Annotated in this window: 54 protein-coding genes, 14 tRNA genes, 2 rRNA genes, 1 riboswitch and 1 other annotated feature (1 of these 72 running past the window's edge); of the genes, 20 read left to right on the top strand and 50 right to left on the bottom strand. The window is 44.1% G+C overall.

Annotated elements, in window-relative coordinates; translation table 11 throughout:
- From G400_RS0100355 to G400_RS14140, 8 genes are all read right to left on the bottom strand, one after another.
- Positions 1-27: transfer RNA gene (locus G400_RS0100355), tRNA-Gly, on the bottom strand (it extends 44 nt beyond the left edge of the window).
- A gap of 365 nt (positions 28-392) precedes the next feature.
- Positions 393-866: an S-ribosylhomocysteine lyase gene (locus tag G400_RS0100345; protein WP_017261651.1), complete on the bottom strand. Its 474-nt coding sequence runs from the start codon at positions 864-866 to the stop codon at positions 393-395.
- Positions 867-882: 16 nt separating this feature from the next.
- Positions 883-1,740: a MetQ/NlpA family ABC transporter substrate-binding protein gene (locus G400_RS0100340; RefSeq protein WP_179108741.1), complete on the bottom strand. Its 858-nt coding sequence runs from the start codon at positions 1,738-1,740 to the stop codon at positions 883-885.
- Between the two features lie 47 nt (positions 1,741-1,787).
- On the bottom strand, positions 1,788-2,948 hold the full coding sequence (locus tag G400_RS0100335; protein ID WP_017261649.1) for a 5-methyltetrahydropteroyltriglutamate--homocysteine S-methyltransferase: 1,161 nt from the start codon (positions 2,946-2,948) through the stop codon (positions 1,788-1,790).
- 447 nt (positions 2,949-3,395) lie between these two features.
- Positions 3,396-4,568 (bottom strand): MalY/PatB family protein, encoded by a 1,173-nt coding sequence (locus G400_RS0100330; protein ID WP_017261648.1) that lies wholly within the window; start codon positions 4,566-4,568, stop codon positions 3,396-3,398.
- Entirely contained in the window at positions 4,565-5,416 is an 852-nt protein-coding gene (locus tag G400_RS0100325; protein ID WP_017261647.1) for a DUF3737 family protein, read from the bottom strand. The genes G400_RS0100330 and G400_RS0100325 overlap by 4 nt, the downstream gene beginning before the upstream one ends.
- A gap of 241 nt (positions 5,417-5,657) precedes the next feature.
- Positions 5,658-5,927 (bottom strand): hypothetical protein, encoded by a 270-nt coding sequence (locus G400_RS0100315; RefSeq protein ID WP_017261645.1) that lies wholly within the window; start codon positions 5,925-5,927, stop codon positions 5,658-5,660.
- 128 nt (positions 5,928-6,055) lie between these two features.
- Complete coding sequence (locus G400_RS14140; RefSeq protein WP_017261644.1) at positions 6,056-7,531, bottom strand: MATE family efflux transporter; 1,476 nt, start codon at positions 7,529-7,531, stop codon at positions 6,056-6,058.
- 166 nt (positions 7,532-7,697) lie between these two features.
- Here G400_RS14140 and G400_RS14135 point away from each other — a divergent pair, with 166 nt between their 5' ends.
- Positions 7,698-8,051, top strand: coding sequence for a DUF1516 family protein (locus G400_RS14135; protein WP_017261643.1), 354 nt, complete (start codon positions 7,698-7,700; stop codon positions 8,049-8,051).
- A gap of 177 nt (positions 8,052-8,228) precedes the next feature.
- Here G400_RS14135 and G400_RS0100300 read toward each other — a convergent pair whose 3' ends face one another.
- The 7 genes from G400_RS0100300 to folB form a co-directional block, all read right to left on the bottom strand.
- Positions 8,229-9,776 carry a UDP-N-acetylmuramoyl-L-alanyl-D-glutamate--2,6-diaminopimelate ligase gene (locus G400_RS0100300; protein ID WP_017261642.1) on the bottom strand — a complete coding sequence of 516 codons (1,548 nt, stop codon included), beginning with the start codon at positions 9,774-9,776 and terminating at the stop codon, positions 8,229-8,231.
- A gap of 145 nt (positions 9,777-9,921) precedes the next feature.
- The gene (gene folP / locus G400_RS0100295) at positions 9,922-11,082 is read right to left on the bottom strand and encodes a dihydropteroate synthase (RefSeq protein WP_017261641.1); all 1,161 of its coding nucleotides are present in this window, start codon (positions 11,080-11,082) and stop codon (positions 9,922-9,924) included.
- A gap of 14 nt (positions 11,083-11,096) precedes the next feature.
- Positions 11,097-11,690: a non-canonical purine NTP pyrophosphatase gene (locus tag G400_RS0100290; protein ID WP_017261640.1), complete on the bottom strand. Its 594-nt coding sequence runs from the start codon at positions 11,688-11,690 to the stop codon at positions 11,097-11,099.
- On the bottom strand, positions 11,683-13,020 hold the full coding sequence (locus tag G400_RS0100285) for a bifunctional folylpolyglutamate synthase/dihydrofolate synthase (RefSeq protein ID WP_017261639.1): 1,338 nt from the start codon (positions 13,018-13,020) through the stop codon (positions 11,683-11,685). The genes G400_RS0100290 and G400_RS0100285 overlap by 8 nt, the downstream gene beginning before the upstream one ends.
- Positions 13,001-13,582 (bottom strand): GTP cyclohydrolase I FolE, encoded by a 582-nt coding sequence (folE, locus tag G400_RS0100280; protein WP_017261638.1) that lies wholly within the window; start codon positions 13,580-13,582, stop codon positions 13,001-13,003. The genes G400_RS0100285 and folE overlap by 20 nt, the downstream gene beginning before the upstream one ends.
- A 91-nt stretch (positions 13,583-13,673) precedes the next feature.
- Entirely contained in the window at positions 13,674-14,147 is a 474-nt protein-coding gene (gene folK / locus G400_RS0100275; protein ID WP_035143417.1) for a 2-amino-4-hydroxy-6-hydroxymethyldihydropteridine diphosphokinase, read from the bottom strand.
- Positions 14,148-14,149: 2 nt separating this feature from the next.
- A complete protein-coding gene (gene folB / locus G400_RS0100270) occupies positions 14,150-14,515 on the bottom strand; it encodes a dihydroneopterin aldolase (protein WP_017261636.1) in 366 nt (121 codons plus the stop codon).
- A gap of 380 nt (positions 14,516-14,895) precedes the next feature.
- Between folB and G400_RS0100265 the strand changes: the two genes are divergently transcribed.
- The 3 genes from G400_RS0100265 (at position 14,896) to G400_RS0100255 (ending at position 16,899) form a co-directional block, all read left to right on the top strand.
- Entirely contained in the window at positions 14,896-15,099 is a 204-nt protein-coding gene (locus tag G400_RS0100265) for a hypothetical protein (RefSeq protein ID WP_017261635.1), read from the top strand.
- A 902-nt stretch (positions 15,100-16,001) separates the two neighbouring features.
- The gene (locus G400_RS0100260; RefSeq protein ID WP_017261634.1) at positions 16,002-16,217 is read left to right on the top strand and encodes a hypothetical protein; all 216 of its coding nucleotides are present in this window, start codon (positions 16,002-16,004) and stop codon (positions 16,215-16,217) included.
- Positions 16,204-16,899, top strand: coding sequence for a CPBP family intramembrane glutamic endopeptidase (locus G400_RS0100255; RefSeq protein WP_017261633.1), 696 nt, complete (start codon positions 16,204-16,206; stop codon positions 16,897-16,899). Before G400_RS0100260 ends, G400_RS0100255 begins: the two co-directional genes overlap by 14 nt.
- A 79-nt stretch (positions 16,900-16,978) precedes the next feature.
- On the opposite strand, the gene G400_RS15970 is transcribed toward G400_RS0100255, so the two are convergent.
- From G400_RS15970 to G400_RS0100215, 8 genes are all read right to left on the bottom strand, one after another.
- The gene (locus tag G400_RS15970; RefSeq protein ID WP_017261632.1) at positions 16,979-17,275 is read right to left on the bottom strand and encodes a PspC domain-containing protein; all 297 of its coding nucleotides are present in this window, start codon (positions 17,273-17,275) and stop codon (positions 16,979-16,981) included.
- 42 nt (positions 17,276-17,317) lie between these two features.
- A complete protein-coding gene (locus tag G400_RS0100245; RefSeq protein WP_017261631.1) occupies positions 17,318-18,238 on the bottom strand; it encodes a DUF4097 family beta strand repeat-containing protein in 921 nt (306 codons plus the stop codon).
- 2 nt (positions 18,239-18,240) lie between these two features.
- On the bottom strand, positions 18,241-18,876 hold the full coding sequence (locus tag G400_RS0100240) for a DUF1700 domain-containing protein (protein WP_017261630.1): 636 nt from the start codon (positions 18,874-18,876) through the stop codon (positions 18,241-18,243).
- Positions 18,866-19,216, bottom strand: coding sequence for a PadR family transcriptional regulator (locus tag G400_RS0100235; protein ID WP_017261629.1), 351 nt, complete (start codon positions 19,214-19,216; stop codon positions 18,866-18,868). Before G400_RS0100235 ends, G400_RS0100240 begins: the two co-directional genes overlap by 11 nt.
- Before the next feature lie 232 nt (positions 19,217-19,448).
- Positions 19,449-20,201 carry a potassium channel family protein gene (locus tag G400_RS0100230; protein ID WP_017261628.1) on the bottom strand — a complete coding sequence of 251 codons (753 nt, stop codon included), beginning with the start codon at positions 20,199-20,201 and terminating at the stop codon, positions 19,449-19,451.
- A 90-nt stretch (positions 20,202-20,291) separates the two neighbouring features.
- A tRNA-Leu gene (locus G400_RS0100225) sits at positions 20,292-20,375 on the bottom strand.
- A gap of 105 nt (positions 20,376-20,480) precedes the next feature.
- Positions 20,481-21,089, bottom strand: coding sequence for a hypothetical protein (locus G400_RS0100220; RefSeq protein ID WP_017261627.1), 609 nt, complete (start codon positions 21,087-21,089; stop codon positions 20,481-20,483).
- Positions 21,090-21,094: 5 nt separating this feature from the next.
- A complete protein-coding gene (locus tag G400_RS0100215) occupies positions 21,095-21,919 on the bottom strand; it encodes a Cof-type HAD-IIB family hydrolase (RefSeq protein ID WP_017261626.1) in 825 nt (274 codons plus the stop codon).
- Positions 21,920-22,157: 238 nt separating this feature from the next.
- Between G400_RS0100215 and G400_RS0100210 the strand changes: the two genes are divergently transcribed.
- From G400_RS0100210 to G400_RS0100200, 3 genes are all read left to right on the top strand, one after another.
- Positions 22,158-23,120 (top strand): NAD(P)-dependent oxidoreductase, encoded by a 963-nt coding sequence (locus G400_RS0100210; protein ID WP_017261625.1) that lies wholly within the window; start codon positions 22,158-22,160, stop codon positions 23,118-23,120.
- 130 nt (positions 23,121-23,250) lie between these two features.
- Positions 23,251-23,640: a large-conductance mechanosensitive channel protein MscL gene (gene mscL / locus G400_RS0100205; RefSeq protein ID WP_017261624.1), complete on the top strand. Its 390-nt coding sequence runs from the start codon at positions 23,251-23,253 to the stop codon at positions 23,638-23,640.
- Positions 23,641-23,782: 142 nt separating this feature from the next.
- On the top strand, positions 23,783-24,418 hold the full coding sequence (locus G400_RS0100200) for a deoxynucleoside kinase (protein WP_017261623.1): 636 nt from the start codon (positions 23,783-23,785) through the stop codon (positions 24,416-24,418).
- 74 nt (positions 24,419-24,492) lie between these two features.
- Here the strand turns inward: G400_RS0100200 and pepV are convergent, their stop codons facing one another.
- A complete protein-coding gene (gene pepV, locus G400_RS0100195; protein WP_017261622.1) occupies positions 24,493-25,908 on the bottom strand; it encodes a dipeptidase PepV in 1,416 nt (471 codons plus the stop codon).
- Positions 25,909-26,053: 145 nt separating this feature from the next.
- Between pepV and G400_RS0100190 the strand changes: the two genes are divergently transcribed.
- Positions 26,054-26,896, top strand: a complete 843-nt coding sequence (locus G400_RS0100190; protein ID WP_026017113.1) for an NAD(P)H-hydrate dehydratase — start codon at positions 26,054-26,056, stop codon at positions 26,894-26,896.
- A gap of 62 nt (positions 26,897-26,958) precedes the next feature.
- Here G400_RS0100190 and G400_RS0100185 read toward each other — a convergent pair whose 3' ends face one another.
- The 3 genes from G400_RS0100185 to leuS form a co-directional block, all read right to left on the bottom strand.
- Positions 26,959-27,696 (bottom strand): pseudouridine synthase, encoded by a 738-nt coding sequence (locus tag G400_RS0100185; protein WP_026017112.1) that lies wholly within the window; start codon positions 27,694-27,696, stop codon positions 26,959-26,961.
- Between the two features lie 35 nt (positions 27,697-27,731).
- On the bottom strand, positions 27,732-29,993 hold the full coding sequence (locus G400_RS0100180; RefSeq protein WP_017261619.1) for a putative polysaccharide biosynthesis protein: 2,262 nt from the start codon (positions 29,991-29,993) through the stop codon (positions 27,732-27,734).
- Between the two features lie 370 nt (positions 29,994-30,363).
- A complete protein-coding gene (gene leuS, locus G400_RS0100175; protein ID WP_017261618.1) occupies positions 30,364-32,784 on the bottom strand; it encodes a leucine--tRNA ligase in 2,421 nt (806 codons plus the stop codon).
- Positions 32,785-32,866: 82 nt separating this feature from the next.
- Positions 32,867-33,092, bottom strand: a binding site (T-box leader).
- Between the two features lie 115 nt (positions 33,093-33,207).
- Here leuS and G400_RS0100170 point away from each other — a divergent pair.
- Complete coding sequence (locus G400_RS0100170; RefSeq protein WP_017261617.1) at positions 33,208-33,858, top strand: phosphatase PAP2 family protein; 651 nt, start codon at positions 33,208-33,210, stop codon at positions 33,856-33,858.
- A 65-nt stretch (positions 33,859-33,923) separates the two neighbouring features.
- Here G400_RS0100170 and G400_RS14130 read toward each other — a convergent pair whose 3' ends face one another.
- The 3 genes from G400_RS14130 to metK all read right to left on the bottom strand — a co-directional run bounded on the left by G400_RS14130 (position 33,924) and on the right by metK (position 37,319).
- The gene (locus G400_RS14130; protein ID WP_035143407.1) at positions 33,924-34,412 is read right to left on the bottom strand and encodes a MarR family winged helix-turn-helix transcriptional regulator; all 489 of its coding nucleotides are present in this window, start codon (positions 34,410-34,412) and stop codon (positions 33,924-33,926) included.
- Between the two features lie 121 nt (positions 34,413-34,533).
- On the bottom strand, positions 34,534-35,997 hold the full coding sequence (locus G400_RS0100160; RefSeq protein WP_017261615.1) for an MDR family MFS transporter: 1,464 nt from the start codon (positions 35,995-35,997) through the stop codon (positions 34,534-34,536).
- 104 nt (positions 35,998-36,101) lie between these two features.
- Positions 36,102-37,319 (bottom strand): methionine adenosyltransferase, encoded by a 1,218-nt coding sequence (gene metK / locus G400_RS0100155; RefSeq protein ID WP_017261614.1) that lies wholly within the window; start codon positions 37,317-37,319, stop codon positions 36,102-36,104.
- Positions 37,317-37,444, bottom strand: a riboswitch (SMK box riboswitch). (Overlaps the previous gene by 3 nt.)
- 109 nt (positions 37,445-37,553) lie before the next feature.
- On the opposite strand from metK, the gene G400_RS15575 reads away from it, so the two are divergent.
- Positions 37,554-38,303 (top strand): hypothetical protein, encoded by a 750-nt coding sequence (locus tag G400_RS15575; RefSeq protein WP_017261613.1) that lies wholly within the window; start codon positions 37,554-37,556, stop codon positions 38,301-38,303.
- Positions 38,304-38,416: 113 nt separating this feature from the next.
- Positions 38,417-38,647, top strand: coding sequence for a hypothetical protein (locus G400_RS16210; RefSeq protein ID WP_152323440.1), 231 nt, complete (start codon positions 38,417-38,419; stop codon positions 38,645-38,647).
- A gap of 53 nt (positions 38,648-38,700) precedes the next feature.
- Here the strand turns inward: G400_RS16210 and G400_RS0100145 are convergent, their stop codons facing one another.
- Both G400_RS0100145 and G400_RS0100140 read right to left on the bottom strand, forming a co-directional pair.
- Positions 38,701-41,223 carry an excinuclease ABC subunit UvrA gene (locus tag G400_RS0100145; RefSeq protein WP_017261612.1) on the bottom strand — a complete coding sequence of 841 codons (2,523 nt, stop codon included), beginning with the start codon at positions 41,221-41,223 and terminating at the stop codon, positions 38,701-38,703.
- Positions 41,224-41,294: 71 nt separating this feature from the next.
- Positions 41,295-41,846: a DNA-3-methyladenine glycosylase I gene (locus G400_RS0100140; protein WP_017261611.1), complete on the bottom strand. Its 552-nt coding sequence runs from the start codon at positions 41,844-41,846 to the stop codon at positions 41,295-41,297.
- A 239-nt stretch (positions 41,847-42,085) separates the two neighbouring features.
- On the opposite strand from G400_RS0100140, the gene G400_RS16205 reads away from it, so the two are divergent.
- Complete coding sequence (locus tag G400_RS16205) at positions 42,086-42,259, top strand: hypothetical protein (protein ID WP_017261610.1); 174 nt, start codon at positions 42,086-42,088, stop codon at positions 42,257-42,259.
- 466 nt (positions 42,260-42,725) lie between these two features.
- The gene (locus G400_RS14120) at positions 42,726-43,628 is read left to right on the top strand and encodes a D-alanyl-D-alanine carboxypeptidase family protein (RefSeq protein WP_017261609.1); all 903 of its coding nucleotides are present in this window, start codon (positions 42,726-42,728) and stop codon (positions 43,626-43,628) included.
- Between the two features lie 138 nt (positions 43,629-43,766).
- On the opposite strand, the gene G400_RS0100125 is transcribed toward G400_RS14120, so the two are convergent.
- Both G400_RS0100125 and G400_RS0100120 read right to left on the bottom strand, forming a co-directional pair.
- Positions 43,767-44,741, bottom strand: coding sequence for a UbiA family prenyltransferase (locus G400_RS0100125; protein ID WP_017261608.1), 975 nt, complete (start codon positions 44,739-44,741; stop codon positions 43,767-43,769).
- A complete protein-coding gene (locus G400_RS0100120) occupies positions 44,742-45,740 on the bottom strand; it encodes a UbiA prenyltransferase family protein (protein ID WP_017261607.1) in 999 nt (332 codons plus the stop codon).
- A 487-nt stretch (positions 45,741-46,227) separates the two neighbouring features.
- Here G400_RS0100120 and G400_RS0100115 point away from each other — a divergent pair, with 487 nt between their 5' ends.
- From G400_RS0100115 to G400_RS0100095, 5 genes are all read left to right on the top strand, one after another.
- Positions 46,228-48,147 carry an NAD(P)/FAD-dependent oxidoreductase gene (locus tag G400_RS0100115; protein WP_017261606.1) on the top strand — a complete coding sequence of 640 codons (1,920 nt, stop codon included), beginning with the start codon at positions 46,228-46,230 and terminating at the stop codon, positions 48,145-48,147.
- Between the two features lie 425 nt (positions 48,148-48,572).
- The gene (locus tag G400_RS0100110) at positions 48,573-49,037 is read left to right on the top strand and encodes a NusG domain II-containing protein (RefSeq protein ID WP_017261605.1); all 465 of its coding nucleotides are present in this window, start codon (positions 48,573-48,575) and stop codon (positions 49,035-49,037) included.
- Positions 49,034-49,594, top strand: a complete 561-nt coding sequence (locus G400_RS0100105; RefSeq protein WP_017261604.1) for a Gx transporter family protein — start codon at positions 49,034-49,036, stop codon at positions 49,592-49,594. Before G400_RS0100110 ends, G400_RS0100105 begins: the two co-directional genes overlap by 4 nt.
- The gene (locus G400_RS0100100) at positions 49,591-50,568 is read left to right on the top strand and encodes a polyprenyl synthetase family protein (RefSeq protein ID WP_017261603.1); all 978 of its coding nucleotides are present in this window, start codon (positions 49,591-49,593) and stop codon (positions 50,566-50,568) included. Before G400_RS0100105 ends, G400_RS0100100 begins: the two co-directional genes overlap by 4 nt.
- Positions 50,569-50,607: 39 nt before the next feature.
- Complete coding sequence (locus G400_RS0100095) at positions 50,608-51,402, top strand: energy-coupling factor transporter transmembrane component T family protein (RefSeq protein ID WP_017261602.1); 795 nt, start codon at positions 50,608-50,610, stop codon at positions 51,400-51,402.
- A gap of 50 nt (positions 51,403-51,452) precedes the next feature.
- On the opposite strand, the gene G400_RS0100090 is transcribed toward G400_RS0100095, so the two are convergent.
- The gene (locus G400_RS0100090) at positions 51,453-52,694 is read right to left on the bottom strand and encodes an aminoacyltransferase (RefSeq protein ID WP_017261601.1); all 1,242 of its coding nucleotides are present in this window, start codon (positions 52,692-52,694) and stop codon (positions 51,453-51,455) included.
- A gap of 245 nt (positions 52,695-52,939) precedes the next feature.
- Here G400_RS0100090 and G400_RS15570 point away from each other — a divergent pair, with 245 nt between their 5' ends.
- Together G400_RS15570 and G400_RS0100080 are read left to right on the top strand one after the other, a co-directional pair.
- The gene (locus tag G400_RS15570) at positions 52,940-53,509 is read left to right on the top strand and encodes a hypothetical protein (RefSeq protein ID WP_017261600.1); all 570 of its coding nucleotides are present in this window, start codon (positions 52,940-52,942) and stop codon (positions 53,507-53,509) included.
- Between the two features lie 279 nt (positions 53,510-53,788).
- Positions 53,789-54,079: a hypothetical protein gene (locus tag G400_RS0100080; RefSeq protein WP_017261599.1), complete on the top strand. Its 291-nt coding sequence runs from the start codon at positions 53,789-53,791 to the stop codon at positions 54,077-54,079.
- A gap of 166 nt (positions 54,080-54,245) precedes the next feature.
- On the opposite strand, the gene G400_RS15565 is transcribed toward G400_RS0100080, so the two are convergent.
- The 15 genes from G400_RS15565 to G400_RS0100005 form a co-directional block, all read right to left on the bottom strand.
- Positions 54,246-55,925, bottom strand: a complete 1,680-nt coding sequence (locus G400_RS15565) for a GDSL-type esterase/lipase family protein (protein WP_017261598.1) — start codon at positions 55,923-55,925, stop codon at positions 54,246-54,248.
- A gap of 330 nt (positions 55,926-56,255) precedes the next feature.
- Positions 56,256-56,341 (bottom strand) — tRNA-Leu (locus tag G400_RS0100070).
- A 37-nt stretch (positions 56,342-56,378) separates the two neighbouring features.
- Positions 56,379-56,449, bottom strand: a tRNA-Cys gene (locus tag G400_RS0100065).
- A gap of 20 nt (positions 56,450-56,469) precedes the next feature.
- Positions 56,470-56,541, bottom strand: a tRNA-Gln gene (locus G400_RS0100060).
- 8 nt (positions 56,542-56,549) lie between these two features.
- Positions 56,550-56,622 (bottom strand) — tRNA-His (locus G400_RS0100055).
- 17 nt (positions 56,623-56,639) lie between these two features.
- Positions 56,640-56,710, bottom strand: a tRNA-Trp gene (locus G400_RS0100050).
- Between the two features lie 4 nt (positions 56,711-56,714).
- A tRNA-Tyr gene (locus tag G400_RS0100045) sits at positions 56,715-56,795 on the bottom strand.
- An 11-nt stretch (positions 56,796-56,806) separates the two neighbouring features.
- A tRNA-Phe gene (locus G400_RS0100040) sits at positions 56,807-56,879 on the bottom strand.
- Positions 56,880-56,916: 37 nt separating this feature from the next.
- Positions 56,917-56,990 (bottom strand) — tRNA-Asp (locus G400_RS0100035).
- 9 nt (positions 56,991-56,999) lie between these two features.
- Positions 57,000-57,072 (bottom strand) — tRNA-Val (locus G400_RS0100030).
- Positions 57,073-57,086: 14 nt separating this feature from the next.
- Positions 57,087-57,159 (bottom strand) — tRNA-Glu (locus tag G400_RS0100025).
- Between the two features lie 8 nt (positions 57,160-57,167).
- Positions 57,168-57,259, bottom strand: a tRNA-Ser gene (locus G400_RS0100020).
- A 15-nt stretch (positions 57,260-57,274) separates the two neighbouring features.
- A tRNA-Asn gene (locus G400_RS0100015) sits at positions 57,275-57,347 on the bottom strand.
- Between the two features lie 7 nt (positions 57,348-57,354).
- A 5S ribosomal RNA gene (gene rrf, locus G400_RS0100010) occupies positions 57,355-57,471 on the bottom strand.
- A 64-nt stretch (positions 57,472-57,535) separates the two neighbouring features.
- A 23S ribosomal RNA gene (locus G400_RS0100005) occupies positions 57,536-57,671 on the bottom strand; the annotation flags it as partial.

The following is a 57,671-nucleotide window of genomic DNA, read 5'->3' as shown; positions in this document are numbered from 1 at the left end:
TGAATTTTACCACTAAACTACACCCGCATTGAACCAACTGTTATAGTGTAGCATAGCGCCCTCAATCTGTCATTACTGATTTGGACGTTTGGACTAAAAATCGAAGAATCAATCCCCACAAAAAATCGCCGAAAACTTTTATCAAGTTTCGACGATTTTTCAAATGTTTTCACTCAATCTGAGCTGGAGGGCGTCAAAGATGAATGTAAGCCGTGAACGTGTTGTTAATCAGGCGTTTTTTGCCGATTTACAACACAGGACGGTTGACAAGACTCGGCACTCCACGAGGCTTGTCAACGAGGTGAAAGACTTCGAATTTCAGAAGGCTTGAACCGGTCCCACGGCGACATTCATCTTTGACAACCGCAAGCGTCAGTCAGGACAGACAACATTTAGATCACGTGACGTTCAAATGGTTCGTCGCTGATGCCTTGATCTAAAATAGTCTTGCACCATTCCTTGGCTGAGAACAAAGAGTGGTCACGGTAGTTCCCACAACTGTACTTGTCAGTGCCTTGAACGTCCTTCCATTCAATCGTGTCGCGAATTTCTTCCAATGAGCTCTTCAATGCCTTGGCAACTTCTGTTGTAGAGTGTTCACCCCACATAATTAAATGGAAACCAGTCCGGCAACCGAATGGTGAACAGTCGATAACGCCGTCCATGCGGTCACGTAACAAACCAGCTAATAAATGTTCAATGGTATGTAAGCCGGCAGTTGGAATCGCATTAGTGTTAGGTTGTACCAAACGTAAGTCATAGTTGGAAATGGCATCCCCTTTAGGTCCATTTTCAACTGTAATCAAACGAACATATGGTGCCTTAACCTTCGTGTGATCTAATGTAAAACTTTCTACTTTTGCCATAATCTACTCGACTCCCTTATTTTTTTAGTGCACTAATCGGTTTAATAACTTCAACCTTCGTGCCATGGAATTCATTCTTAATATAACGCTGAATGCCCTTGTTACGATAGAGCTTAACCAACTTTTTAACGGATTTATTATTCCGGTACTTATCACCGGCTGCCAAAATGTTAACATCTTGGTTCGTTTCACGGCTGACCTTTTCATGTACCAATGAGTCCTTAAGAACGTTCAAACCGCCATCTTGTGCGACTGTATTGGACATTAAGACAGCATCAACATCCGATAAAACCCGTGGTCCAGTCGAACCATCAATTTGTCGAAACTTTAATTGACGTGGATTACTCTTAATGCCGCTCACATTACCAAGCGCATTGAAATTAGGCTTCAACGTAATTAATCCAGCCGTTTTTAACAGCTTCAGGCCACGAGTTAAATTAGCTGGATCCTCCGGAATGCCAATGGTTGCCCCCTTTGGTAACTGTTTTAAATGCTTAATCTTCTTCGAATACAATCCCATTGGTTCTAGATAGGTCGTACCAACTGCCGTTAACTTCTTCGTCGGATTTTCCTTGTTATAAGCCTGCATATAGCTAAATGACTGAAATGCATTAACCGGAATCGTTCCATCGCCAGTAGCCTGATTTAACTGAACACTGTCCGTTACTTCTTTAACGTGAATTGTGAGATGCGCTTGTTTAGCCGCTGATGATTTAGCAATGTGCCGCCAAATTTGAGCATCTGTTCCCTGTGTCCCAACGGTCACACTGCTTGCACTAGCGCTGGTCGATGTTCCTAATCCTAATACCAATCCTGCCGCAATGGCGACAGCCACTAGAATTTTTTTAGAATGTTTGATATAGATTACCCTCATTCATAACTATTTTGATAAATCCGTTTAAAACTCACAAGTTGTCTGGCCTACTTTTCATCGACGCCCCAAACTTCTTTGGCAATCGATTTGGCTAACACAATTTTAGCCCACTGATCATCTGACGTTAAAATGTTGCCCTCTTCTGTTGAAGCAAAACCACATTGGGTACTCAAACATAAACGATCTAACGGGACAAACTTTGCGGCTTCATGAATGCGGTCAATAACCGTTTGACGATTCTCGAGCTTGCCATCTTTCGATGTTAATAATCCCAGCACAACCAATTTGTCATCGCTAACCTTTGCCAATGGATCAAAACTGCCTGAACGGTCTGAATCATATTCCAAATAATAGGCATTAACATGTTCCTGATTAAACAATGGATCTGCAACTTTGTCATAACCACCAGCGGCAGCCCAGGTTGAGTGATAGTTACCACGGCAAATGTGGGTATTGACAGTTAGGTCAGCAGGCAATCCGTCAACCACAGAATTGTTAATGTTTAAATATAATTGTTTTAGTTCGTCGTCAGTTGTTGGTTCACCACCCGCAAGACCATTAATAAAGTCCTTTGGCAGTGTTGCCACCAACATTCCCCAAGTACAGTCATCCAACTGGATGGTGCGTGCACCAGCGTCATACAAATCAGTAATAACTTGTTTATAAGCCTTAGTAATATCAGCGAATAATGCCTCATCAGTTGGGTATATCTTCCGGACCTCGGGCAAATTAGTTGGACTCAATAATTCAACCAACAATTGCGCTGGTGCCGGCAAAGTTTGTTTGACCTGAACGCCCTTGCTAACATGAGCTTGCGTAAATTTAAAATGATCCACAAACGGATGGTTGTGACCATCAATTTTATCGGTTACCGTAACGGTTGCTTTACGCGTTTCTTCACCGTGGAAGAAATAACCATGTTCAGGGACTTTATACGAGATGCCTTGAAAGCCCCAGAAAAAGTCGAGGTGCCACCAGCTCCGACGGAATTCACCATCTGTGACCGCCTTGAGGCCAGCAGCTTCCTCCTGTTTGATTAATTTAATGATTTCAGTGTCTTCAACTGCCGTCAATGCAGCACGATCAATTTTTCCTGCAGCAAATTGTGCCCGCGCTTGCTTCAAGGTTTCTGGTCGTAAGAAACTGCCGACAATATCATACCGAAATGGTGACTTGATCCGTTTAGAAAAAGAAATTGCTTCACTCATATTCAAAAGCCTCCTGAAAGATGTTGTCGCTATATGCGGCATTTTTAACTAAAAAACATTGATAAACAAAAAAATCCGTCCCTAACTGTCACTTCTGACAATCAGGGACGGATTTAACCGTGTTACCACCCTTATTTACATCATTTTCACAAATGATGCCTCGACGGTACCTGTTGATACCCGGCAAGTTAACGGTTGCAACCGTTCGGTCGGCGTGAACTGACTGAATCGCTCAGAGCTCATCTTCATCACTGTGTCGTTGTCCCTTTCTCACCAACCGGGTTCTCTTTATCAACTGTCGAGCGATTACTCTTCTCTTCAACGCTTAATGTTTATCTAATGTTTTCTTAACGTTGAATTCAAGATACAGCGAAATAAATTTAGTGTCAACCACTTTTTTTAAGAAACACTCAGATAATCGCCACTCTCTAATGGCAACACGTTTATTTATTTTTGAGCTGAAAAAGCTTTAATACCGTGCTTCAGACGTTCTAAACCATCTTGTAGTTCAGCGTCAGGGCAAGCCACATTCATCCGGACAAATAAATTACCATTGCCACCATATTCCACACCATCAGACAAAAATAATCCCGTTTCTTGGCGAATAAAGTGACAAAGTGCCACAGAATCATCGGTAACGGCGGACACGTCTAACCACATGAGGTAAGTCGCTGCACCACTGGCAACCGTTACCTCTGACAGCTCATGATTCAAAAAGGTCGTCACTGACCGTTTGTTTGCGGCTAATTGCTTTAATAGTTCGTTTAACCATGGTTCACCCTTGGTAAAGGCCGCCACCGCAGCATCGATTGCAAAAATATTTGGTTCAGCAATCTCATCGTTATTAATGCCTCGATCAATCCGTTCACGAATGGCCGGATTAGGGATAATCATGCTCGATGTTTGAATGCCTGCCAAATTAAATGTCTTTGTCGGTGATACGCAGGTAATACTATTGTTGGCCAGGTCGCTACTGATCGATGCAAACGGTGTGTACTTAACGGTTGGATCCGTGACAATATCACAATGAATTTCATCCGACAATACTAGCACATGATGTTTCAAGCACAATTCACCAATCTGCTGCAAAGTTTCCCGCGACCACACTTTACCAACGGGGTTTGCTGGATTACACAGAATCATCATCGTCGTTAATGGATCCGCCAATTTGGCTTCCAGATCGTCGAAATCAATATGGTACTGACCGTTTTCATAGACCAAATCACTGGAAATCTGACGCCGTCCATTATTGATAATTGAATTATAGAAAATATTATAAACGGGTGCCTGGACTAAAACCTGTTCACCGGGATTTGTCATCCGCCGAACAGTCGATGAAATGGCTGGCACAACTCCGCTACAGAATAAGATCCAATCCGTTTGCACAGCAAAGCCGTGACGCTTACGCCACCAGTCTGCCACTGCCTGATAGTAGTTGTCTGGAATGATGGAATAACCAAAAATCCCCTTGGCAACTTTATCAGCTAATGTTGTCTTGATTTCTGGTGCCGTTTGAAAATCCATGTCAGCTACCCACATTGGTAATTCGTTGTCGGCCACATCCCATTTCACTGAATTCGTGTGACGTCGATTAGGAACCGTTGTAAAGTCGTATGTCATTTCACTGTCACCCCAGTTTCTGTAATTGTTGTCTTGCTAGGATCGATTTGGTCCTCCTGCAAGATAATCTCACCAATAGCTGGTGCTGTAATTTCACCGCTAACAGGATTTTTGACACTGTCAATTTTAGTCGTGATATCAGCGTGAACGGATGAATATTCGAACGCCAAGTTGGTTTTGATCAGTGAACAGTTCTTCATGACCAAGTTATCCATGTAACAAAGACCCTGCTCACTTTCAATCCGACAATTAATAAACGTAATGTTTTTTGAATTCCAACCTAGATATTCACCAATGATGGTGGAATCATAAACGGTCACGTTTTCACAGTTCCAAAAGGCGTCTTTTGATAGCATCGTGGCGTTGTGAATTTCAATATTCCGTCCACCGTCAAACGAATAATTACCGGACAATTGAAAATCATGGGCAACGATGTTTTGACTGTTCATGCCAAAATAATCGCCCTTAGCGGATACATGGTCCAAAGTGATGTCGTCACAGCTCCACAATGTTTCCTGAGCAATTGGCATCTGCACATTGGTCAGGTGAATGCCACTGGCACGACGAAATGTTTTCGGTGCCTCAATCAAACACTGTTTCATATCAATGTTATGCGTGTACCAAATGCCTGAACGTGCAGTTTCCAGCAGTGTCGTGTTAATTGCACTGACATCCGTACAGTACCAAAGTGGATATTTCCATTCAAACGTATCATGTTCTAGCGTCAGGTGGTGTCCCTCTTTAAGCGGCGACTCCCCATCCGCAAAAGTCGTGTTGGTAATATTTAAATTAGCGGCATTGAATAATGGCCGTTCACCAACGTATTCTTGTTGATCAATATTTTTCAAAAAAGATTCGCTTCTTTCATGTTCAAGTTCTTAAAACTTCGGTTAGCTGACTGATGATAGCTAACTGTTACTACTTTACCCCCTTCGAGCAACTGTAAGGCAAACTTTTTCAAAAAAGAATTTTCTGCTTCAAAATAAACTTCCATATTTGATACCGGCCATAAAAAAAGATTCCTGCGGGTTGTACACCACAGGAATCACTTTGAATTATCTGCTAACAGAACTCACGAACTAGCAGTTATTATTTTTTCTCATCTTCCGCATCATCGGCATTTTCCTCATCGGGATCCGGTTCTGGCACTGGTGCAGCTTTAATGACCTTAATATCACCGTTCTTAACGACGGCACGACGGTTCATTTCACTCACAGTCATGCTGTCAGCGTCATTGTAATCATCAATCAATACAAGTGCCGAATTTTCATAAACTTTTTCTAATTCGCCACCGAAATTGTGTTCAAACGGTCCAAACTTTTTCGCAGTGACAACATCACCAACATGTAATTCAGCCATTAATTTCACCTCAATTCCCGTCCTCTTCGGCAAGAAGATAAACGGGTTATTCTGGTCTTATGCCCAACGCATACGAGTTTGTATATTATCAAAAAAACAACTGGATTTCAAGTCTTATGTTTCGAACTTTAACTATCCTGCTTCGTACTGTGTTGTCCAGCTCGGCTTAACCCGTGCGGGGCTTGTGTCGAATTTGGGACACTGATTTCTGTGTGATTACCCGTCCCGGATTCCGCCGTCACTTGTTTAGCCTGCTCATTTTGATCATGCATGTATTGTAAATTATGCAACTGTCGAATAGCACGCAGGTAAGACGGAATCAAAACGATACATGATCCTAGCCAAGCCAATGGCTCCGCTGATACGGCCCCGGCGTAGCCCAAAGGTCCAACAAGGAAAAAGGCTGTGAAAGAACGCATAACGAGTTCCGCAATGCCGGCAAAGGTCGGCATTGCTTGCTGACCAACACCTTGTAACGTGTTACGAATAATGAACAATACGGCCAGTAACACGTATGAACTGGCAATCACGTTGAAGTACGTTTGCGACAGCCTCATAACGGCTGGGTCATGTCCACTAATAAAGAGGCTCACTAACGCCTTACCGAAGATAATTTCCAGCGCACCAATTACAATCGCAAATGAGCTGGATAAAATCAGCGTCTGACGAACACCTTTAATAATTCGGTTATACTTACCCGCCCCAATGTTTTGAGCCGCAAACGTCGCCATGGTTACCCCAAATGATGACATCGGCATTGTAGCAATTTGGTCAATTTTGCTAGCAGCTGTTGAAGACGCAACTGAAGCGGTTCCTAAACTGTTTAAAGCCGCCTGCATAACGATGGCACCGATCGCAATAATTGACATCTGAAAGCCCATCGGTAACCCCGTTGCAAAATGTTCCCACAATTGACCGGCTCCGGCACGCATGTCCTGACGGTTGATCCGCAGCAATGGCACATGGCGCCAGATGTAAATTAAACATAAACCGGCTGATATAACCTGAGAAATAACGGTGGCCAACCCTGCACCAGCAACGCCCATATGAAAAATTAGAATAAACGCTAATTCTAACACAACGTTGACGACCGTCCCGACGATCAAAAAGTATAACGGAGTCCGTGAATCCCCTAGACCACGAATCATGTTTGATAACAGATTAAAGGCAACGGAGGCGAAAATGCCAGCGAAAATGATGGAGATAAAGATTAAGGCATCGTGATAAATTGCTGCCGGCGTTTGCATCAGATGCAAAATTGGATGAACAAATGCCAACGAGAGCACTGTCAGAACAACAGTTACAAACAGACTGATCCAGATGCTTGCCGCAAAACTTTCACGAACGCCCTTCAAGTCCCGTGCACCAAATCGCTGTGCTGTCACAATCGATAACCCAGCCGTCAAACCCTGGGCAAACCCAATGATTAGAAAACTTATGGACCCAGTTGAGCCAACTGCGGCCAATGCGTTGACGCCCAATGTTTGACCAACGACCAGCGTATCTGAAATGTTGTATAATTGCTGAAATAAATTACCAATAAGTAGGGGCATCGTGAACAAAAATATTAATTTGATTGGATTCCCCTCAGTTAAATCGTGCACGTGACCCCTCCTTAAAATTGTCAGGCCTGCTCATTTAGTGATGCATGTTAAGGCCTGTATAAGCATTGATTGTACCGCTTAACGACACGGTTTAACAATGCTAAGATAGCTTCAGTTTCATGTCAAGTTGATTCACTCAAAAAACTTGATTCAGAAAGGAAAAAATATGAATTTTTTAATTGCCAGTCATTTTTGGATTGCCATTTTACTAGTTCTGACAGTTCTCGCTGGCGTGTTCAGTAAAACAGAAAAGCGCGTTAAATGGTGGCTGATGTGGAGCAGACTACTCTACATGGTGATGATTATCACTGGTTTCATTGCTGCCACCAAGACCTGGTCAACGGTTCCCATCCTCACAATTTTAAAAGGTATACTGGCAATTCTGCTTATTGGCGTCGTTGAAATCGTCTTCGCCAGAAAGCAAGAAACCCACGTCACTCCTTGGTTGTATGTCGTCTTAGGTTTGCTGTTTGTCGCCACCATCATCCTTGGCTACACCATTTACAGTTTGACTGCCTAATCATCAGAACACAAACAATCCTTACCGTGACGGATAGAAAGCTTCTTTTCATTCATCATGGCATATAAAGACAGCTCACATTTTTGAAGTGAGCTGTCTTTTTTGTCGCTATCTTATCTTCAATGGGCAACAACGGCCCAAGATTTTAGCAATGTTAATCCTACAACAGAGATAAAATCACGCTTCAATATCTGCAATTACTTGTTTGGCAACAGCCATGTCAGTTGGATATGGTGTGTCCACTCCGCGAATCTTTTGATAAGGATCCTCACCTTTTGCTGCCAACACAACGACATCGTCGGCATGACTATCACTAATGGCTTCACGAATGGCAGTTGGCCGATCAATCTGAACGTGAACATCAACCCGGTTATGATCAATATGTTCATCAATCTGTTGGGCAATGTCAGCGGGATTTTCAAAACCAGGATCATCAGCGGTTAAGTAAGCCACGTCAGCCTCTTCATTCAACGCTTTACCGAAACCTTCTCGGCGCGAAATGCCCTTGTCACCAGGACTGCCAACCACCACAATGATTCGGCTATCAGCATACTGCTTCCGCAAGAACGACAGCAAAGCCTTGACGGATGCGTAGTTGTGGGCGTAATCAACGAACACCATCCCGTGATTCTTGGTGGCGACCGATTCAAACCGACCAGGGACCGTGATATCTGGCAATGCTTGTTGAGCCTCATTAGCTGTCGCGCCAGCTAGACCAGCGGCAATGAGTGATGCCACCGCGTTATTTTCATTGTAATCACCGGGCAACGCCAGTTGATACTCACCATCTAAATTCAGTTTGGCTGGCGCTAGATCCGTATGCGACACCGTAAATTTGGCATCCTTCAGAGTATCTTCATTGCTGTGGTAACGAAAGTCGATTGGCACATCAATGCTTGGCTTGTAACCATCACGAGCATACAGATAGATATCCTCAGGTTCCGTCGTTGCCTTAGCAGCCATATAAATATCTTCTAAGTGATCCGTTTCTGCATTTATAATGCACTGCCGAGAATTGACTAAGAGCTGTAATTTACAGTGCAAATAGTCAGCAAACGTTGGGTGCTCGTTGCGCCCAATATGATCTGGCGTGATGTTTAAAAAGATCCCAACATCATACTTCAAGCCATACACACGGTTCTTCTTGTACGCCTGTGAAGACACTTCCATGACCAACGTCGTCATGCCAGAATCAACGGCTTCACGCATATCATGAAACAAATTGAGTGATTCAGGCGTCGTAAGATCAGACTTGAATTCTTGCTCTGGTTTTGGTCCTAAAATCCGGTCAATCGTTGAAAACAATGCGGTATGTTTATTCGTCGTCTGTTGCAGAATGCCTCGCGTAAAGTATGCAGAGGTTGTTTTCCCCTTCGTCCCTGTGAACGCCACAATAAATAGATCATCTTGTGGGTAGCCAAAAAAGGCAGCGCTCAGCAGCGACATTGCCTTTTGGATATCTGTCACGATAAAGCCAGTGGCCTCGCACTGCTTAGCCGCAACTTCTGATACATAGGCTGTAACACCGGCATCAACCGCCGTAGTTAAATACTCTGGCTTGAAGTTACCCTTACAGAAGAATAAACCATTCGGCTTTGCCGTTCGTGAGTCGTATGTGACATCGGTCACTACTAACTGATCATTGGCATTTATCACGTTGGTCAACAAATGGTGCTCACGTAAAATCGTCAAAATTTCTGATGCTGATAATTGTAATTTCGCCATGCGTTCCCAAACTTCCCTTTATCTTTCTTGAATATCCAGTATACACCAGAACTATCAACCAACGCCGCCATTTTTTTGAACAGCTAAACCTTTGACTAAACCTTAATTATTCAGTCTCAGTTACGACATTGGCAACAATCAAAAGCTACTGATGCATTTCTGTTCTGTCTGGGAACCAATAGCTGCCCTCGATCGTATCCAGCAATGTGACTAACTGCTTCGTTTCTTCAATGTCGTGAACCCGTAAAATACGACCACCGTGCAGATACATATAGGCTTCGGCAATTAACGTCACAGATAGACGATCTTCCTTTGCCAAACCGAATAGTTTATGACCAAAGCCCTTTCGCGAAATGGCGATCATAATTGGCCGTTCAAACGGCAAAAACTGGTTGATGTTGCGCATCATGGTGAAATCCTGGTAACCATCAGCCACTTTGGCGTACCCAATCCCTTCATCCAGAGCAATCCGCTGTTCATTGATACCAGCGTGTTTCAGTGCATCCAAATTTGTTTTAAAGAAATCTGTCATTGCCGTCGTTAAATTATCGTATTCGCGGGCACGACTTTCATGCATCGTTAACAAACCAACATTACTCGAGGCAAGTAGCGGCAGTTTGTCAGAATTATCAGTAAAGGCGTTAACGTCATTAATGATATCAACCCCTTCGTCCAATACCGCCTTCATCACCGGTAACTTATAAGTATCAACCGCGATTCCCAAATCAGGATATTGCGCCTTAATGGCCTTAATATAAGGCATAACCCGTTGAATTTCAGTTTCAGGCGTAATCTCCGTAAAGTGTGGTCGCGTCGTCTGGCCGCCAATTTCAACCACGGGCACACCTGCCTGGGCAAACTCACCTGCCCGCTTCAATACAGAATCCATATCATGGTAGCGGCCCCCATCGTAAAATGAATCAGGACTGACGTTTAAAATTCCGTAGATCAGTGGTTTGGCGGTCACATTAAAATCAAAACGCCCTGCTTGCCAATGAATTTCATGCTGCTGCCGAATCGTGCCGACGCCTTTTGCCAGCACATTGTTATCAAACTGACGACTCAATTGCTGTTCCAAAACTGGCAAAGCGGCTTCACTAATCAATGTTTGCACATTATTACCAGCCACTGTGACTACGGCATCAAGATTGCCCATCAAGTTGACCAGTCTGGTTCGATTATCCGCATTGTCGAATTCAAACATCAATGCCAACTGACGTTGATGTTTGATGGCATCCAGCAAAGCGGCCTCGGCCAGACCATTAGTTTGACTGAGGTCGTTAGCATTTATTTCTGTAACTTTCATGTCGTATCCTCCCACTATCGTAACTCTGCCAATAATTTAGGTACTGCAATGCCTCTTGGTGTAAACGGAATGCGCGCCTGATTCGGCAGTTGAGCCAGTGTCAGTCCTGTTTTAGAATCCCACATAATCCGATCAAAGCCGACACTGTACTGACCGACTGGCACAAACGGAATCTGGAACCGGCGCTGTCCTGTCGCTGTGAGCCACTGACCGTCATGGCTAAGTACTGTCAGTGTTGTCGTCAACATTGCATGGCGATTCGTTTGTGTGCCCAATAAACGTAGAATGTAACGATTCATGGCCGCATCATCATGTGCATGAGCGGACAGTTCGCGCATCGTTGTCACCCCAAAGTGGTCTGGCAATGCGTCGACAAACAGGCCACTGTCATCGGCCACGACGGTCACTTCTGGCAAGCGTTGTTGAATAAACGTTGCCTTGCCTTCAGCATTGTTTTTGAAATCAGCGGTCCCTTCTTTGGGAAATTGTAATCGGCCAAGATAAGTCCAGTATGGGCGAATCGTCTGACCAAAAAAGGCAAACGTCCGTGCCAACTCGGCAAATTTTTGTCGATTGTTGGTTGCTGCGACAAATAGTGGATTAGTCATTTAAACCAGCCTCCCGCAACGCCCGGATAAGGTAAAAGCTCCCCGTCACAATCACTGGTGGTTCAACGTTACGTTTGCGCAAACAAGCTAAAGCATCACGCGCAGTGGCCGTTGAAAACACCGCTACGTCATTTAACTGTAGTTTGGCCAATGTATCACCCACCATCTCAGTTAATGCATCAATCGGTAGTACCCGCTGATGCTGGTCTGGAACCGTTAACACGACTTGCTTGGCTAACGGCAGCAATTCTGCCAGCATTCCCGCCACGTTTTTATCCGCTAAAAAGCCAAGTACAAACGTAAACCGACGGGTTGGCGCCACCTGCTTTAACAACCGAACCAGCGATTGAATCCCATCTGGATTATGAGCACCATCGACCAACAATCGGGGATGTTTATCGGTTGCCGCTAGCGTCGTCAGTCGCCCAGGCAAAGCTGCCTGATTAAAACCCGTTCTCACAGCATCTTCATCAATGCGGCTGTCATGTTCGGCAACTTGTTTTAGCACCGTCAGTGCAGTGGCCGCATTAGCTAATTGATGCTGCCCAGCCAAATTAAGATGAACGTGATGCCAAATGGTCTTGCTGGACCAGTGAACATCCACCGTTGTGCCATCCAGGCCAAATTGAGGATTATCAAACCATGTCTGTTTAATAGCTAGCATTACCGGCACATGAGCACGCTTAGCAGTTTGTTCAATAACCGCTTTTGCATCATCACTTTGACCAGGTGCCATCACTACCGTCGTGTTTGGTTTGATAATGCCCGCCTTATTTTGCGCAATCTTTGCAATCGTGTCGCCTAAGATGCGGGTATGGTCCAACGCAATGTGCGTAAACACACTGAACCGCGGGGATGTAATCGCATTAGTAGCGTCCATCAAACCACCGAGGCCAGCTTCGATAATCATCCAGTCCACGTGCTGTTCAGCAAACCACGCCAACGCAATGACAACCTCCCACTCAAAAATGGTTAGTGATGAGTCGTCCGGCACAATTTTTCTGACGATCGGCAACAGTGTCTGATACAAACGGACAAATGTTTCCTTGCCAATCATCTGACCGTTAATCACAATTTGCTCACGTTGATCAGAGATGGCTGGGCTCGTAAACACGCCGACTTTATGACCAGCAGCAATCAATGTATCTGCTATCAACGTCACCGTTGATCCTTTGCCGTTTGTGCCAACCACGTGAATAATTGGCGCCTGCGTATCGGGTTGTCCAACCGCTGCTAATACCTGACGTAACAGCGGCACACGATCCTCGTCGCCCGCAAGCATTGCTTGATTCATTTCATTAATTAATGTCTCATACGTTAATGTTGCCATGTTCGGCCCTCATTAAAAATTCCTGGCGTAATGCGTTATTTGTTTTAAACTCACCCCAATATGTCGCTGTCTGCGTGACAGAACCCGTCTTGTTAACGCCGCGCATTTCCATACACATGTGTCGCGCAGCAACGCTGACAGCCACTCCAGCCGGCTTCAAAATTTTTTCTAACTCAGCAGCCACCTGGTTCGTAATATTTTCTTGCACCGTTGGTCGGCGGCTGACGTAATCGACGAGCCGAGGAATCTTGCTAAGGCCGATGATAGTCCCGTTTGTGGGCACATAGGCAACACTGACACGGCCAAAAAATGGTAGTAAATGATGTTCACACATCGAATAAAACGGAATTTGGCCGACGACAACCATGTCGGCGTTATCCTCTTCATGAAATAACTTGTAATCCTTAAATGTCGGTTGTTCCAGCGAAGAAAACATCTCTGCGTACGCACGTGCCACCCGTGCCGGCGTTTCGACAAGGCCAGCCCGGTCTGGATCTTCCCCTACTGCAGTTAAAATTTGGCGGACAGCGCCTTCAATTGTGGCTTGTTGTTCATCTGTCATTAATGCGTGTCTCCTTTAAAACAATTTCTAAATAACGAACTTATGTAAGATTGTTAGCCAACTGACTAACAATGCTAGTAATTCAAAAACGTTACGATAACTTGTTGATTTGTTGATGGTCATCCGTTTCCGCTAACCAATCACTGACCTGTCGCTGAATTGCGCGATCATCTCCACTAATTTCTAGAATCGGTTCAAGCACAAACCGCCGATTTGGTGCTTCAGGATGTGGCACTGTGAGAGTTGCCGTATTGATGTGTTCATCACCATAAAAAATGATATCTAGATCCATCGTGCGTGGCCCCCAATGGATGAAACGATGACGGTGCTGTGCCTGTTCGATTTGATGAACCAATGTCAGCAAAGATTCTGCCGACCGTTTGGTATCAATGGCGACCGCAGTATTCAAAAAATTGTCTTGAACCACGCCACCAACAGGTTCAGTGATATAAAAGTGAGCCGTTTTCATCGAGACAGTCGTGTGATCCGCCCGCAATTGCGCTAATGCATACAATAAGTGTTTGCGCCGATTACCAACGTTTGATCCCAAACTTAAATAAGCCATAGTCACTGCGCATCACCACCAGCCACTTCAATTTCAACGTTATCAAAGATTCCGGCAATCGGGACCGAATATTTGCGCACGCGGAGTGTAACACCGGTAGCTTCAGGATATTTTTCCTGAAGCATCGTCAACGTGTTGTTAGCCAACGATTCAATTAAGTCGTAGGAATGATTTGAAACGAACGACTCAATATCATCATAAACATGCCCGTAATGAATGGTCGTTGTTAGGTCATCATCATGCACTTTTGTCTCAATTGGATAGTTCAGTTCAACGTCCATTTCCAGCCGCTGGCCCAGTTTTTTTTCTTCCGGAAAAACGCCATTATACGTATGAAATTGCATATTATTGATACGAATTTTACCCATTAAATAAGTCACGTCCTTAATTAATACGTGGTTCAATATATGATCATGAACCAACGATCGTCTGTGCGAATATCAAGTCTCATCTTATCACATGCACCATCTTAGTGTGGTGCAGTTTGTTTTATCGCCGTTAGGTCGCCATTGTTTTTTTAACAAGTTAGCAATCGAGCCCAACAAAAGTAGCGTCAGCCGGCCTTATTTTATCGCTATTTTGCGTGTGCTTTTCTAAATGGCGATATACTATAACCATCAGAAGGAACAAGGCTTTCACAGAGGAGCAGCGGTCATGTCGTAATCTTTAATTCCGACCGTCAACGGCGATGTTTCACATCACAATCGTTGATACCGCCATCCTGAGCGGAAGTTAGCGCAGATCAACAGTGCCTCGTGTTGAACGAGCTTGGTTGGTCGCAGTCCTGGAACGTGCTCGTTGTCTAAATCAAACGGTTAATCCGATTGTTGTCCCTATCCCTGCTGTGATGGTCAAGGGTTTCAAACGTCACGTGAATCGGCGCACGGTTCACGTCGTTGACAACCATCGTGCTGAAAGGCCACTACTAATGAGCCATGGTGAAGGTCGCTGAGGCTCTCACGATGTTAAAACACGTTCGTTCATCAGTGGGCGGCAAAACTACTTGCTGATCAGGATTTGTCCTTCCGTGCCGCCACAGCGAAAGTTGTGGTGGCTTTTTTGGTGAGAGTGTGAACGCCCCCGATTGCAAGCCGAGCAATAACATAAATTGCCTGTTGTGAGGGCGCTCTTTGCCTTTACAGCAGGCAATTTGGGTTATGCACAGGCTTGTGGGGCGTGAACACGTTTATGACAAGCCCCTGGGAGAGACCGAGCAATACTCATTTTGTGTTATGCACAGGTCTCTGGGGCTGGAGCGCGTTATCGCTGTGTGGAAGGCAACGAGTTTGTAAACATGAACCGTTTTGCAACAATATAAAAGTGTAAAACATCATGTAGACAAACACGCAATTCAGTACCTCTCCCTCATAATCTACCTGATTCCACAGGCACATTAATCGCCCTTCTTCTCCAAATTAGATTACACTAACCTCAAGAAGGAACACCAAGTGATGAAAACCGGTTGAGTCGTTTGACAAAAGATCGACCACCACATGGCGGACCCGTTCTAAACCGGGCTGGCGCAACGGTTCATGTCCTGCTTAGGTAGGATGCAGGCCAATGCAATGGGTTGGCAAAATAGCGGGCAGTATCCTTCACGTTGTACTCGGCGGGCAGTCTAGCACTCATTAGGCTGCCCGCTTTTTTCTGGCTTTACAGCACGGGCGGTTATAATGACTCGTGGTTTGCGAGTCCTTATAACGAGGTAAAAGACTCCGGTTTCTCCGGAGTCTCAAACTGGTCCCACGGCAGCGTTTAAATGTTGACAACCACAAGTGACATCATATCTATGTCCTATGATGTTCAAATCACCACTGTGATACAATTGGACCATCTTAATTCGAGGAGTTTGCTATGCAAAGAATTCTGTCCAGCAGCATTATCGTACTTGCCATTGTCATTTTCGGCGGCGTTGTGTGGCTCACTGAAGCCCAACACCTAACCGGCGTCACCCTTTTCGCCTTGTGGATTGGTGCGTTCATCTTAACAACCGTGTTGGTGACCCTCATCAAGGTTTGGCAGCTACGTTTGCAACAAACAAAAGACGGAGGTTCCGATGACAAACGATAATCGACCATTTTTATTTTCGTGGTTGCCGCGCGTTTTGGAAGTGGCATCACTTTGGATTATGGTTCAACTGCCTCCTACCATCTTGGCCTTTGCCAGTAAGACGACGTTTGCCAACGCTAGCGGGTACATTCTCCTCGCTGCTTTCTGGGGGTCCTTCCTGATCTGCATTTGGATCGCCTACCGTCGCTTTCGCCATTGGTCTGGTGAACGGTTGTTCCATGATTTTAAGCTAAGAGACATTGGGGTCGCTATCTTGGCCTATCTGGCCATCATCTTTAGTGAAGCTATATTAATGCGCCTCCAACAGGTGCTGTACCACACGCAATCGACTGAAAATAATCAGGCCATCAGTTCCATTATGAAAACAAGTCCGGTGGCCATGGTTGGCTTCGGCGTATCGGCCGTATTGCTAACACCTTTTTTAGAGGAACTCGTCTTTCGCGGTGTCATCACCAACATTTTTTTCAAACGAAATAACCTGTGGGCTAAAGTGTTACTGTCTGGCGTGTTATTCTCCAGTGGCCACATTTCCGGCAATCCAATCAGTTTCCTGCTCTACTTTATGATGGGCGCCATTTTAGCGTTTACGTACCAAAAAACACACAAACAATTTAATTCCATCATGGTTCATTTCATGATTAACGCAGTTGCGATTACGCAACTCCTTAGCATGATGCATTAGATTCAGATTACTAAAAAAGACCGCTAACACCTGACAATTCGTCAAGCGCTAGCGGCCTTTTTTATACGATGACAATTAATTATTGATCGTCGTGTTTCTGTTTGCTGCCTGGATCCGTGAATTCGCCATCGAATGAATTGCGATGCTCGTCTTCTGTTCGTTCATAAGATGCATCCGCTGAGAAATGGTGCCCCTCAGCGTCGGGCATAACCAGCGCAGCAATCGCATAAGCAACAATACCAGGGCCAAACGAAACGGCAATCAGAATCCCGCCGATCACCCGTGTCAAGGCGATGTCCCAACCAAAGTACTCCGCAATACCACCAAAGACCCCCGCCAGAACCTTATCATTAGACTTCGTTAATTTCTTTTTCATCGTTAATCATCCTCCCCGTTATTCGTTTGATTATCGTTAATTTCATTGTACGGAATTTTTACCGTCATTGGTAGTTAAGTGCATAATGTCTGGCACCGTTTCATTTTGTTGCAATGTGCCGCCATCTTCATTGTGTTGCTCAAACAACTTATTCTCATCGTCGCCATGAAGAATATAACCCTTATTCCGATCAGCGTTAACAATCTCATTATCGCCGTCATCGTTGGTTACATTAACGGCACCGGTAAACCCACCATTTGTCATATTGAACGTACCGTCAGTCAGTTGAATGGAACCTTGGTTCAATTGAACATCTCGTAGACTAACCGCACCGTCATCAGTTTTAATGGATGGTGTGTTTAGTGTCATCCCCGTCACATAAAGATTCCCGTCATGACTATTAACTTTCAGTGGCTGTGTGACCGTCATGTGTTCAAGCATCACGTCATCATGAGCGCTGATGCTGACTGTGTCAGATGAAACATCAGTAATCCGGATGGCGCCTTGACGTTCTTTAATACTAATGTTGTTGAGTTTAGTGCCCCGCGGAACCGTCACAACAACGGTCCGATCGGGATGTTTAGCATCATTGAATGTTCCAAGACCAAATGTACCTTCAGGATTGTGGCCAAAACTCCAGCCGGTCATCGAATTGTCTGCACGTTTTTGTTCGATAACCAGTTTGTGCCCCACCGATCTAACTGTTGGCATGGCTTCTTTAGTACTGCTAACTTGGACACGAGCGGTGTCGCCTTCCTTGATACGAATCTGATCGCTTTTCAAGTCGACGCTTATCGCGTCAAAATCCTTCACTTTCTTGCTGACTGTTTGCGTCGTTCTTAGTTCTGGTCGTCCATGATGATTAAACGTAACGTCTTTAAAACTGTGGGTAAAAGCACCGGCAGCAACCATGATCAAACCAACGATGAGCACTGCGATGCCAATTTTTAAAGTTCTCTTCATGATTAATGATCCCCCTTCGGCTGTTGACGCCGGTTTGAAAATTTACGGTACAAGAAGCGAATAAAGTTTGCAGAAATCTGGATCAGGAAACGAATGATGTAATAGCATAATGGGATCAAAATCAGGATGACACCAACACCAGTCAGACCAACGCCCAAGTAAGCAATGCCGACAAAGAAGTTTGTAAAGACCATGTAGGCGCCGGTGTACAGTGAGACGCCAGCGACCGCAATAGCACCACCAACCAAGGCCACTGCTACAACAATCCCGGACCCAATGAGTGCAATCATGACGACGACTACGGCGAACAGCACAGCAACGATTGCAATAGCCGCCGGAATGGTCACTGGCGTTGACAGAATCGCCAAAATAATCATCCATACCATGTTGGCATTGGAACGTGGTGTTCGTCGCTCGCCCTTTTGTTCAGCTGTCTCATTTTCCTTAATGGAGTAGTCGGCGAGTACTTTGCGAGCCAGTTGTTTTGGTGTCCCCAATTTACTAACGATGGCATCCCCCGATGTCAGGTTAGCGTCTTCCACATATTCCGTATAAAAATCCATCACGTCTGCTCGTTCGCTGTCACTTAACCCGTGCAAACGTCGTTGTAGTTCTTTTAAGTAGGCGTCAGTTGTCATCAGTTGTCCCCTCCGTTTTGTTTTGCATGTGCGCTGGTGGATTAAAAATGCCATCTAAGCTGTCTTTATACGCATCCCACTCATGCAGAATCTCTTTTAACCGTTTCTTGCCGGTTGTCGTGATTTTATAGTACCGTCGATTGCGGCCTTGAAATGGTTGATCATACGTCGTCAACCACGCTTCCTTTTTTAACCGACGGAGCACTGGATACATGGTCGATTCAGAAACTGTGATGGATGATTGGATGTGTTGTGTTAATGCGTAACCGTATAGATCTTCTCGATCCAGCAACGCAAGCACCATCCCATCTAGCAACTCTGTGCTAACTTGAATGCTCATGAGCCTGGCCTCCTAACTGAAGCGTTGTGTGCTTTAAACATATTTGGTCTCCTACTTTGTTTGTGACTATATTATATGTCGTATAATATAAAAGTCAACACAATATCGTTTAAAAAATCGTTTCTCACTATTTCTGCATAAAAAACTCGTTTTGAATTCACCATCGTCAACGTTTAGGCTTGTTCTTTTGGAAAATAAAAAGGGTTGCATCAATTATCGATGTAATCCTTAATTAGTCCTCACGTTTGATAAACGTATTTAATTCTCTGATTTCTTGTTGCATTAACTGGTTTTCTTCGTGCAACTGCTTAATTTCCCGTAACAGTTCATCGTTCGAGACTGCTGTTTTACGCTGACTCCTTTTAGTAAAATAGGTCGTCAACGTGCTAGTCAACATGCCAACAAAACCGACTCCAATCAGCATTAATGTGATTGCCACGACTTTGCCAATGACAGTATGCGGGGAAATATCACCGTATCCTACCGTTGTGGCGGTCGTAATCGCCCACCATAACGCATTGCCAAAGGAAATCTTTTCAACAGTGGCGTACACCGAAGCAGCAACAAGCAAAATTGCAATACTGGCATAAAGCAAATAAATGAATCCATTTGTTTGCAAGAAATTCCTAAGCTTATCCTGCAGTTTGCCAATAATACCAGCCATTCGAAATATCCGTAATAAACGAATTATCCTAAAAATACGGGCAAAACGAAACAGATTAAACACAGCATTAACGGGAATAATCGCAAGTAGATCCATTACATGCGCTTTGAAATACTGCTGCTTTGATGTTGCACTGAAAAGACCAACGATATAATCAACAACAAAAATACACCAAATGGCAGTATCAATAATTGAATATGGTGCCAAAGATAAGTTAATTTCACCAGTAAGATCGAAGAGCGTTAGCACCACAGAGATAATCGCCAAAACAATGATGAATAGCTGATAAAATTGACTAAAAATTCTGCTTTTAGATTTCATAACACACTGCTTTCTGCATAAAAAGACCGTTTCTGTATGCCAATAAATTAGCACATAGAAACGGTCTTCTTATAACTGAATGTTTTCTTATGCCCCTGGCTGGATTCGAACCAGTACTCACCAAGGTGAACAGCGACCTGAACGCTGCGCGTCTGCCAATTCCGCCACAGGGGCATGTTAAAGTTATTCCCTTCAACAAGATACTAGTTTACACGACCTCAAGAATGACGGCAAGTCCTATTTTCAGTTTAAAAGATTGTTTTGCATTCAAAATGGTTGTTAAAAGCGCTCATCCGTATACGCTTCAAACAGTGCCTGCATATTCACGCAGACGCCTGCACCAATGCGAATATAATTAATCTCATCCAGCTTCATGTCCAACTGCCAGGCGTCACTTAAATCCCACGGGTTCAAATAATTAAGGGCCAATGTGTCACCAACAAAGTCACCTAAGAAACCAGTGAAATCCGCATCCTCTGCCGTCTCGTCATCAATTTGACGTAACGTTCCAAGATTAATGATCCACTTGTGGGTAAGCGCTGTTTGCAACGCCGAGGCTAGTAAATGATCGGGATTAAGCGTCAATGTATCTGTCCACTGCGCAATCTGCCACGGGTCTTCACGATGTTGAGCGATGGCCGTTTGTTGCCAAACTTCCGTGCTCCGTAAATAATCGGAACGTAACAGGATCTTAGAAATAAATGCCTTCTGGATGATTTGTATGCCGTTTACAGCACCGTTAGGATCAATCACCCGCAAACACACCGAAGTCGCATCTTGAGCCATCACGTAACCCACAGAGAAGGTTTCCTCATCCATAAAATTATAAATCGCAATTAATAAACTGCGATCTTGGGCCGTAGCCAGTTGTGTCTCAATATCTGTCATTCACGTTATCCCTTCAGTACATACTCATTAACCAATTCAGCAATCGCGCCGTCATCGTTAGTGGCCTTAGTCTGTACATCAGCCTGTTTGGCAACTTCTGGAACAGCATTGGCCACCGCGACGCCAACACCAGCCGCCTTGATCATCGGCAAATCATTAAAGTTGTCGCCAACAGCCATCGTATCTTCATGATCTACACCCAGTAAATCAGCTAGTTGCAACAAGGCGCGGCCCTTGTTCACTCCCTTCTTATTAAACTCAATGTAGCGACCAGACGAAAAGGTCACATCCACGCCATCACCATAAGTGGCCATAACGTGGTCTGCCAGTTCGTGCTGACGCTTAACATCCGGTGTTTCGAAAATCACCTTCATAATTGGGCGATTCTTCAAAAAATCAATGTCCGGCTCTTCTAATTTGGTAAACGGAACCTGGCGAGACGCCATATAAGCGGCATCTGTTGGTGTTTGGTGATAAATATAGAGCTGATCCAATAAGTAAACATGACAACTGACGTGATCAAACGTCCGCCCGGCATCAAATACGCCTTTTGCTAAGTTAAAGGGAATGCCATTAGTCGCAATCACACGGTCATGTGCATTTTCCAAAATAGCGGCTCCATTATAAGAAATTTTATATTGGTGCGGCTGTTGTGCTAGTCCAAGATCAACTAAATTATCCTCGAAGGATTCATAACCGCGACCTGAATTTGGTACAAAATAGACGCCCGCCTTAGTGGCAGCTTTGATGGCGTTAATGTTTTTCTGATTTAATGAACCATCCGTATCCAATAATGTTTCATCCAAATCACTCGCAATAATTTTAATCACAGTATGTCTCCCATCAGATAGGTCATCACTTTAATACGCCAAGTCTGCCCCATCGCTCTTCTTAAACGTACACCCACCCGCTACTGTCATAAGCTAAAATGACGGTTGGCGGCGAGTATTACTACTGTCACTACCATACCGAAAAAAAGGCGGTTTGACAATCATGTAAACGATTTCTAAACGGTGTAAGATGAAGTTGGTGTGATTCACTATATTTGTATAGAAGGAAGTCTATGACATGGCAAACGTTTATTTATCAGCTCAATTTCCTGACAAGGCCCAGCAAATGTTGACTGAGGCCGGTTTAACCGTTGACAGTTATGACGGCAAAGGACTCGTTGATCGGGAAACACTAGCAAAGAACCTCGAAACGGCAGATTACTTAATTACCTCGCTGTCTACAATGGTCGATGCTGATTTAATCCAGGCGGCTCCCAAACTAAAATTAATTGCTAACTACGGTGCCGGTTTCAACAACATCGATGTTCAGGCGGCAAAACAGCGTCGAATTCCTGTCACCAATACCCCAGTTGTCTCCACCATTTCAACGGCAGAATTGACGGTTGCCCTGATTCTAAGCACCCTACGTCGCGTCGCTGAGGGTGATCGTTTGATGCGAACAACGGGTTTCTCTGGCTGGGCACCACGCTTTTTCCTTGGCCATGAACTCAATCAGAAGACCGTTGGTATTATCGGGATGGGTGGCATTGGTCAAGCTGTCGCAACACGCTTAAATGCATTTGGCATGCACATTATTTACACACAGCGCCACCCGTTGGCGAATGACCAGGAACTGGCCTTAAACGCAACCTACGTGACTATGCCAGAATTATTGAGCCAATCGGATGTCGTCACCATCCATGCACCATTGACCGACAATACACATCACCTTATTGATGCGACTGCCATTTCGCAAATGAAGCCTAGCGCCGTTCTCATTAACGCTGCTCGGGGTCCCATCATCGACGAGACCGCCCTGCTTAAAGCATTACAACAACACCAAATTGCCGGAGCTGCCCTGGACGTCTACGAAAATGAACCTAAGGTTGCTGAGGGTTATAAAGAACTGGACAATGTCACTTTGACGCCACATATTGGTAACGCAACGGTTGAAGCCCGGGATGCTATGGCAACCATCGTGGCAAAAAACGTCATTGCAGTCGAACACGGTGAGCAGCCTAAGCACATCGTCAACGCTTGAGTTTACACAATTAATTTTCTAAAATTTATTTTATCGTATGTGGCAACGCCCCTTTTATGCACGCAAAATGTTCGCTAAAATATGAATTAGCGTTTGTTATTGCAATTTACATATACGGAGGAAGAGACACATGTGGAAAGAGTTTAAGGCATTTATCACGCGTGGAAACGTGATTGATTTAGCTGTTGGGGTCATTATCGGATCTGCTTTTACAGCGATTGTTAAATCACTGGTTAGCACCTTAATCAATCCGTTGATCGGAATTTTCATTGGCGGCATCGATTTTTCAAAAATGGCCTACACGGTTGGCTCCGCCAAGTTCAAGTATGGCAGTTTCATTAATTCGGTTATTTCCTTCTTAATCACCGCGTTTGTCGTGTTCTTATTGGTTAAAGCAATTAATAAGATCATGCCAAGGAAGGAAGTTACACCGAAAGAAACCAAAACTGAACACCTACTGATGGAAATTCGTGATGAGCTTAAAGCATCCAACAATCATGACGAAGGACCGCAAGCCTAATTTTTTTTATGGCGTCGAGTTCACAGCTCGGCGCTTTTTGATGGTTACAATTGACTAAGTTGTTTGCAATAGATGCAGTATGACAAGCCAAAATGTTGTACCATATGTTGTAGCGCTAAAAAACTTGAGCGAGGAGATATCCATGGTGATAATTACCGCAGGAATGATTGGGGTTGGTAAAACAACTCTTACAGGCTTAATTGCAGACCACTTACATACCAAGGCGTTCTTTGAACCCGTTGGTAACAACCCAGTGTTGCCGCTTTACTACAAGGATCCTAAACAATACGGGTTCCTATTACAAATTTTCTTTTTGAACAAACGTTTTTCAATGATCAAGAAAGCATTGGCAGATGATAACAATGTGCTAGATCGCTCGATTTATGAAGATGCCTTGTTCACCAAAGAAAATAACAAGGAAGGTAACATTTCAGATACTGAACTCGAAGTGTACCTCAACCTTTTAGACAACATGATGAATGAACTTCAGGAATTGCCTAAAAAAGCGCCTGATTTGATGGTCTACTCAGAAACCGATTTTGAGACCATCCTGTACCGAATTAAAAAACGTGGCCGTGATTACGAACAATTCGACAATGACCCTGCCCTGCGTGACTACTACTATAAAATGTGGTCAGCTTACAAGGAATGGTATCGCGATTACGACGCCTCTCCAAAAATGAAAGTTGACTTACAAAAATACAATCTTGAAGATCCTAAAAATGTCACTGAAGTTCTTGGCGAAATCGATGAACATTTGAAGAGTATCCGCAACTAAACCAAAATACCGACCAAGAAAGATTTCAACTTTCTGGTCGGTATTTTTATTACTTATGTTGTGCGAAACGCTAACTAGTCATCCGTTTGGGCGGCCAATTCAGCAATTGATTGCGCGTAAATCGCTGAAGCACGATAGATATCATCAACTGGAATAAATTCGTTTGGCTGATGCATCGTGTCTTGAACGCCAGGGAACATTGCCCCAAATGCAACCCCACGTTTCATCAAACGACCATAAGTACCGCCGCCCACAACTTCTTCTTTAGCTGGCAAACCGGTTTGATCATGGTAAACATTGAGCAACGTCTTTACAATGGGATCTTCTGGAGAAACGTAATGTGGTTCCATCGCGCGTCCGGCAACCGCTGTTCCATGATGCATTTCGGCACCTTTGACAACAGCAGCTGTGATTTCTTCTGCAGACGTGTTCTTTGGATAACGGAAGTTCAAGGTTACTTCACCATGATTATCCTTAAAGTTCATAATCCCAATATTCATCGATAACGCACCCATCACGTCATCAGTAATCTTAACGCCTAAATGAGCGCCAACAGTGTCGTCGTGAACATCATCTGCAATAAATTGAACGAAGTTAGCTGCCGCACCATCAAATGTTTGCGTCGCTAAGAAGGCGCCTAGATAAGTTCCAGCATTGATTCCGTTTTCAGGCCATGCGCCATGTGAGGCTTTCCCATCAACATGTAAATGAATGCCATTGCCATCAGTGGTGACTTCACCGGTAACTGGTGCTTTATCCAAAAAGGCAGTGAAAGCAGCAACAAATGCTTCATTGTCACTGCTAGTCACAACAGCATCAGCTTCAGCAGGCACCATGTTATCACGTTCACCAGAGGCAAACGAAACCAACGTGTTAACTGTATCCGCATTTTGCTCGCCCTCAAAACTAGCTTTCAGCGTGATGTTGCCTTTTTCACCGTTGATAATTGGGAATTCTGCATCAGGAGAAAAACCAAGTGTTGGCGCTGGTTCAACTTCAAAGTAACGGGTCATCCCCGTCCAATCTGATTCTTCGTCTGTGCCGACAATGAAACGGATTTTACGTTTGAGTGGCAAACCTAATTCAGAAACAATCTTCAGACCATAGTAAGCGGCCATCCCAGGTCCCTTATCGTCAGACGCACCACGGGCGAACAACTTACCATCTTTTATGGTTGGTGTAAATGGATCGGTATCCCAACCTGTTCCAGCGGGCATTTCGTCCACGTGTGCCAAAACGGCCAATGTTTCTTTTGCATCAGGATCACCAAGTTCAACGTAACCAACAACGTTATCAATATTCTTAACGCGGAAGCCGTCACGTTTAGCAATGCCCAAGAATGTTTCCAAGCCGGCCTTAGGACCAGGGCCTAAAGGTGCATCATCGGTGGCTTTGCTGTCATCACGAACACTGGGCACCTCCAACATCGTTTGCAGATCCGTCATTAGATCCGCTTTTCGTTTATCAACTTCTGCTTTCCAATCAGTCATGCATCGTCTCTCCGTTTCTTCATTAAGGTTGAAGCACTAGTTATAGTCTAGCATATCCACCCTCTTACGGCTTCTGTTTTAGCCCGCTGTTTTGTCAGGACATGCTATACTTTATGAAAGCGGACCAAGGAGGTTGCTTATGTCCATTCAACCAATAACAGAAACAATTTTACGTCAAACAATTCAGCCACGTCCTGAAAATAGCCATAAGGGCACATACGGCAGGTTAACTTTAGTCGGCGGTAATGCTCAATTTGGCGGCGCCATCATCATGGCAACAACTGCTGGCATCTATTCCGGCGCTGGCTTGACCACAACACTGACCGATCCCGTTAATATCACAGCGTTACACGCCCGGATGCCGGAAGCAATGGTGACCGATTTTCACGATGAGACAACCCTAACCGAATTGATTAGTAGCGCCAACAGTATCGTTATCGGCCCTGGACTCGGTTCAGATGAAGCGGGGTTAACTGCCCTTAGACGCGTGTTTGCGACCGTTCAACCACAACAATCACTCACAATTGACGGTTCTGCCATCGATTTAGTGGCCAAACACGATCTGCCATTGCCAAATGCTAAACTTGTGTTCACACCTCACGAAATGGAATGGCAACGGTTATCCGGTATCACAATCAAGGATCAAACCCCAGACAATAATCAACAAGCTGTCGCAAAACTTGGTGGCATTGTTGTCCTTAAAAAACATCATACTCAAGTCTACGCTGGCCAACAAATTTTTGAGAATCCTGGTGGCACGCCTGCAATGGCCACTGGTGGGATGGGTGACACTCTGGCTGGCATGGTCGGTGGCTTTACCGCTCAATTTGCTGACCAACTCAACGCCGTCTTGTCAGCCGTTTATATTCACAGCCAGATTGCTGACGACTTGGCGCACAATGCCTACGTTGTTCTACCGACACAAATCAGCGAAGAAATTCCTTGGTATATGAAACAATACTCGTTACCCCAATCTACTAAAATATAAAAAATGAGCATCACTCAACCGCCAATTCTTGACAGGCCAAAGTGATGCTCATTTTTATTGATTTAATCCTGAGTGAGGTCAGCCGCTGCCTTAAGCGCGTTAACTTCATCCTCTGATAGTGCCCGATAATGACCTGGCAACAAGCCAGTGGACAGTTTAAGCGGCCCAAATGATAAGCGTTCCAGCCGCACGACCCGTTGTCCAAAGCTACCAATCATCCGTTTGACCTGATGGTACTTACCTTCTGTCAAGGTAAGCTGAATCGTTGTTTGATCCAATACTGAGTCATATGCGCCCAATTTCATATCAGCCGGTTTCAGCACTGTACCGTCTTTTAACATAACGCCTGCTGCAACTTGGGCAACATCATCTTCAGTCAGCGTTCCAGTCACAATGGCCTGATAAACTTTCGTCACGTGATGTTTAGGATTGGTCAACCGATGCCCTAACTCACCATTATTCGTAATCAGCAATGCCCCAGTTGTATCTTTATCCAAACGTCCGACCGGGAACAAATCATCACGATAGTCAGCTTTATTAAAGAGATCCATGACTGTTTGTGCTGCCTTATCTGTAGTTGCCGTCACCACTGCGACAGGTTTATTCAACAAAAAGTAAAAATAACGTTGGTAGACAACACGTTGACCACCGACTAAAACAGTATCATGATTCGGATCAATCGATTGACGTGCTTGTTTAGCAACATTGCCATTAACCTCAACGTGTCCATCACGGATAAGCATGTGCGCTTCACTACGCGTTGCCACCCGCATTTCTTTCAAGTATTTATCTAAGCGAATGCCTTTGGACACAATGTTACCTCCGAAACTATCAATTATTTAATGTGAAAGCGCGTGCGAATCCGTTCCACCCGGTTACCAAGCATCTTGTCTGCCAGTCTGAACCGCAAACTAAGGTAAGCATATGCACCACCGCCGAGAACCACAGAAATCAACAATTCAATGAACGCCGTTACTTTGAACTGCGTGTTCATAACGTGATCGATACCCCAAACAGATAATCGGGCCACAATATACGTAACTAACGAGAACACAATAATTTGATTGAGTCGATGTAAAAGACCATCCCAGTCGATATCAAAATGCCGGTTCAAATTACGTAAGATTAGTACACTGGAAACAGTGAAACCAATCAACGTTGCAGCCAACGGTCCTAATGGTTGTGCCAATGCCACCATTGGAAATTGAAGTACCATTTTGACAATCAAACCAACCACCATATACCAGATAACTGCCTTATTTTGATCAACGCCTTGCATAATTGTCGACAACACTGTAAATAAACCAAACAAAACAGATAAATACGATGAAAATTCAAGAATTAATGAGCCGGCCAGTGAGTAATGGTAAAAGAATGTGTAGAGTGGCACAGAAATAGCAGCCATCCCCAAGGCAGATGGAATCATGATGAAGCTGAATAGTTCTAACGTAAAGTTGATCTGCCGACTAGTCGAAGCACTATCCTTTAGCGTATGCGCTTCAGTTAACATCGGGATTGCAGTGGCCGCTAACGCGGAGGCTAACGATACTGTAATCATAATGATTTTGTTGGCATTGAAATCAAAGTAAGCATACAGCGTGTTTTGAACGGCATAGCTTAAGTTTGAAGTCACGTGCATGATTCTAAAGAACGTGACCTGATCGAATAACTGATAAATAGCAATGGCACTTGGCACAATGGTAAACGGAATTGCCTGCCAGATAATCTGTTTTAGCAGTTGACCAGTTGTAATGACCAAGCCGCCCTTGGCGTTTTCAATCTTATTACGGAAATACTGACGATGACGCCACATTTCATAAATTAATACGGCAATACCAGCAACAGCCCCCAGCCCTGCCGCAAATGTCGACTGGACAACAGCACGTGGCCAATTGTGTGCTGGTGCCGACCCAACCTGCATAATCAGATAGGCCGTTAATAACATATAAATGACTCGTACGACTTGTTCCACAAACTGAGAAATCGCGCTCGGTGCCATCATGTGATATCCCTGGAACATCCCCCGCATCATCGATAATGTTGGGAAAACAAACACCGCAAGGGTCAATGACCGTAATACTGGGATGACGTTTGGATCACCAGTAGTTAGTGATTGCGTTGGTGCCATAAACCACAGCAACGCAGCAGCCACTAATCCCGTAACCAGTGATAGTAATAAGCCTCGTTTGAACAAACGGTAGCCGACCCCATACTCATTCAAAGCATTATAGTGGGCAATCAACTTAGAAATGGCTGCTGGAATCCCAGCAGTAGAAATCATTAAGACAATGGAGTATACGTTATATCCCTTTGAAAACAGCGCGTTGGCCTGATTGTAAAATGTGCCAAACCAAGCAACCCACGGAATAATGTACAGCGCGCCTAATACTCGCGATGTGATGCTGGCTGCCGTCATCCATCCTGTACCACGCAGAATCTGCTCTTGGTCAGATACGGCTCCCGATTCAAATCCCGGGCGTTCAACAATCTCACCGAGATCTTCGCTGTCGCTACTATCGTCTTTCGTTTGAGCAGATGTTGTTTCTTCATGGACAACAGGAATGGTCCGTTCTAAAGGAACCGCTTGGGAACCCTCAGCATTACGCGTATCCTCATCAGTATTAGCCATCGCCGACTCTGCTGATGAATCAGGATAAGCCGTCCAACGACTCGAAACTAAGTGAAGTGGCTTTTCTTCTTTCTCAACCTCACGTTCGAGTTCAGTCTCTGATTGAGCCTGTGATTGCAGTTCGGCTTTCACATCAGATGTTGCACTTGTGTTTTCTTCAACAATTTCAGATTGAGCACTGTCAGCAACATGTTTGTCCTGTGCGCTCGACTTCAACTGTGTAAGATTCGATACTGCAGCAGTCGAATCAGCAACCATATCACTATCGGAAATGTGACTCGTGGATGCAGTAACTGATTCATTCTGAGGGCTAACTGTTGCTGTTGAATCGGCCATTGAAGAAGCTTCCGATTGGCCCCCCTGCAAATGCAGTTTGCTTAGTAATGCTTCACGACGTTGGCGCCGCCGATACTGCTTTCTGGTCGGAATTGCCTGACTATTTTCGTTTTGTGGATCTTCCTTTGACATAAAAACTCTCAATTCTTTTTTCGATTTGGATAGTTTCCAACATGCGTAAATTGTTTTCTTAAACTATTAGTGTACCGCGTTGTAGCAGTTTCAAACACCTTAAATGCCATTATTAAACCAAGCTTTAATGAACCTTAGTTAATGGTCGAAAATTGAAAACCTAACATGCCGACATACTATTGACTAGTGCCACTCAGTAACTGAATTGCCTGATACTTGTTACTTCGAGGCCAACACTAAAGCCACGTAAAACGCAGTAATACCATTGATTATACCGAGATTGTCGCATCTAATTCAACAAAAAATGTCACTAATTGTTGGCTTAACACCAAAAAACAATTAGTGACACATTATTTACATTAAAACGACGCTAATTAGCAACCACGTTAACCAACTTGCCTGGCACAACGATCGTTTTACGAACCGTTTTGCCATCAATGGCCTTTTGCATGTGCTCGTCAGCCATCGCGATCTTTTCCAAATCATCCTTGCTGATATCTTTATCAACTGTGGCATGACTCTTAACTTTACCATTAACCTGCAGAACCACTTCAATCGTGGCCTCTACTAGTTTGCTAGCATCATAAGTTGGCCAAGGCTGGTAACTGATGGTGTCAGATTCATGGAAGTAGCTCCACAATTCTTCAGCAACGTGAGGAACCAATGGCGACAACATCTTGATGAAGCCTTCCATGTACTCAACTGGTAGATCATCAACCTTGTGGGCTTCATTAACAAAGACCATCATTTGAGAAATGGCTGTGTTAAAGTGCATCCGGCTGTAGTCTTCCGTGACCTTCTTGACCGTTTCGTTGTACACCTTGTCCAGTTTGCCATCATTGATCGTTGTTACACGATCACGCAGATGATTGTTTTCATCAATCAGCAAACGCCAAACGCGTTGAATCCACTTGTATGAACCATTGATGCCGTCTTCACTCCATGGCTTGGATTCTTCCAAAGGTCCCATGAACATTTCGTACAAACGAAGCGTATCAGCACCGTATTTTTCAACGATTTCATCAGGATTAATAACGTTCCCTTTAGATTTCGACATTTTTTCGTGATTGTCACCAAGAATCATCCCCTGGTTAACCAACTTATGGAATGGTTCCTTTGTTGGCACAACACCGAGATCATAAAGAACCTTGTGCCAGAAACGGGCATACAGCAAGTGAAGCACGGCATGTTCCGCACCGCCGATGTACAAATCAACAGGCAACCAGTACTTCAATTTTTCAGGGTCTGCCAAAGCCTTGTCATTATGTGGATCGATATAACGCAAGAAATACCATGATGAACCGGCCCACTGTGGCATCGTGTTCGTGTCACGTTTACCATGCCGGCCATTTTCATCCGTAACGTTGACCCAATCGTCAATGTTAGCAAGTGGACTTTCACCAGTTCCAGATGGTTCCAGCTGGTCCGTGTCAGGCAGTGTTAGTGGTAACTGATCTTCTGGAACTAAGGTTGTTTCACCATCATCCCAGTGAATCACTGGAATTGGTTCACCCCAGTAACGTTGGCGACTGAAAATCCAATCCCGCAAACGGTAGTTGACCTTTTTGGCACCGGCATCATGCTCAGTTAGCCAGTCAATCGCTGCTGAGATGGCCGTTTTCTTATCCATCCCGTTCAAAAAACCAGAGTTGATGTGTGTACCATCGCCAGTAAAGGCTTCCTTATCCAAGTCGCCACCTTCAATAACAGGTTTGATCGGCAAACTGAATTTGGTAGCAAACTCATAGTCACGTGGGTCATGCGCTGGCACAGCCATTACGGCACCAGTACCATATGAAGCCAACACGTAGTCAGCAATCCAAATTGGTACCTGTTCACCGTTAACTGGGTTAATCCCGTAAGCGCCGGTGAAGACACCAGTTTTATCTTTGTTCAAATCCGTCCGTTCCAAATCTGACTTGGACTCGATTTGCTTGCGATAAGCATCAACGGCTGCTTTTTGGTCAGGCGTTGTAATCTGATCAACAAGGTCGTATTCCGGTGCCAGCACAAGGTAAGAAACACCAAACATCGTATCAGGACGGGTAGTAAACACTTCGATCTTCGTGCCTTCGTGACCGTCAACAGCAAACTGAACGCTGGCACCTTCTGAACGACCGATCCAATTTCGCTGTTGCTCTTTGATGCTTTCAGGCCAGTCAAGATCATCTAGGTCATCCAGCAAGCGGTCAGCGTAAGCTGTAATCTTCAACACCCACTGCCGCATTGGGACACGGTAAACGGGGTAACCACCACGTTCTGTTTTACCATCAACGACTTCCTCATTGGCAACAACAGTGCCACCCATAAAGTCAGGGGCCCAGTTAACCATGATTTCGTCTTCGTAGGCTAAACCACGTTTGTACAGCTGTTCAAAAATCCACTGTGTCCACTTGTAGTACGAAGGATCTGTCGTGTTGACTTCGCGATCCCAGTCATAAGAAAAGCCCAGCGATTTAACCTGCTTACGGAAGACGTCGATATTTTGGTCAGTAAAGCCTTTTGGATTATGACCGGTTTTCAGTGCATACTGTTCCGCTGGCAGTCCAAAAGCATCCCAACCCATTGGATGTAACACATTGTATCCCTGCATCCGCTTCATCCGGCTCATGGCATCCGTTGCAGTGTAACCTTCTGGATGACCAACATGCAGTCCCTGACCGGATGGATAAGGGAACATATCTAATGCGTAATATTTTGGCTTATCGGAAAAGTCTGGCGTTTTAAACGTATCGTTCTTTGACCAAAATTTTTGCCACTTTTTTTCAATTTTTGTATGATCGTATGGCATGTTTTGCCCTCCCAGAAAAAATTAATTAACAAATAAAAAACGCCCTGTCGATTATCGTCACTGTTAAATCAATAACGACAACCGATAGGACGATGCGGATCGCGGTACCACCTATCTTCTTACCACAACAATTATGGTAAACACTTAAGGTCGGTAACGCTGACAAACGAAAACAGCTACTGGCGTTATGATAACGCCGTTCACCATCTTAGTGATTATCGGTGAGTTCATTCTGTCGTCAACACTGACTCGCACCACCCGTCAGCTCGCTTAAGATCACGACACAACTACTAATCCGTCACTTTTACTTGTTAAAATATTGTTCATAGCATAGCAAAATACGCGTGACATTACAAGTCAGCATCCGCTTGAGAATGCTATACTGGCTTTAAAACAACTTCGGAGGTCATCACTATCTTTGTTTTGTCACAAACACACTGGCAACGCGTCAGAAATCTCGTTGCCATTATTTGTTTTATTATTTTTCTAATCCTATTAGCCGGTGTCGTAACGGATGCAAGCTGGCTGCATCAACTCGATCAATTCGGCACCCATATTGTCCGCCACCCAGTGACTGAGGAACGAACGTGGTTCTTTCGCAATATAACAAGGCTCGGCAATGTAAAATTTACTATGATCGTGATGGTCGTCTTTTCACTCGGCCTCTGGTGGCGAAAGAAATATCAAGGCGCTGTTTTCTTCTTTGTTAATGTTGGCGTATTTGCCCTTGCTGTAAATACGATTCTTAAAAGCTTGGTTGAACGACCACGACCAATCATTACGCATTTAGTGGCCGCTGGAGGATTTAGTTTTCCTAGTGGTCACTCAATGAATGTCACGTTGATGTATGGCTCACTGATTATTCTGTGTAATCTGTATGTTGACCGGTTGCATTTACGGGCCGCTTTTAACACACTACTAACATTACTCATTATTACTATTTGTCTCAGTCGCGTGTACCTCGGCGTTCATTTTCCTAGTGATGTTTTGGCCGGAAGCGCCCTCGCCTGGTCCGAATTACTCATGTCACGATACCTCTTTTTCAAAACAACTTCGATTCATGCAAAACGATAAATAAGGTCGTTGACGATAACTAATCCATTAGTTACCATCAACGACCTTATTTTAATGCTTAGCAATCAACCTTCGTGAGACTTCTTGATTCGTGACCCCCAACGATCACGTTGCACGATTTTTTCTTCGAAATCACGAATGAAATCAAGTGTCTCTTGGAATTTACCGCGACCAAAAACGTCCAGCCAACCTTTGAAACGGTCCTGGGCAACATCCCATAACTTAGTCTCAACTTCACTACCCTTAGGCGTTAAGTGAAGTGTCTTGTGACGACGGTCAGCCATGTCATCTTCCTCGTAGACATAGTCTTGTTTAAGTAATCCCGCAACTTGACGGGAAATTGCACTCCGAGTAACACGGTGCATGTCGGCCAGATCCATTACGCTTAACAGTGTTTCTGCCTGCGCAATTTCAGTCAAAATCAACCATTGATCAAACGACATTCCAAAATCACTCGCTGGTCCGGAGGCAAATTCGTTTAAATACTTGCCCACAAACAAGTATTCTTCAATGTAGCCTTGCATTAACTCTAAGTCTTGCTTTTTTTCTGTCATGTTTCCACCCAATTCAACAATCCGTTTAACTGTTGAAAGCATAACATATTGTTCCCATAGAGTAATCAAAAAAAAGCAATTTCAGAAAATAAATATCGATACACTTAACTGTTAAACATTTTTATCTTATTTTTCGGTGATCAAAAGCGTTGACTAACAGTGCAACAATGACTAGCAATAATGCCACCAAGAATACGTTATGAACACCACTGGCCAATACACGCCGCAAAGTTGGTAATAATGCAACTGGTAAATTTTTCGCGGTATGCGGATTAATCAACGCGTTAAGCATGCGTAAATTGATGTCGTGATTCCGTGCCACCCCATGTGCCAAGGTTGCGTTCATCACGATGCCGTAAACGGCCAACATAATTGTCTGCGCCAAGCTCCGTGCTAACGTGTTGAAGGATGTCGCCATCCCAATAATCGCTGGATCAACTAAGTGTTGTGTTGTCACCGTGGTACTGGTAATAGTTAGTCCAAAACCAACACCGAGTTCTGCTGAAATTAACAAAAATCCCCAGAATGGCGTTTGCCCTGGCAGTAAAACCAAGATAATTGCGCCAATTAACACGGTTGTAATACTGGCAAACAAAATCTTTTGTGGCCGTAATTTGCCGATAACTCGGCCCGCAATAAACGAACCGACGATCCACATCACTGAACTGGGTGTAACCGCAAACCCGGCCTGAGCAGCCTGTAGTCCTAATAATCCCTGAGTCCACGTTGGAATATAAACGTTAAAACAAATCAGAAAACCAGAAATGAGCGCAGCCACACCGTTTTGAATCACAAAAGTCCGGTTGCTAAACAAGCTGAGATCGATAATCGGATCACTAGCACGACGTTCTTGGCGGATGAATAACCATAACCCAACTGCTGCAATAATAAAACAGCCAGCAACAATCAACAGGTTGCTGTGTCGCTCGCCCACCACTTGAAAACCATACATTAGCCCCAATAAGGCAACCGACAGCCAGACACTACCTGCAACATCTAACGGACTGGAAGCTGCCGCTTGTTTAGGCTCGTGCAAATACAGTGCGATTAGTAGCATCGTAATGAGCCCAATCGGAATATTAATGAAGAAAACCCAATGCCAACTTAACTGATCTACGATAAAACCACCCAGTAACGGCGCGACGACCGAAGCAATGCCCCATGCCGAACCATTCAGTCCCATGATTTGTGCCCGTTTCTCAAATGGATAAATATCGGCAATGATCGTAAAGGAAACCGGCATAATCGTTCCGGCCCCAATGCCTTGCACAGCACGCCATAAAATCAGTGTCAGCATAGAGTTGGAAAGACCGCTCATCATTGAACCAAACGTAAACACAGCCAGCCCGAACAAAAATACCGGTTTACGGCCGATCCGATCAGACAGTTTGCCATAAATCGGCGTAGCCAACGAATTCGTTAGTAGATAAATTGAAAAGATCCAGTTCATTAAGGTCACACCGTGCAGTTCACCTACAATGGTGGGCATCGCTGTAGACACAATTGTCCCCTCGACTGCCGACATAAACGTCGCCACAAACAGTGCAATGGTTACCAACACAACATTGGTTTTATTATTTTTCATTGTGTATTCCTTTTTAGCTATGTTTTTTACAAAAAAAGACTCCAGGTGTCTGTGTGATCGTAATCCAGTCCACCGGGAGTCTTGCTATTGTGTTAATTAAATAACTACTTGCTTTCGTTGACAACAACATCTGCGTCAGCAACAGCTTGCTTCAATGCATCAATCTTATCGGTCTTTTCCCATGGCAAATCCAAATCAGGACGACCAAAGTGACCATAAACGGCCGTTTGTTTGTAAATTGGCCGTTGGAGATCCAGCATCTTGATGATACCAGCAGGGCGCAAGTCAAAGACTTTCCGAATTGCCGCAGTCAACGCTTGTTCAGACACGTTGCCAGTTCCAAACGTATCAACGGAGATAGAAACTGGTTGCGCTACACCAATTGCATATGCCAACTGAACTTCAACACGGTGAGCCATGCCGGCAGCAACAATATTTTTAGCAATATACCGCGCAGCGTATGAAGCAGACCGATCCACTTTAGTCGCGTCCTTACCAGAGAATGCACCACCGCCGTGACGAGCAAAACCACCGTACGTATCCACGATAACTTTCCGACCAGTTAAGCCAGCGTCCCCTTGAGGGCCACCAATAACAAAGCGACCAGTTGGGTTAACCAAATACTTCGTGTCGTCATCCAGATAACGAGCCGGAATAACCGCCTTGATTACCTGTTCAATCACATCATGGCGAATTTGATCCAGCTCAACGTCGGGGTTGTGCTGCGTGGAAAGCACCACTGTGTCAACACGGACTGGTTTACCATCATCATCGTATTCAACGGTCACTTGTGCCTTAGCATCCGGCCGTAAGTAATCAATGACACCGTCCTTACGTAACTGCGCAATCTTACGCATTAACGCATGACTCAAAGCAATTGGCAATGGCATCAATTCAGGTGTTTCATCAATCGCATAGCCAAACATCATGCCTTGGTCACCAGCACCAATCTTGTCCAGTGGATCTTCATCACCTTCGCGACGCTCTAAGGCATCGTCAACACCCTGTGCAATATCAGGTGACTGTTCATCGATTGCGACAAGGACGGCACATGTGTCGCCATCAAAACCAAGCTTAGCATCGGTGTAGCCAATCTCCTTAATCGTGTCCCGCACTGTTTTTTGAATATCAACGTATGCGGAGGTGGAAATTTCACCAAACACGAGGACGAGCCCAGTAGTAACAGACGTTTCACAGGCCACACGCGCTTGTGGGTCCTGAGCTAAAATTGCATCCAAAATTGAATCACTAATTTGATCAGCGATTTTATCCGGATGTCCTTCTGAAACAGATTCAGAAGTAAATAAATGACGTTCTTGCATAAAAGATTTCCCCCATCTAATAAATTCCGGTTACAAGGCCTCTAAACAAAAAGAACCGTTACATCATCAGAATTTGACGTAACTGTTCCCTGTTTATCCTATCGGGAACGAAACTCATAACTTACTTATGGTAACACGTTACTAACCGGTTAAAAAGACGTGATTTCGTTGACCCCGCTCATAAAGTTGATTAGCATAGAAACATATTATGTCATTTTGAGAAAGGAGGCCCTTATGCCCACGCAAACTCGCAAACAGCGTCATGCCACAAGTTTTTTTGACAACATGCCTTGGCAACCACTGCTTATCTTCACAATTGCCCAAAACATTATCTGGTGGAGCTTTCCGATTCATTACGGCCGACTTACGGGCGCTGCCTTTCATGGCAATCAACTACTGTTATTGGCTTATACAATCGTCATGAGTCTCACAACTTTTTTAATGTTTCAGGCCAACTTTAAATCGTTATGGGCGCACGTCCCCATTTTGATCAGTCTAATTCTGGCCTTCTCTGGCATCATTCGTGGTAACTTAGAAATTCTGATCATGTTACTCATGTTCTCGGGCTTTTGGTTAGTGGTCGAAATGCGCTGGTTGAACTTACAAAACATTTGGGGGCTCATCATTTACGCCTTACTGTCAACTTTTCCCATCAGTAGCGCCATTTTCTTTTTCCAAAACCGTTTTCTTTCAATGACCTTTTTAATCCAGCTAATTCCGTTGGTGGCCTGTCAATTGTTTTTTATGATGCCAATTTTTGAAACTGAAGGCAAACGACGTGTCATCGCTACTGCGGTAACCGGTGTGCTGTTAATCGCAGCCATTTTATTCTTTCATTTTTCTTTGCTAGGTGTGTTGGCGATGGCGGTTGTGATTATAACGTTCTGGTTTAGTATCAACTACCCTAATCTAAAAGCACAATATACGGCTGCAGTTTACATCGTGCTCGAACTGCTCGCCTATTTAATCTTAGTTTTTGCTTAGTTTATTGACTGCTAATTAATTGAAAGAGGAGCCTTCAATTTTTTCGGAAAGCTCCTCTTTTTGTTTATGCCGCCTTAAGTTTTAAAACGCTTAAATGACTGGCGATCCGGATTATGCGGTTACGCCGACCGGAAACGCCGTTCCAGGGGACCGGTCTCAGCCTCCTGAAACCCGGAGTCTTTAACCTTGATTATGAGCCGAAGTACACGTCTCATAAGTCATCCCGCAACACTAAGCGGCCAAATTCTCGCCGCCAAGTGTTGCCGACATGGAACTCTGTTTCCGGTCAGCTTCACTTCTATCACAACTTAGCCGACTATTTACAAAAAATTGTTAAATATTAAATGACATCCACATGAAACCTGCGACTACATCAATTCCAAACAACAGCCGAAAATTAAGCCGTGACAGGTCCACCTGCCAGTTTCTCCTTGAGATACTGACCTGTTACACTAGCTTTCGTTTGGGCTACCTCGGTTGGGGTACCAGCAGCGACCAACTGGCCACCCTTCGTACCACCTTCAGGACCCATGTCCACAATGTAGTCAGCGTTAGCCATGACGTCCAAATCATGCTCGATCACAATAACTGTGGCGCCCTCATTAATGAGTTGATCAAACACCCGCAGCAACTGCTGAATATCTAATGGATGAAGCCCCACAGACGGTTCATCAAAAACAAATAACGTACCGGTCTGGCGACGGCCCATCCGTGATACCAGTTTCAAACGCTGTGCTTCACCACCGGACAATGTTGGGGTGCTTTCACCGAGTTCAAGGTAACCTAGACCCATGTCATGTAGAGCACTCAACGTATTTGCTACGCTTGGTACATCGACAAACAAGTTACGTGCATCATCGACGGATAACGCCAGAATGTCAGCAATCGAAAGATCGTGCCACTTCACACTTAATGTTTCTTGATTATAGCGTTGACCGTGGCATTGAGGACAAATTTCCTCGACATCTGGTAAGTACTGAACATCCATACTTATTGTGCCAGTACCATGACATAGTGGGCAGGCGCCATCATTTAAATTGTAAGAAAAGTGACTGGCCGTCCATCCCTTTTCTTGTGCCTCTTTGGTATTGGCAAATAAGTTTCGAACAGTGTCCAACACACTCGTGTAAGTCGCAACGGTTGAACGGACATTTTTACCCACTGGCACAGAGTCAACCATGACCACATTATGAATCTTAGCTCGATCTAGCTGTTTGACCTGTTTTGGCAGTGGCTGATGTTTAACATCCGCAAGAATCCCAGGGATTAGACTATCTAGCACTAACGTTGTTTTCCCAGCTCCAGACATCCCCGTCACAACAGACAACCGGTTCTTGGGAAATTGCGCTTTAACGTCACTAATATTAAAACGATTGGTTACCTCAATTGATAATTTGCCCTTTGCAAAAAGCTGTTTATCAGTCAATTGTGGCCGTTCTCGAATTGGTGCCGTGCCATTTAAGAATGGCGCAATTAAGGAAGACTCATGCTTACGAATCGTGGCAACAGTTCCATGATTGACAACCTGTCCGCCTTGCTTCCCCGCTCCAGGGCCAATTTCGATAACGTAGTCGGCGGCCGCAATGATACTAACATCATGATCTACAACCACCAGTGAATTACCCTGCTCAACTAGTTGATGGAAAACTTTAATCAGTCCAGTAACGTTAGCCGGGTGCAAACCGACAGAGGGTTCATCAAGAACATACAAAACGCCTGTGGTTTCACTGCGCAATGTGCGTCCTAATTGGATTCGTTGCAACTCACCCGTCGACAATGTGTTACCGGCACGATCTAACGTCAGGTAATTAAGTCCCAAATCCGTAAGTGGCGTCAAACTGTCTTTAAATTCTTTGACCAGGTCCGTACCTAAATGCTGAACGCGTTTGGGTAACCACGGAACAATCGTATCCGCAAACTTCATTAGTTGATCCAAGTCCATTTTGGTAATTTCCGCAATGTTGTGTCCTACAACAAGCTGGTCTAACAGTGCTGGATCAAAACGAGAGCCATGACACGTTGGACATGTATCAAACACATAAAACTTGTTGAGCCGTTCAATCGCCCGCTCGTTAGTCGTGTTGGCCATTGAATCTTCCACGGCATTGAAGGCATTTTCGTACATTGCATTGTCCATATGGAAGATTTTGCCCTTCGAACTCGGAATGTTAATGGCGTAAGGCTGTTTTTTGCCATGTAATACTAAATCCTTTGCTTCATCAGGCAGGTCCTTATAAGGTACATCGATGGGGATTCCCACCGCTTCCGCTACCAACGGCATAAAGTTGCGACCAGCTAAGTGCCAGGACGCCACGGCTCCCTCACGGATAGTGAGATTTTCATCCCCAATAAGCCGGTCAGCAGCAATTTGACGAACTTCACCAACCCCACCACACGTTGGACATGCGCCGCCTGCATTAAAAGCAAAATCCTCGGCACCACGACCACGATATCGAACGCCACATGTTGGACAGACAATCCAACCATCATTTTCCGCCACTTCAATAGTCGGTGGCACACGGTGACCGTTTGGGCAGACTGTGGACCCCAATCGTGAAAACATCAATCGTAAAACATTTAGACTCTCACTCATTGTACCCACTGTTGAGCGAACACCTGGCACCTGTGGTCGTTGACGCAGCGCTAATGCAGATGGCAAGTATTGAACCGACTCAACATTGGCCGCGCCGACCTGACTAATCCGCCGTCGCGTATATGTAGACAGTGCGTTTAAATAGCGCCGTGTCCCTTCAGCGTATAATACCCCCATCGCCAGCGAGGACTTCCCAGAGCCCGATCTCCCGGTAATGGCGACAAACGCATTTAACGGAATATCAACATTCACATTTTTAAGGTTATTGACTCGTGCACCACGCACTTCAATATTATCTGGAATCGTTTCTTTATGCTGGATTGCCATTTAATCACTCCTCCTATATTATCTCTTAGCTTTGATGTCATCCCTTTTGCACGCTACAACAAGGAGCCAAGCTATTTAAACGCACAATCATTAAGATGATCATTCACAAGTCCGCTGGCTTGCATAAACGCGTAGACAGCCACGGGTCCCATAAACTTAAAGCCTCGACGCTTTAAATCCTTAGCAATTTTGACAGACAGTGCTGTCTTCGCAGGCACATCATTTTCAGTAGCCACGTTGTTTACAAGTGGCTGATTGTTTACAAATGCCCACCAATAAGTTGCAAAACTCCCAAATTCTTTTTGAACTTTGATGAAGGCTTGCGCATTGCTTACCGTTGCGGCCAGCTTAGCCCGATTACGAATAATTCGAGCATCCTGTAAGAACGGCTGCCAATCTGCATCGGTCATGTTCGCCACCTTTTTGATGTCATAACGATCAAAATCTTCATTAAAAGCTGCCCGCTTGTTTAATACCGTGCGCCACGATAGTCCAGCTTGATACATTTCCATACACATTAATTCAAACAAGTCATGATCATCACGATGCGGCTTGCCCCATTCCACGTCATGGTAGGTCTGCATTAACCCTGATTCTTGACCCCACGCACACCGAATTGTCATTCGCACACCTCCCACTTATTGATAGATAGTTTACTTTCATTATACGTTTTTCAATCTAAACTTCACCCCGGAAAGAACGGTGATAAAACTATCAATCCGTAAATAAAGCGGTTACAATAAAGATGAATAATAACAAACGTGCAGAACCCACTGGCTTTAATTGGCGACGCTTCTCGTCAGTTTGAGTAAGGGGCGTAATCCTTTGCCAGTGGAACAAACCACGCTGAGGGGGCATCACCATGACATTCTTATGGATTTTGTTCTGGATTTTTATCATCTTAACGATTCTTAACTTAGCTCGTTACGTCGCAACTCGACTAGCACACCGTTCCACTCGTCTAATGCGTATTTACAGTGGCTACTCTGTTCTAGGGTTAGTCATCGTCTATTTGATTATTGCTGCATTGCACTGAAATGTATTTTATGAACCGATTTTTTAAAAGAATAAGAACATTTTTCGTTTTTAAAATTGCATTGATAAAGCCAACAATGTTACGAATTGCTGGCTTTTAATTTTTGCAAAAATTCCACTTCAATTACTTTTGTTTGTCATAAAAATGATATTCTATAAGTAATGTATCAAGCAAGAACTATTGGTCCAGTTTGAACCCTTTATCCTTGTTTCAGCAGAAGTCCCAATAATGACATTGTTGATAAACTAACCTTTCAAATTAAAAGTTTTCCCAAAAAGTATCAGTGGTTGTATAACTGTCTGCTTTCTCTCGTGATGATGTTATTGCTATACTTATTTTACGATTTATTGGCCACTCTTTTTCACTGGACTAGCTTCTCGCCTACCTTTATTTTAATCATGTTAATCGTTACACTCATCGTTCTAGTCATTCAACGTTATCAGCAATTACGGAGGTCGCAACAATTATGAAACGCTGTTTGCTAATACTACTATGTCTGTCGGGGTTGAGCGGCGTAATTGTCTCTCCAACAACGCCAGTCCAGGCAGATGCAATGCCAGTATCCAAACTGGCCCTTGATGCTAAAACTGGTCATGTATACCAAGAAGAGAATGCGTCAACTGTTCGCCCGATTGCATCCATTTCTAAACTTTTTACCGTTTATTTTGCCTTGCAAAAGATCCACCAGGGAAAACTTAAGCTAACGGATACTGTTACAGCACCAGCAAACATTGCCAGCCTATCCCAAGATTCAAGACTTGCCAATGTGCCACTCCAAGCTGGCAAGAAGTATTCGGTTCGCGACTTGTTATACACATCACTCATTCATTCGGCCAATAGCTCTGTATTGTTACTGGCTCAAAAAATGTTTGGGAGCCAAGAAAAAGCTGTTAAGCAAATTAACCATCAGGCACACGTGTGGCACCTGAAACATTACCAACTTGTTAACGTGACCGGTCTAAACAATGACTTGATTGGCGATTTACGCGTCCCTGGTACACCTGAAGATGCGGAAAATAAGATGAGTGCCAAAGACGTTGCGACAGTCGCTAGAAAGACTTTGAGTTACTATGGTGATCAGTTATTGAGTATCGCAAGTGAACCACGCGTAAATTTCGATCTATCGGGCTCCTTCCCAACCGAGAATCGAATGTTGCCCACGCAACCGGATCATTTTAACGACACACCTGTTGATGGATTAAAAACTGGTTCTTCGGAAGGCGCGGGGAACTGTTTTGTTGGTACAGCCAAAAAGCACCACCATCGAGTGATCACCGTTGTGTTGGGCGCCGATTATGCTAACAAGGACCAGGTCTTTCAAATTACGCATCAGTTATTCACAAGCTCATTTCAAAAAATCACCCAGTAACATTTTTTAGTATCAATTGACACATACAATTAAAACACGTCCGCTTTTCAAGCCTTAGTTGCAAGCGTTGAAAAGCGGACGTGTTTTTTAAGAGTATTTTTACTGAAAAATGTTTTTTTGGCAATGCCAATTAGTTGATTAGGACTTTAATAATCTGATTATATCCATTGCTACTAATACAGCGACTTCCAAAGAAGCAACGCTTAACAAATTCTGAATTGCAGTAATAAACGTTTTACCTTTATCCTGAACCGCGAGAAAGGCCTTCGTATTCCGAATCACAACTGGAATCAAACCGAACACAATGATCATTAACCATGGTAACCAGCCAATCAAGATTCCAATAAGCACAAAGACAAATGCCATTCCGGGCACAAACGGATAAAGCTTTACCGCCCGTTGCTTTCCCAGATAATAAGGTAACGTAAAACGTTGATTTTTCATATCTTGTTGCAGGTCACAAATATTATCGGCATACATAACCCCACCGTCTAAAATCACAATGGGCAATGCAATCACAAATAAAGTCAGAATCACGGCCAGATTAGCGGTAATGACAAAATGCCAACCATCAAAATACATCGCTATCGGCAGTTGTTTAGGCATGTTCACGTAAGCTGCAATAAAGATTGTACCAAACCCTTCACATAAACCACTTAATATTTCTCCTAATGGCATTCGCGATAACGGCACTGGCCCTGCCGTGTATGTGATTGCAATCAAAATGGCTAAGCCACCGATAAAGAGCAACACCAAGTTTGTCCGGATTATCAGCAGGATTCCCATGCTACATGCAATGATTAAAAACACCAACATTAATGCCATCATGTGATGCGGGTTCAAATGTTCCCGGCCTAAAATATTATCCCGGCCACGGTAGGCTAAATCCTTGGCTTTGTAGTAATCCTGAACATTGTTAAAACCTGTCACGAAGAATGCAATACTCATTTGGCCAATAAAATAAATCAATGTATTCAGCCAGTTAAACTGACCATAAGCGTAATATGCGTACGCTGTCCCCAATAAAAATGGTAACAAACTGGCTGTTTTGGCTGGCAAACGAATAAGCTCCAAAAACAGTGGCCACGTTAACGGTTTATAATCTGTTTTCATTTATTGCACCACCATTTCCAAGATCAATCCCAGTAATAATGATCCATTGACCCAAAGAATATTACTGATTGCTGGCCATAACTCTTTTTGAAACAAACCGTTATGTGCTGATGTCGTTATTTCATCAGCAGTCGATGTTGTTTTTCCCGCAACCATTTGTTTAAAATGACGGTCGTTAAGTACAGCAGCTGGCACTGCTACCATCATGACCACTAACCACCAAGATAACATTCCTGTCGCCATACCGATGATAATACCGAGAAAACCAATAACGAGGAAACTACGGTAAACGATTAAACTCCACCGCTGCCCTAAATACTCAGGCAAGGTGTGTTTAGTCTCATCAATTGTCTGATCACGTAACCCAACAATGTTTTCTGCGAACATTAAATTAGCGGTCGTCGCCATTAATGGTAAACAAAGCAACACAACAGCAATTAACGACCACAAATTGCCCATAACAAGCATCCCCGGCCAGTGCAAAATAATGCCGATCAGTTTTTGTGATGGTACGTTTACATAAAAAGCCGTGAACGGTAGCAATAATCCCAATGAACCGCCTACGAATACTTCGCCCAGCGGCAAACGTGACAATGGCACGGGACCAATCGTATAAAAGATGGCGATGCCAAACCCAATAATTCCCAATAGTAAAAGCATTAAGTTGGTGCGCCAAACTAGCCAGATACCAAGGCAGGTGGCCAGTGTCAGCATCACCACGAGCATAAGTTGAACCAATAACAACGGCAGCTGACGTTTGCCAATAACCGTTTGTGACTGTGCGTTCACTGATCCTTGTGACTTATTGTAGGCCACTAAGTTGCTGATACCAGTAGTCGCCATTGCGAGCGTCAATGTCACGATAAACAACACAATTGTATTAGCCCAATTTACATCATATCCAAAATCAATCGCAAAAAAGACCCCCACTAAAAACGGCAAAATACTGGCGAGTTTTGTTCGCAGCGCCACTAATTCACCGAAAGATGATAATCTCATAGCTTCCCCCTCAACTTTGCCCTGTTACCTAATCAAAACGGTCTTTCATCCAATTTTACCCTCTTGCAACGATCACAACTACTTACTCCCATGATATCGAAAACTTGAATGCTTTACCAATAGCGGCTGAAAATCATATTCATTAGTCATGCACTGCCTTAAGCTAATGGTTACTTGGCGAGTACACTGGTTTCATCAAAGTCAGCACAATTTAACAGCAAACAATTAGTTTGTGAAACGTGTTACGTAAAATGCAGCCTTTCTCAATTCATTAAAACGAATAATAAACAATAAGCTTTATTTCACCCCTTGTTTATCAATTTTGGAAACGGTTTCGGCGTTCAACATAATTGTGTACAATAAATAACTTCTTTTTGTGAATATATTCCTGAAGGTCTAGACAATCGACGAATGTAAACGCTATAATTGTTTCATAGTTAATGCACTTATTTATAACTTTTATATTATCTCAGAGGAGTTGTTGGAAATGGCTCAAAAGAATATTGTTGTCGTCGGTGCCGGCTTCGCTGGCGTTTACGCCACCAAGCATCTGGCCAAGCATTTCAAAAAAGATTCCAACGTTAAGATCACACTGATCGATAAGCACTCGTACTTCACCTACATGACGGAGCTACATGAAATTGCCGCCAACCGGGTGGATGCAACTGCCATTCAGTATGATTTACAACGTTTGTTCTGCCGTCGTAAGAACGTTAAGTTAGTGACGGATACGGTTAAGTCAATTAACCGAACCGATAAAAAGGTTGTTACGGAACACGGTTCATTTGACTATGACTATGTCATTTTAGGCATTGGCTCACAGCCTAACGACTTCGGCACACCTGGCGTTAAGGAACACGGTTTCACCCTCGGTTCTTGGGAACAGGCCGTTGCCCTTAAAGAACACATTGAAAAATCTGTTCGGGCGGGTGCTATCGAAACAGATCCAGACAAACGTAAAGCATTGCTTTCATTTGTTGTCGTTGGTTCTGGTTTCACCGGTACTGAAACCATTGGTGAAATGCGCGACTGGCGTGACCAATTGGCTAAGGATAACAAGCTTGATCCAACTGAAATCAAGTTTACGTTAATGGAAATGGCGCCAACCATCATGAACATGTTGGATCGCCGCGATGCCGATAAAGCAGAACGTTACATGACCAAACGTGGTATCAAGATCATGAAGAACACCGGTGTTGTCGGTGTCCATGAAGATCACGTCGACCTCAAAGACGGCTCCACCTTCCCAACTTGCACCTTAATCTGGACTGCCGGGGTTAAAGCAACCGATCAAGCCGCCAACTTCGGTTTGGAACAAGGTCGTGCCGGCCGAATCAAGGTTAATAAGTACACTCAATCAGAAGATCCAAATATCTTTGTTGTTGGTGACGTGTCCTTACTTGATGAAGATGGTTCCGGTAAAGGTCAACCTCAAATTGTCCAAGGTGCTGAAGAAACAGCTCAAGCGGCCGTTTCCAACATCATTAACACAGAAGACGGCAAACCATTAGTTGAATTCAAGCCAAACTATTCAGGATTCATGGTTTCCTTGGGTTCTCAATATGGGGTTGCCAACTTGATGGGTAAGATTCACCTATCTAACTTCTGGGCCATTTTGATGAAGCATTTGGTTAATATCCTCTACTTCATTCAAGTTTACTCAGCCTACTACCTCTTCCAGTACTGTATGCATGAGTTCTTCCGGACTCGTCATAACCGGAACCTCTTCCGTGGTCACATTTCGCGTCAAGGTAACGTACTGTGGACTGTTCCTGCACGGATTTTCCTAGGTATGATGTGGTTGGTTGATATTTGGCCGAAGATTCAAGGCAAAGGCTCATGGTTCTTGCCTAAGTTGCGGTTACCATTCGCATGGTTAAAGCCGGCAACAACTAGCGGTGCTAGTGCTGCTGGATCCGGTGGTGGCGGTGCTGCGGCTACCAGTGCAGCTAGCGGTGCAAGTGGCGCAGCAAGCACCACAGCTACTGCAAATCCAACGATGTTCTCTCTTTCCTACGATTATGGTCACGACCCACAGATGGTCTTCTCCAAGATGCCACACTGGTTCCAAGCCGTAACTCAAGTATTTGTTCCAAACCAACAAACTGCCTTCTTCATGCAAAAGTTTATGACCATTATTGAAATCTTCATTGGGGTTTGTTTGGTTCTCGGTTTGTTTACTTGGGTGATGTCAGCTGCTTCAGCAGCCATGGTTGTCGTCTTTAGTCTCAGTGGCATGTTCTACTGGGTTAACATGTGGATTTTCTTCGTCGCAATTGCCTGCATGAACGGTTCCGGTCGTGCGTTTGGTCTCGACAAGTGGGTAGTGCCTTACCTACAACGGGTCTTCGGCAAGTGGCGATATGGAACACCGAAAGCCTTGTATGGCAGCGATGTCATGAAGTAATCATTCATAGCTTATATTGTCAGTGGTAGAGTTCTAGGGTAGACTTGCCCTAGAACTCTTTTTTGAAAAGTGAGCGCTCTCAAGTCGGACTTGAGAGCGCGTTATGAAAAATATGTCCCTACTTTTTAGTACCACTAACCCCGTTTTCAGTTTGATGCTGCTGATTAATTGATATCTCTCAAGGTAATGGATTCGGTCAGAGATAGCGTTCCGTGATAGCACCACTGAGTAGCCTAAAGCGCTACTCAGTGGTGCTGGACGAACTTTGAGACCGGTGTTGGGGCTCAAAGTCGAGGTGCGAGACCGCTTTTCAGGGCTCAAACCGGTCCCATGGAACGGCATCTCTGGCCGAAGTAACGACAGACAGGCATCAAAACGTTAAACTAATATGTAACGGTTTTAATAATGAAAGAAAGTGTGATTACGTGAAGCTTTCTCCCACAGTCAAACGGTATTTGAAAATGATCCGCCCGTTTGACATCATCATCGTGACCCTACTGATTATCGGATCCTTCATCCCCCTGATGGTCTTCACCACTAGCCAACATCACCAGGCAGCCGCTCAAACAACGGCCAAAAGTCATGAAGTGTATACCGCTGTGGTTTCCCACAATGGTCACGTACTTAAACGGATTCGGTTAACTGGGCATCAAGGTAAAACACGTTATCATTTCACAATGGGTCACGGTGCCTATAACGACACGTTGGTTACTGACAATCGTATTCAAATCAGTGATGCCAACTGTCCCGATCAAATTTGTGTTCACCACTCGGCCATCAGCAAGCCAGGTCAAACCATCGTTTGTCTACCGCACAAAGTATTGGTAGAAGTGAAGAGTTCAAACGGTGCCACACACAGCAACTCTACGGGAGGACTTGTTAAACCATGAATGTTCAGTCATCAAGAACACGACAGTACATCTACATTGCCCTCTTATGCGCTCAGGGCGTGATTATCGGTTTACTTGAACGAATGATCCCGTTTCCGTTTGCATTCGCACCAGGCGCAAAATTAGGCCTTTCAAACATTATTACCCTGGTTTCATTATTCACAATGCCCGTTGGCGACAGCTTTTTACTCATGAGTATGCGTTTGTTACTGACGACCTTGCTTGGTGGTACCGTGGCCACCTTTATGTATAGTGCAGCTGGTGCCCTCCTATCCTGGCTGGGAATGCTGTTAATCAAACAGCTCGGTGAGAAACGGGTCAGCATGATTGGCATTTCGGCCAGTGGCGGAATTTTATTTAATGTCGGTCAGCTAGCTGTTGCCAGTTTGGTCGCACAAAGCTGGACCGTCATGCTCTATCTGCCCATTCTAGCGGTTATCGGCATTCTTGCCGGAATTGCGATTGGTATTACCGCAAACTTTTTATTTGAACACGTCGACACACTGAGTCGACTTCGGTACGACCATCAACACTCACCAGAGAGGAACCAATCATGAAAATTCACCCAATGTGGCGTGAGTACCCTGCTCTCCAAACGGAACTTGAACAGGTGCTAACTTTAATTGATCAGAACATTACCACCAATAACGTCCCGGTAAGAGACGCTATTTTAGACATGATTAACGCCGGCGGCAAAATGTTACGGCCGGCGTACTGCCTCTTATTTTCACAATTTAAGCAAACGGATCGTCACAAGATGATTGCATTGGCCGCTGCTGTCGAAACCTTACACACTGCAACGTTAATTCACGACGATGTCATTGATGAATCTGACATGCGTCGTGGCCTGCCGTCTATTCAAGCAACGTTTGGTAAAGACACCGCCGTCTATGCGGGTGACTACCTCTTTACCGTCTGTTTCAAACTGCTGGCCGGTTATGCCAGTGATTTGCGCAGCGTGCAACAGGATGGCAAACACATGGAAGCCATTTTAAACGGTGAGTTAGCACAAATGTCCACACGGTATAACATGGCTATCACCATCGACCAATACCTGAACCAAGTTTCCGGCAAGACAGGTCAGTTATTCGCGCTCAGCACTTTTCTCGGTGCGTATGAATCTGGCAACAGCCTACGCTTTGCCCGCAATGCCCAAACGATTGGTCTCAACATTGGGGTTGCTTTCCAGTTGTTGGACGACATCCTCGATTACACGGCCAGCAGCAGTCAGTTTGGCAAACCTGTCCAGGAAGACATGCGCCAAGGTGTTTACTCAGCACCCCTGATTCTCGCCTTACGTGAAGCGCCCGAGGCCTTTGCACCGTACCTTAGCAAACGGCTAAAAATGACGGACGATGACGCCAAAGCAGTTGATCAACTCGTTCGTGACCACGGGGGTATTGTTAAGGCACAGGAGCTAGCCAAAGATTACACTGACACTGCATTAACCGCGATTGAGAAATTGCCGGATATGCCCGTTCGCGCCATCCTGTCACAGCTCACCAGTTCATTGTTAAATCGTCAATCCTAGCAGAATTGTTACTTTCCGATGAAGGGAGGCGCACGATACATGAGTAACGCCCTTCTGTTAGGCCGCTTTATTCCCGGAACCAGCATCATTCATCGTCTAGATCCGCGAGTCAAACTGTTAACAACGTTATACCTCATCTTAATCATTTTTCTAGCTGACAACTGGCAAACGAATTTGTTGCTATACAGCTTTGTTCTGATTGGTGTGTTGTGCGCCCGACTCAGTTTGCGCTTCTTTTTCAGGGGTCTGCGACCGATGTTTTGGCTCATCATTTTTACAGTTGCTATGCAGCTACTGTTTACTCATGGCGGCACTGTTTATTGGCAATGGGGCTGGCTGATCATTTCACAAACTGGACTTCAAAATGGGCTTTACGTGTTCCTTCGTTTCGTCTTTATTGTGTTTGTCTCAACACTGCTGACGCTGACCACTGCCCCATTAGCACTGGCAGATGCCGTAGCATCATTGTTGCGCCCCTTGCGCTGGTTTCATTTTCCAGTAGACGAAGTGGCACTCATGCTTGCTTTGGCACTCAGGTTTGTGCCCAACCTCATGGATGAAACCAGTCAATTAATGGCCGCGCAACGTTCACGTGGCGTCGAATTTGGCGAGGGCAACGTCTTTCAACAAATGCAGGCGCTCATCCCCCTGTTAATTCCCCAATTAGTGACCAGTTTTCGCCGAGCGGACGAGTTAGGCACCGCGATGGAAGCCCGTGGTTACTCCGGGACAGCCAACCGAACCAAGTTTCGAATTCAGCAATTTCATGGGCGTGATGGTGCGTTTGTCCTTATTCTGCTGATCTTGACTGGACTATTAATCTTAATGCGATAAAAAAAGGATTTAACACAACGACAAATTGTGTTAAATCCTTTTTTTAATCCTTATTCCCTACCTGTGACTTTCTTCAACCATTCGTATAATCGATATTGGAACGGTTTGACTGGTTTGGTAAACGCACCCAGCATCTCCTGTGTCACACCAGTAAATGACTGTTTGAACCCAAGCACACCATCGGATCCGTCAAACATGCCAGACACACCGTAGAAATTATATAACGGTACATGATTTTCAATTGCAACATGAATCATATGATTCTGGACCATGTAAGGTGCGTAGAAGTTCTTAAATTCTTCATTTGTGAAACTAAACATGTAGGCAATTTCCTGTGGCTGGATAAAGAACATTCCCCCAGACAGAATGGTCGACTGACCATCCTCACGTTTAAAGCCTTCAGCCTCTTTAATCCGCTTTTCATGCTGACTAATTTGGTCACTCAGTTCACGCCGCTGACTCTTGATATGCTTGTTATTTGGCTTATCCTTTAACTTAGCATCTAAGCCGTCAACCCGTTCTTGTAACTTGTCAGCCTGTTTTTGCTGATTAGCAATATATGTGTCGAAGTTCAGTTCAGCCACAATAAATTGAACTTTGTCGCCATATGCTTTATAGGTCGCCTGATAATAGTCCAATGTTTTATCGTTAAAGTTCAACCGTTCTGCCGTAGCCTCGGTATATTTTTTAAATTGTGGCAGCTCATCATAATCCAACTGACGTAATTTAATACCAAATTGTTTCGTTTTCTTCAACGCATACTGGGCGTCCTTTTGATAACTTGCCACCACATTATCCGCCGTAATCCCACTCATCTTTTTAACAAACTGATAACCCAGTTCGATCGTGGAATAACCGGGTTTAACGGCTGAGTGACTAAAGCCCGCCGCCGTTAAGTTTGCAATGGCATCCTGATTAGGCGTGGCAATAACCTTGCCATCATCATCAAATTCACGACTGATCACGTTTGGCAACCAACGCAATACCAAACCATGATGTTGCTTGGCATAACTGACCATCCCGTCTGTCATTACTTTAACCAGCTCTGCGTTGCCATAATCCATCATTGGCCCGCCGTTGACTTCAAACAAATAACCCATCCGTAATTTTTCAGACGTCAATAAGGCCGCCGCAATCACCTGCCCGTGTTCATTAGTAACCCCAACGTATGTCGCGTCGATGTTACGCCGACTCAGCACTTCTTTTTGTTCTGGTGTTTGCGTGTAACTGCCTTGTGGATGCTGTTGCTCAAAAGCGTAATAAGTATCTTTATCGAGTTCTTTAAAATTCATGATTGTGATAATAATTGCCCCACTTCAACTAGATTTCTGTAAATATTATAGCATTGCCATGTGCTTCACATACACTAACAATGCGTTTTTTACCACTCTTAGTGCAATCATTAAGTTGTTACTGCATTATGGTAAACAAGCTTTACCTCTCTTACAACTTGCATGATAATATTAATAGAGTTCTTGTCTTACACATTCATCGTTTTAGCAATCGCGTATTGTTACAAACGAAAGGGGTAAATTTCATGATTAAAAAGCGCATTTCATTAATTGGCTTTGCACTGCTTAGCACAATTACACTGGCTGCTTGCAGCAATAACAGCCAATCTACCAAGGCTTCCAGTAGCAGCCATGTAAAAACAGAGCAAAAAAAATCCAGCGACACAGAAAACAGCTCATCTTCCAGCAGTTCTGCATCGACTTCATCTAAAAGTTCTGTAGAAGAAAGTAGCTCAAGTTTATCTAGTGAGGCCAGTTCTTCAATTGAAGCAAACCAATCAACTGCTTCAGTTTCTCAATCACAAGCTACAACTAGCAGTAATGCAACATCAAGTGCTAACTCCTCAACCGCAGCTAGTGCTGGTCAATCTAGCATCGCAACTACAAACGATCCTTGGCACGGATACTCAGAAGCATACGTACGCCAAGCTTTAATCAGTGTCGGCGCTAATGCCAACGCCGTAAATCAAATTCCTTCCGCTACACTAGCACAGGCGTTTGACAAAACCATGTCTAATCCTTACGGGACCGATCCTGGTTATCTGTGGCGTCAGCTATATCAACAGTACCCCGCATTAGGAAATCCAGCAAATTAAAGTTGAGAACAGAAAGGCGTCTCAAATTTGAGACGCCTTTCTGTTACACTATTTTATTTTTATTCAGCAGACTAATTTAGTTAGCCCAACAAACCGTTGAAAACGACAATTGCGAAAGCAAATGCCACTAATGAAATAAACATTCCAATTATTGTGCTAATATTTTCACCTGTTAATGAAGTAATAATATTACTACCCTCATTGTAAAATCATTTTGAACCAAACGTACATAGGTGTAGACTAATGACGTCAATTGAATGTATTAAAAAAGGGAAAGACATGTCAGATACTAAAACTGCGGCAAATTTTGTCAAAAACAAGAAATTGATTGAAACACTGCGTTTATCGAAATTTACAACGTCTATTCAGCATCCTGAATTAGAATACTTCTGGTATGACATGAAATTAGCTGATCAATTTTTGGGCTTCTTAAGACAACAAGGCATCTACATTTCATCATCTGGACTATTCATTGATAGTTCAAACTGTTTATATTTCATGTGGGATGTGCAATCTTACACATTACAGTCTGCACGTTCCCTCGCTCTACAGCAAATCGCAAAGCTCTAATTTAAACATTCATTCTCTTAAATCTTCAAAGTGTATATTTAAAGAGGTTCCATGACTGAAAAAAAGGTCGTGGAACCTCTTTGAATTATGAGACCAGTAAAGTCCCAGGGGGAGTCGCCGTGCAATGTCAAAACATCTACACCAATTCCAGTATTTAGACACTTAATCATCCGATAATTGTTCCAATGCCTTGATTATCAAAATGCCATAGTTTTCCATCAATCCACTTATTTTGATTATCTAATCTGACGCCGCCGTCGCCAAAGTAATATGTGTGTCCCCAGTTGTAATAGAAGCGATTTGTATATCTTACACCACCATCACCGAAATAGTAGGTATGGCCCCAGTTACTGTAAAATTGATCCGTATATCGAGCTCCATCGGGGCCAAAGTAGTACGTATTCCCCCAATTATTATAAAATTGATCTTTGTACTCTTTACCATCTGGACCGAAATAATACATTTTCCCGTTTTGAGAGAAAAAGTGATCCTTCAATTGCGTACCAATACCAAGATTATCGAAGCTCCAAAGATTATCACCAATTATTTCAGTCGTACTAGTGGCTCTTACGCCGCCGTCCCCAAAATAATATGTGTGCCCCCAATTATAATAAAACTGATCAGTATACCTGATACCGTCGGGACCAAAGTAATATGTGTTGCCCCAATTATTATAAAATTGGTCTTTATATTCCTTTCCATCTGGTCCAAAGTAATACATTTTCCCATTTGGATCGTAAAAATGATCCTTCAATTGCGTACCAATACCAAGGTTATCGAAGCTCCAAAGATTATCACCAATTATTTCAGTCGTACTAGTGGCCCTTACGCCGCCGTCCCCAAAATAATATGTGTGTCCCCAATTATAGTAGAATTGATCAGTATACCTAATACCGTTAGAATCAAAATAATATAAATTGCCCCAATTGCTATAAAATTGGTTCTTGGACATAGTTCCATCAGGATTAAAATAATACATGTGATTATCCTGCCACAAAAAATGATCTACAAACTTTTTACCATTTTCAAAATAACTTTGCGATCCATCAGCATTTGTGTGCAACCCATTATATGGTTTACCATTTTGATCGGTGTATCTGATCTCATTACTAATGACACCACTGATTCTGGCAGCCATTAAATTATATCCATCCTGGGTTGGATGGATTATCTTATCACCTAAGAGAGTGTTTCTGTTTCCATCATTTACGATGGGATTATCGCGCCAATCTAAAACTGTAACTTGAACGCTTTCATAAGTGGATTTAAGTGCGTTGTCTAAATCATTTTGGCTAAAGCCAGCCGGTCCTTTTTCATCTAAATTCTGCGTTCTCGCCCATGCTTGCATAGGTAAAATGCCAAAAATTCGAATTGCTGGATTAGCGTCCCTAATTCGTAAAATTTGGTTTTTTAACGTACTTTCAATCTGATTTAAGCTAGCAAAGCCGTTTGAACTATTAGCATCGTCAAAGTCATTGACTCCCAATGAGATTACAATATCCGAATAATCTTTAGGATTAATTCCACTTATTTCATCAGATAATGTCGTTTGTCCACTGCCAATATCGGTTATTCGTGCGGAATTCACACCCCTATTATCAACGGGAACATGTAGGTCGTTTCCAACGAGATTAGGCCAGGGATTTTGAGCACGCGTAGATCCGTTAAAACCATATGTAATGGAATCACCAAATGTTGCAATGCGCGTAATCGTTTTATCAGGAATTGGAGTATTTGCATTTTCCGTAAAAGAAGCGCTTACACTCAAGTTAAAAAATACACACAGAGAAAACAGAAAACTTAATGTAATTTCAACGGATACAGTAAACAATTTATTAAACTTCATAGTTCTCCTATCTTTCACTAATGAGAAACACATGTCACAACTTAATCTAATGATATCATTTATATTTATGAAAAAAAAGAATATGTCAATGCTCATGCGGCCATTTTGTTTCTATTACAATCAACTTATGTCTATCTTTCGCATATTATAACTTGAATTATATTATTAACATATCTCATATGTTGTGGAAACGCCTGCCTCTAGGAAAATATCCAATGGCTTGGAGAAACGTTCGGGCGAAGCACAAGAACTTTGATGTTATTAACGGAAAACCACCGTATCCGATAGTTTCAAAGACATAAAAAAAGACCCCTTCAAAGGAGTCATGTATGCCGCCGGTGGGGGTCGAACCCACACTCCCGGTAAAGGGAACTGGATTTTGAGTCCAGCGCGTCTGCCAATTCCGCCACAGCGGCAAGCTATGAAATTCTGTTACACGCCCTTCGACGTGAAAGGTGGTAACCGGATTTGAACCGGTGATGAAGGTTTTGCAGACCTCTGCCTTACCACTTGGCTATACCACCATAATGGAGCAAATCCAAAGTTGGGATAGCTGGATTCGAACCAGCGCATGACGGAGTCAAAGTCCGTTGCCTTACCACTTGGCTATATCCCAATAAAAAGGGCGGTATGTGAGAATCGAACTCACGCGTGCTGGATCCACAAACCAGTGTGTTAACCACTTCACCAATACCGCCATAATATTTAAATAAGCAGGGATAGCAGGAATCGAACCCGCACCGGCGGTTTTGGAGACCGACGTTCTACCGTTAAACTATATCCCTATAATGGCGGAAGTTGGATTCGAACCAACGAACCTTTCGGGGCGGTTTTACAGACCGCTGCGTTTAGCCACTTCGCTATTCCGCCATACTCTGAAATGGCGCGGGACGGAATCGAACCGCCGACACATGGAGCTTCAATCCATTGCTCTACCGACTGAGCTACCGAGCCATACCAAATTTGGTATTTAAAAATTTACAATAAACAACGGTCCCAACGAGACTCGAACTCGTGATCTCCTGCGTGACAGGCAGGCGTCCTAACCAACTGGACCATGGGACCATCATTAAATGGAAGATACAGGGCTCGAACCTGTGACCCTCTGCTTGTAAGGCAGACGCTCTCCCAACTGAGCTAATCTTCCAAAATATTAAAAATTGACCCCTACGGGATTCGAACCCATGTTACCGCCGTGAAAGGGCGGTGTCTTAAACCACTTGACCAAGGGGTCATATAAAACGGAGAGTAAGGGATTCGAACCCTTGAAGCAGGTTGTTACCCGCTTACATCATTTCCAGTGATGCTCCTTCGGCCAACTCGGACAACTCTCCATTTTTAATTTTAAACTCCGGCAGGCGGGCTCGAACCGTCGACAACCTGATTAACAGTCAGGTGCTCTACCAACTGAGCTATGCCGGAATAATATGCATGGCGACGACCTACCCTCGCAGGGAGCGATCCCCCAACTACTCTTGGCGCGACGAAGCTTAACTTCCGTGTTCGGCATGGGAACGGGTGTATCCTTCGTGCCATCATCACCACACTCTGAGCGTTATCCACTCAAAACTGAATCATGATCTTCTTTTCTTTAACCGGACCACCACTTCGTGGTTAAGTCCTCGACCGATTAGTACTAGTCCGCTCCATGTGTCGCCACACTTCCACTTCTAGCCTATCTACCTCATCATCTCTGAGGGGTCTTACTTCCATATAGGAATGGGAAATCTCATCTCGAGGCGAGTT

The organism is Furfurilactobacillus rossiae DSM 15814 (assembly GCF_000428925.1).
Lineage (GTDB): Bacteria > Bacillota > Bacilli > Lactobacillales > Lactobacillaceae > Furfurilactobacillus > Furfurilactobacillus rossiae.
Note: the sequence above shows the minus strand (reverse complement) of the source record. Positions and strands in the feature narration are given on the sequence as shown.

What these genes read in the sequence shown, in the direction of transcription:
- G400_RS0100345 (WP_017261651.1), bottom strand. Translation starts at nt 866, where the DNA reads ATGGCAAAAGTAGAAAGTTTTACATTAGATCACACGAAGGTTAAGGCA.
- G400_RS0100340 (WP_179108741.1), bottom strand. Translation starts at nt 1,740, where the DNA reads ATGAGGGTAATCTATATCAAACATTCTAAAAAAATTCTAGTGGCTGTC.
- G400_RS0100335 (WP_017261649.1), bottom strand. Translation starts at nt 2,948, where the DNA reads ATGAGTGAAGCAATTTCTTTTTCTAAACGGATCAAGTCACCATTTCGG.
- G400_RS0100330 (WP_017261648.1), bottom strand. Translation starts at nt 4,568, where the DNA reads ATGACATACGACTTTACAACGGTTCCTAATCGACGTCACACGAATTCA.
- G400_RS0100315 (WP_017261645.1), bottom strand. Translation starts at nt 5,927, where the DNA reads ATGGCTGAATTACATGTTGGTGATGTTGTCACTGCGAAAAAGTTTGGA.
- G400_RS14135 (WP_017261643.1), top strand. Translation starts at nt 7,698, where the DNA reads ATGAATTTTTTAATTGCCAGTCATTTTTGGATTGCCATTTTACTAGTT.
- G400_RS0100300 (WP_017261642.1), bottom strand. Translation starts at nt 9,776, where the DNA reads ATGGCGAAATTACAATTATCAGCATCAGAAATTTTGACGATTTTACGT.
- folP (WP_017261641.1), bottom strand. Translation starts at nt 11,082, where the DNA reads ATGAAAGTTACAGAAATAAATGCTAACGACCTCAGTCAAACTAATGGT.
- G400_RS0100290 (WP_017261640.1), bottom strand. Translation starts at nt 11,690, where the DNA reads ATGACTAATCCACTATTTGTCGCAGCAACCAACAATCGACAAAAATTT.
- G400_RS0100285 (WP_017261639.1), bottom strand. Translation starts at nt 13,020, where the DNA reads ATGGCAACATTAACGTATGAGACATTAATTAATGAAATGAATCAAGCA.
- folE (WP_017261638.1), bottom strand. Translation starts at nt 13,582, where the DNA reads ATGACAGATGAACAACAAGCCACAATTGAAGGCGCTGTCCGCCAAATT.
- folK (WP_035143417.1), bottom strand. Translation starts at nt 14,147, where the DNA reads ATGGCTTATTTAAGTTTGGGATCAAACGTTGGTAATCGGCGCAAACAC.
- folB (WP_017261636.1), bottom strand. Translation starts at nt 14,515, where the DNA reads ATGGGTAAAATTCGTATCAATAATATGCAATTTCATACGTATAATGGC.
- G400_RS0100260 (WP_017261634.1), top strand. Translation starts at nt 16,002, where the DNA reads ATGCAAAGAATTCTGTCCAGCAGCATTATCGTACTTGCCATTGTCATT.
- G400_RS0100255 (WP_017261633.1), top strand. Translation starts at nt 16,204, where the DNA reads ATGACAAACGATAATCGACCATTTTTATTTTCGTGGTTGCCGCGCGTT.
- G400_RS15970 (WP_017261632.1), bottom strand. Translation starts at nt 17,275, where the DNA reads ATGAAAAAGAAATTAACGAAGTCTAATGATAAGGTTCTGGCGGGGGTC.
- G400_RS0100245 (WP_017261631.1), bottom strand. Translation starts at nt 18,238, where the DNA reads ATGAAGAGAACTTTAAAAATTGGCATCGCAGTGCTCATCGTTGGTTTG.
- G400_RS0100240 (WP_017261630.1), bottom strand. Translation starts at nt 18,876, where the DNA reads ATGACAACTGACGCCTACTTAAAAGAACTACAACGACGTTTGCACGGG.
- G400_RS0100235 (WP_017261629.1), bottom strand. Translation starts at nt 19,216, where the DNA reads ATGAGCATTCAAGTTAGCACAGAGTTGCTAGATGGGATGGTGCTTGCG.
- G400_RS0100230 (WP_017261628.1), bottom strand. Translation starts at nt 20,201, where the DNA reads ATGAAATCTAAAAGCAGAATTTTTAGTCAATTTTATCAGCTATTCATC.
- G400_RS0100220 (WP_017261627.1), bottom strand. Translation starts at nt 21,089, where the DNA reads ATGACAGATATTGAGACACAACTGGCTACGGCCCAAGATCGCAGTTTA.
- G400_RS0100210 (WP_017261625.1), top strand. Translation starts at nt 22,158, where the DNA reads ATGGCAAACGTTTATTTATCAGCTCAATTTCCTGACAAGGCCCAGCAA.
- mscL (WP_017261624.1), top strand. Translation starts at nt 23,251, where the DNA reads ATGTGGAAAGAGTTTAAGGCATTTATCACGCGTGGAAACGTGATTGAT.
- G400_RS0100200 (WP_017261623.1), top strand. Translation starts at nt 23,783, where the DNA reads ATGGTGATAATTACCGCAGGAATGATTGGGGTTGGTAAAACAACTCTT.
- pepV (WP_017261622.1), bottom strand. Translation starts at nt 25,908, where the DNA reads ATGACTGATTGGAAAGCAGAAGTTGATAAACGAAAAGCGGATCTAATG.
- G400_RS0100180 (WP_017261619.1), bottom strand. Translation starts at nt 29,993, where the DNA reads ATGTCAAAGGAAGATCCACAAAACGAAAATAGTCAGGCAATTCCGACC.
- leuS (WP_017261618.1), bottom strand. Translation starts at nt 32,784, where the DNA reads ATGCCATACGATCATACAAAAATTGAAAAAAAGTGGCAAAAATTTTGG.
- G400_RS14130 (WP_035143407.1), bottom strand. Translation starts at nt 34,412, where the DNA reads ATGACAGAAAAAAAGCAAGACTTAGAGTTAATGCAAGGCTACATTGAA.
- G400_RS0100160 (WP_017261615.1), bottom strand. Translation starts at nt 35,997, where the DNA reads ATGAAAAATAATAAAACCAATGTTGTGTTGGTAACCATTGCACTGTTT.
- metK (WP_017261614.1), bottom strand. Translation starts at nt 37,319, where the DNA reads ATGCAAGAACGTCATTTATTTACTTCTGAATCTGTTTCAGAAGGACAT.
- G400_RS15575 (WP_017261613.1), top strand. Translation starts at nt 37,554, where the DNA reads ATGCCCACGCAAACTCGCAAACAGCGTCATGCCACAAGTTTTTTTGAC.
- G400_RS16210 (WP_152323440.1), top strand. Translation starts at nt 38,417, where the DNA reads ATGCGGTTACGCCGACCGGAAACGCCGTTCCAGGGGACCGGTCTCAGC.
- G400_RS0100145 (WP_017261612.1), bottom strand. Translation starts at nt 41,223, where the DNA reads ATGGCAATCCAGCATAAAGAAACGATTCCAGATAATATTGAAGTGCGT.
- G400_RS0100140 (WP_017261611.1), bottom strand. Translation starts at nt 41,846, where the DNA reads ATGACAATTCGGTGTGCGTGGGGTCAAGAATCAGGGTTAATGCAGACC.
- G400_RS16205 (WP_017261610.1), top strand. Translation starts at nt 42,086, where the DNA reads ATGACATTCTTATGGATTTTGTTCTGGATTTTTATCATCTTAACGATT.
- G400_RS14120 (WP_017261609.1), top strand. Translation starts at nt 42,726, where the DNA reads ATGAAACGCTGTTTGCTAATACTACTATGTCTGTCGGGGTTGAGCGGC.
- G400_RS0100125 (WP_017261608.1), bottom strand. Translation starts at nt 44,741, where the DNA reads ATGAAAACAGATTATAAACCGTTAACGTGGCCACTGTTTTTGGAGCTT.
- G400_RS0100120 (WP_017261607.1), bottom strand. Translation starts at nt 45,740, where the DNA reads ATGAGATTATCATCTTTCGGTGAATTAGTGGCGCTGCGAACAAAACTC.
- G400_RS0100115 (WP_017261606.1), top strand. Translation starts at nt 46,228, where the DNA reads ATGGCTCAAAAGAATATTGTTGTCGTCGGTGCCGGCTTCGCTGGCGTT.
- G400_RS0100105 (WP_017261604.1), top strand. Translation starts at nt 49,034, where the DNA reads ATGAATGTTCAGTCATCAAGAACACGACAGTACATCTACATTGCCCTC.
- G400_RS0100100 (WP_017261603.1), top strand. Translation starts at nt 49,591, where the DNA reads ATGAAAATTCACCCAATGTGGCGTGAGTACCCTGCTCTCCAAACGGAA.
- G400_RS0100095 (WP_017261602.1), top strand. Translation starts at nt 50,608, where the DNA reads ATGAGTAACGCCCTTCTGTTAGGCCGCTTTATTCCCGGAACCAGCATC.
- G400_RS0100090 (WP_017261601.1), bottom strand. Translation starts at nt 52,694, where the DNA reads ATGAATTTTAAAGAACTCGATAAAGATACTTATTACGCTTTTGAGCAA.
- G400_RS15570 (WP_017261600.1), top strand. Translation starts at nt 52,940, where the DNA reads ATGATTAAAAAGCGCATTTCATTAATTGGCTTTGCACTGCTTAGCACA.
- G400_RS0100080 (WP_017261599.1), top strand. Translation starts at nt 53,789, where the DNA reads ATGTCAGATACTAAAACTGCGGCAAATTTTGTCAAAAACAAGAAATTG.
- G400_RS15565 (WP_017261598.1), bottom strand. Translation starts at nt 55,925, where the DNA reads ATGAAGTTTAATAAATTGTTTACTGTATCCGTTGAAATTACATTAAGT.